Origin of the sequence: Undibacterium sp. TC9W, assembly GCF_049339865.1 — a bacterium.
Taxonomy (GTDB): Bacteria; Pseudomonadota; Gammaproteobacteria; order Burkholderiales; family Burkholderiaceae_D; genus Undibacterium.
Genome location: NZ_JBMPPJ010000019.1, coordinates 57,672 through 114,713, shown reverse-complemented (window position 1 = coordinate 114,713; position 57,042 = coordinate 57,672). Strand labels below are relative to the sequence as shown.

At 49.2% G+C, this 57,042-nt stretch carries 57 protein-coding genes and 2 pseudogenes (2 of these 59 running past the window's edge); 32 read left to right on the top strand and 27 right to left on the bottom strand.

The features are described 5' to 3' along the window. Positions 1-602, top strand: partial view of a nucleoside recognition domain-containing protein gene (locus ACO0LN_RS22865; protein ID WP_422977801.1) — the 3' portion only. Its footprint begins 637 nt before the window's first position; 602 of the gene's 1,239 nt are visible here — the last part of the coding sequence; the start codon falls outside the window, past its left edge; the stop codon is at positions 600-602. A 45-nt stretch (positions 603-647) separates the two neighbouring features. Here ACO0LN_RS22865 and ACO0LN_RS22860 read toward each other — a convergent pair whose 3' ends face one another. Next, on the bottom strand, positions 648-2,441 hold the full coding sequence (locus ACO0LN_RS22860; protein WP_422977783.1) for a M14 family metallopeptidase: 1,794 nt from the start codon (positions 2,439-2,441) through the stop codon (positions 648-650). 36 nt (positions 2,442-2,477) lie between these two features. Then, on the bottom strand, positions 2,478-3,785 hold the full coding sequence (locus ACO0LN_RS22855; RefSeq protein WP_422977781.1) for a TRZ/ATZ family hydrolase: 1,308 nt from the start codon (positions 3,783-3,785) through the stop codon (positions 2,478-2,480). A gap of 144 nt (positions 3,786-3,929) precedes the next feature. On the opposite strand from ACO0LN_RS22855, the gene ACO0LN_RS22850 reads away from it, so the two are divergent. Together ACO0LN_RS22850 and maiA are read left to right on the top strand one after the other, a co-directional pair. Then, positions 3,930-4,625 (top strand): fumarylacetoacetate hydrolase family protein, encoded by a 696-nt coding sequence (locus ACO0LN_RS22850; RefSeq protein ID WP_422977779.1) that lies wholly within the window; start codon positions 3,930-3,932, stop codon positions 4,623-4,625. A gap of 8 nt (positions 4,626-4,633) precedes the next feature. Further along, on the top strand, positions 4,634-5,290 hold the full coding sequence (gene maiA / locus ACO0LN_RS22845; RefSeq protein WP_422977777.1) for a maleylacetoacetate isomerase: 657 nt from the start codon (positions 4,634-4,636) through the stop codon (positions 5,288-5,290). A 106-nt stretch (positions 5,291-5,396) separates the two neighbouring features. On the opposite strand, the gene ACO0LN_RS22840 is transcribed toward maiA, so the two are convergent. Then, on the bottom strand, positions 5,397-5,927 hold the full coding sequence (locus ACO0LN_RS22840; protein WP_422977776.1) for a hypothetical protein: 531 nt from the start codon (positions 5,925-5,927) through the stop codon (positions 5,397-5,399). 480 nt (positions 5,928-6,407) lie between these two features. Here ACO0LN_RS22840 and ACO0LN_RS22835 point away from each other — a divergent pair, with 480 nt between their 5' ends. From ACO0LN_RS22835 to ACO0LN_RS22800, 8 genes are all read left to right on the top strand, one after another. Next, entirely contained in the window at positions 6,408-9,170 is a 2,763-nt protein-coding gene (locus ACO0LN_RS22835) for a PAS domain S-box protein (protein WP_422977774.1), read from the top strand. A gap of 169 nt (positions 9,171-9,339) precedes the next feature. Continuing rightward, positions 9,340-9,912, top strand: coding sequence for an RNA polymerase sigma factor (locus tag ACO0LN_RS22830; protein ID WP_422952394.1), 573 nt, complete (start codon positions 9,340-9,342; stop codon positions 9,910-9,912). A 14-nt stretch (positions 9,913-9,926) separates the two neighbouring features. Then, positions 9,927-10,316 carry a hypothetical protein gene (locus tag ACO0LN_RS22825; RefSeq protein WP_422977772.1) on the top strand — a complete coding sequence of 130 codons (390 nt, stop codon included), beginning with the start codon at positions 9,927-9,929 and terminating at the stop codon, positions 10,314-10,316. A 1-nt stretch (position 10,317) separates the two neighbouring features. After that, on the top strand, positions 10,318-10,614 hold the full coding sequence (locus ACO0LN_RS22820) for a 4Fe-4S dicluster domain-containing protein (protein ID WP_422977770.1): 297 nt from the start codon (positions 10,318-10,320) through the stop codon (positions 10,612-10,614). Positions 10,615-10,727: 113 nt separating this feature from the next. Continuing rightward, on the top strand, positions 10,728-11,207 hold the full coding sequence (locus ACO0LN_RS22815; protein ID WP_422977768.1) for a GNAT family N-acetyltransferase: 480 nt from the start codon (positions 10,728-10,730) through the stop codon (positions 11,205-11,207). Between the two features lie 2 nt (positions 11,208-11,209). Continuing rightward, the gene (locus tag ACO0LN_RS22810) at positions 11,210-12,169 is read left to right on the top strand and encodes an AraC family transcriptional regulator (protein ID WP_422977766.1); all 960 of its coding nucleotides are present in this window, start codon (positions 11,210-11,212) and stop codon (positions 12,167-12,169) included. A 148-nt stretch (positions 12,170-12,317) separates the two neighbouring features. Next, a complete protein-coding gene (locus ACO0LN_RS22805; RefSeq protein ID WP_422977764.1) occupies positions 12,318-13,385 on the top strand; it encodes an alpha/beta hydrolase family protein in 1,068 nt (355 codons plus the stop codon). Positions 13,386-13,492: 107 nt separating this feature from the next. Further along, positions 13,493-13,924, top strand: a complete 432-nt coding sequence (locus tag ACO0LN_RS22800; protein WP_422977762.1) for a hypothetical protein — start codon at positions 13,493-13,495, stop codon at positions 13,922-13,924. Between the two features lie 162 nt (positions 13,925-14,086). Here ACO0LN_RS22800 and ACO0LN_RS22795 read toward each other — a convergent pair whose 3' ends face one another. Both ACO0LN_RS22795 and ACO0LN_RS22790 read right to left on the bottom strand, forming a co-directional pair. Beyond that, positions 14,087-15,793, bottom strand: a complete 1,707-nt coding sequence (locus tag ACO0LN_RS22795) for a cation:proton antiporter (protein ID WP_422977760.1) — start codon at positions 15,791-15,793, stop codon at positions 14,087-14,089. 1,130 nt (positions 15,794-16,923) lie between these two features. Beyond that, positions 16,924-17,076 carry a hypothetical protein gene (locus ACO0LN_RS22790; protein WP_422977758.1) on the bottom strand — a complete coding sequence of 51 codons (153 nt, stop codon included), beginning with the start codon at positions 17,074-17,076 and terminating at the stop codon, positions 16,924-16,926. A 288-nt stretch (positions 17,077-17,364) separates the two neighbouring features. Here ACO0LN_RS22790 and ACO0LN_RS22785 point away from each other — a divergent pair. After that, positions 17,365-17,727 (top strand): annotated as a pseudogene (locus tag ACO0LN_RS22785) (response regulator); the annotation flags it as partial. Between the two features lie 125 nt (positions 17,728-17,852). Here ACO0LN_RS22785 and ACO0LN_RS22780 read toward each other — a convergent pair. Together ACO0LN_RS22780 and ACO0LN_RS22775 are read right to left on the bottom strand one after the other, a co-directional pair. After that, positions 17,853-18,032 carry a hypothetical protein gene (locus ACO0LN_RS22780; RefSeq protein WP_422977756.1) on the bottom strand — a complete coding sequence of 60 codons (180 nt, stop codon included), beginning with the start codon at positions 18,030-18,032 and terminating at the stop codon, positions 17,853-17,855. A gap of 230 nt (positions 18,033-18,262) precedes the next feature. Beyond that, positions 18,263-18,469, bottom strand: coding sequence for a hypothetical protein (locus ACO0LN_RS22775; RefSeq protein ID WP_422977754.1), 207 nt, complete (start codon positions 18,467-18,469; stop codon positions 18,263-18,265). Between the two features lie 489 nt (positions 18,470-18,958). Between ACO0LN_RS22775 and ACO0LN_RS22770 the strand changes: the two genes are divergently transcribed. From ACO0LN_RS22770 to ACO0LN_RS22760, 3 genes are all read left to right on the top strand, one after another. Continuing rightward, positions 18,959-19,372 (top strand): BON domain-containing protein, encoded by a 414-nt coding sequence (locus ACO0LN_RS22770; RefSeq protein ID WP_422977752.1) that lies wholly within the window; start codon positions 18,959-18,961, stop codon positions 19,370-19,372. A 137-nt stretch (positions 19,373-19,509) separates the two neighbouring features. After that, positions 19,510-20,028, top strand: a complete 519-nt coding sequence (locus tag ACO0LN_RS22765) for a hypothetical protein (RefSeq protein ID WP_422977750.1) — start codon at positions 19,510-19,512, stop codon at positions 20,026-20,028. A 110-nt stretch (positions 20,029-20,138) separates the two neighbouring features. Further along, complete coding sequence (locus tag ACO0LN_RS22760; RefSeq protein ID WP_422977748.1) at positions 20,139-22,244, top strand: catalase; 2,106 nt, start codon at positions 20,139-20,141, stop codon at positions 22,242-22,244. An 83-nt stretch (positions 22,245-22,327) separates the two neighbouring features. On the opposite strand, the gene ACO0LN_RS22755 is transcribed toward ACO0LN_RS22760, so the two are convergent. Both ACO0LN_RS22755 and ACO0LN_RS22750 read right to left on the bottom strand, forming a co-directional pair. Then, positions 22,328-23,581, bottom strand: a complete 1,254-nt coding sequence (locus ACO0LN_RS22755; RefSeq protein ID WP_422977746.1) for an alpha/beta hydrolase family esterase — start codon at positions 23,579-23,581, stop codon at positions 22,328-22,330. An 88-nt stretch (positions 23,582-23,669) separates the two neighbouring features. Continuing rightward, positions 23,670-24,083, bottom strand: coding sequence for a CopG family transcriptional regulator (locus ACO0LN_RS22750; protein WP_422977744.1), 414 nt, complete (start codon positions 24,081-24,083; stop codon positions 23,670-23,672). 346 nt (positions 24,084-24,429) lie between these two features. On the opposite strand from ACO0LN_RS22750, the gene ACO0LN_RS22745 reads away from it, so the two are divergent. The 5 genes from ACO0LN_RS22745 to ACO0LN_RS22725 all read left to right on the top strand — a co-directional run bounded on the left by ACO0LN_RS22745 (position 24,430) and on the right by ACO0LN_RS22725 (position 29,755). Beyond that, positions 24,430-24,966 (top strand): hemerythrin domain-containing protein, encoded by a 537-nt coding sequence (locus ACO0LN_RS22745; RefSeq protein ID WP_422977742.1) that lies wholly within the window; start codon positions 24,430-24,432, stop codon positions 24,964-24,966. Positions 24,967-25,419: 453 nt separating this feature from the next. Continuing rightward, positions 25,420-25,980, top strand: coding sequence for a mechanosensitive ion channel family protein (locus ACO0LN_RS22740; protein WP_422977740.1), 561 nt, complete (start codon positions 25,420-25,422; stop codon positions 25,978-25,980). A 57-nt stretch (positions 25,981-26,037) separates the two neighbouring features. Continuing rightward, positions 26,038-26,427 (top strand): hypothetical protein, encoded by a 390-nt coding sequence (locus ACO0LN_RS22735; protein WP_422977738.1) that lies wholly within the window; start codon positions 26,038-26,040, stop codon positions 26,425-26,427. A 275-nt stretch (positions 26,428-26,702) separates the two neighbouring features. After that, complete coding sequence (locus tag ACO0LN_RS22730; protein ID WP_422977736.1) at positions 26,703-29,084, top strand: ATP-binding protein; 2,382 nt, start codon at positions 26,703-26,705, stop codon at positions 29,082-29,084. A 242-nt stretch (positions 29,085-29,326) separates the two neighbouring features. Beyond that, positions 29,327-29,755 (top strand): response regulator, encoded by a 429-nt coding sequence (locus ACO0LN_RS22725; RefSeq protein ID WP_422977734.1) that lies wholly within the window; start codon positions 29,327-29,329, stop codon positions 29,753-29,755. 140 nt (positions 29,756-29,895) lie between these two features. Here the strand turns inward: ACO0LN_RS22725 and ACO0LN_RS22720 are convergent, their stop codons facing one another. The 6 genes from ACO0LN_RS22720 to ACO0LN_RS22695 form a co-directional block, all read right to left on the bottom strand. After that, positions 29,896-30,135, bottom strand: coding sequence for a hypothetical protein (locus ACO0LN_RS22720; protein ID WP_422977732.1), 240 nt, complete (start codon positions 30,133-30,135; stop codon positions 29,896-29,898). Then, positions 30,132-30,602: a phage baseplate assembly protein V gene (locus ACO0LN_RS22715; RefSeq protein WP_422977730.1), complete on the bottom strand. Its 471-nt coding sequence runs from the start codon at positions 30,600-30,602 to the stop codon at positions 30,132-30,134. The genes ACO0LN_RS22720 and ACO0LN_RS22715 overlap by 4 nt, the downstream gene beginning before the upstream one ends. A gap of 251 nt (positions 30,603-30,853) precedes the next feature. Beyond that, on the bottom strand, positions 30,854-31,168 hold the full coding sequence (locus ACO0LN_RS22710; RefSeq protein WP_422977728.1) for a hypothetical protein: 315 nt from the start codon (positions 31,166-31,168) through the stop codon (positions 30,854-30,856). 562 nt (positions 31,169-31,730) lie between these two features. Next, positions 31,731-31,997 carry a hypothetical protein gene (locus tag ACO0LN_RS22705; RefSeq protein WP_422977726.1) on the bottom strand — a complete coding sequence of 89 codons (267 nt, stop codon included), beginning with the start codon at positions 31,995-31,997 and terminating at the stop codon, positions 31,731-31,733. A 180-nt stretch (positions 31,998-32,177) separates the two neighbouring features. Then, a complete protein-coding gene (locus ACO0LN_RS22700; protein WP_422977724.1) occupies positions 32,178-32,360 on the bottom strand; it encodes a hypothetical protein in 183 nt (60 codons plus the stop codon). A gap of 13 nt (positions 32,361-32,373) precedes the next feature. Further along, a complete protein-coding gene (locus ACO0LN_RS22695) occupies positions 32,374-33,324 on the bottom strand; it encodes a phage antirepressor N-terminal domain-containing protein (RefSeq protein WP_422977722.1) in 951 nt (316 codons plus the stop codon). 276 nt (positions 33,325-33,600) lie between these two features. On the opposite strand from ACO0LN_RS22695, the pseudogene ACO0LN_RS22690 reads away from it, so the two are divergent. Further along, positions 33,601-34,203: pseudogene (locus ACO0LN_RS22690) on the top strand (phage portal protein); the annotation flags it as partial. 261 nt (positions 34,204-34,464) lie between these two features. Here the strand turns inward: ACO0LN_RS22690 and ACO0LN_RS22685 are convergent. The 4 genes from ACO0LN_RS22685 to ACO0LN_RS22670 all read right to left on the bottom strand — a co-directional run bounded on the left by ACO0LN_RS22685 (position 34,465) and on the right by ACO0LN_RS22670 (position 36,838). Continuing rightward, entirely contained in the window at positions 34,465-34,887 is a 423-nt protein-coding gene (locus ACO0LN_RS22685) for a hypothetical protein (protein WP_422977720.1), read from the bottom strand. A gap of 374 nt (positions 34,888-35,261) precedes the next feature. Further along, a complete protein-coding gene (locus ACO0LN_RS22680) occupies positions 35,262-35,828 on the bottom strand; it encodes a hypothetical protein (protein WP_422977718.1) in 567 nt (188 codons plus the stop codon). Positions 35,829-36,320: 492 nt separating this feature from the next. Further along, positions 36,321-36,626: a hypothetical protein gene (locus ACO0LN_RS22675; protein ID WP_422977716.1), complete on the bottom strand. Its 306-nt coding sequence runs from the start codon at positions 36,624-36,626 to the stop codon at positions 36,321-36,323. 50 nt (positions 36,627-36,676) lie between these two features. Continuing rightward, positions 36,677-36,838: a hypothetical protein gene (locus ACO0LN_RS22670; RefSeq protein ID WP_422952347.1), complete on the bottom strand. Its 162-nt coding sequence runs from the start codon at positions 36,836-36,838 to the stop codon at positions 36,677-36,679. A 179-nt stretch (positions 36,839-37,017) separates the two neighbouring features. Here ACO0LN_RS22670 and ACO0LN_RS22665 point away from each other — a divergent pair, with 179 nt between their 5' ends. Continuing rightward, complete coding sequence (locus ACO0LN_RS22665) at positions 37,018-37,263, top strand: helix-turn-helix domain-containing protein (RefSeq protein ID WP_422952409.1); 246 nt, start codon at positions 37,018-37,020, stop codon at positions 37,261-37,263. Between the two features lie 21 nt (positions 37,264-37,284). Here ACO0LN_RS22665 and ACO0LN_RS22660 read toward each other — a convergent pair whose 3' ends face one another. From ACO0LN_RS22660 to ACO0LN_RS22635, 6 genes are all read right to left on the bottom strand, one after another. Next, positions 37,285-38,859: a DUF4942 domain-containing protein gene (locus ACO0LN_RS22660; protein ID WP_422952346.1), complete on the bottom strand. Its 1,575-nt coding sequence runs from the start codon at positions 38,857-38,859 to the stop codon at positions 37,285-37,287. 52 nt (positions 38,860-38,911) lie between these two features. Then, positions 38,912-39,877: a hydrolase or metal-binding protein gene (locus ACO0LN_RS22655; protein ID WP_422977714.1), complete on the bottom strand. Its 966-nt coding sequence runs from the start codon at positions 39,875-39,877 to the stop codon at positions 38,912-38,914. Between the two features lie 96 nt (positions 39,878-39,973). Continuing rightward, entirely contained in the window at positions 39,974-41,014 is a 1,041-nt protein-coding gene (locus ACO0LN_RS22650) for a YqaJ viral recombinase family protein (protein ID WP_422977712.1), read from the bottom strand. Between the two features lie 250 nt (positions 41,015-41,264). Next, positions 41,265-42,224, bottom strand: coding sequence for a DUF932 domain-containing protein (locus ACO0LN_RS22645; protein WP_422977710.1), 960 nt, complete (start codon positions 42,222-42,224; stop codon positions 41,265-41,267). Between the two features lie 160 nt (positions 42,225-42,384). After that, the gene (locus ACO0LN_RS22640) at positions 42,385-42,759 is read right to left on the bottom strand and encodes a hypothetical protein (protein WP_422977708.1); all 375 of its coding nucleotides are present in this window, start codon (positions 42,757-42,759) and stop codon (positions 42,385-42,387) included. 105 nt (positions 42,760-42,864) lie between these two features. Next, on the bottom strand, positions 42,865-43,194 hold the full coding sequence (locus ACO0LN_RS22635) for a hypothetical protein (protein ID WP_422977706.1): 330 nt from the start codon (positions 43,192-43,194) through the stop codon (positions 42,865-42,867). A gap of 252 nt (positions 43,195-43,446) precedes the next feature. Between ACO0LN_RS22635 and ACO0LN_RS22630 the strand changes: the two genes are divergently transcribed. The 5 genes from ACO0LN_RS22630 to ACO0LN_RS22610 are packed head-to-tail and all read left to right on the top strand — an operon-like array spanning position 43,447 to position 48,445. After that, positions 43,447-44,313, top strand: a complete 867-nt coding sequence (locus ACO0LN_RS22630) for a hypothetical protein (RefSeq protein WP_422977704.1) — start codon at positions 43,447-43,449, stop codon at positions 44,311-44,313. A gap of 5 nt (positions 44,314-44,318) precedes the next feature. Continuing rightward, the gene (locus ACO0LN_RS22625; protein WP_422977702.1) at positions 44,319-45,011 is read left to right on the top strand and encodes a hypothetical protein; all 693 of its coding nucleotides are present in this window, start codon (positions 44,319-44,321) and stop codon (positions 45,009-45,011) included. Continuing rightward, positions 45,004-45,783: an enoyl-ACP reductase FabI gene (gene fabI / locus ACO0LN_RS22620; RefSeq protein ID WP_422977700.1), complete on the top strand. Its 780-nt coding sequence runs from the start codon at positions 45,004-45,006 to the stop codon at positions 45,781-45,783. The genes ACO0LN_RS22625 and fabI overlap by 8 nt, the downstream gene beginning before the upstream one ends. Before the next feature lie 17 nt (positions 45,784-45,800). Then, positions 45,801-47,222 carry a bifunctional enoyl-CoA hydratase/phosphate acetyltransferase gene (locus ACO0LN_RS22615; protein WP_422977698.1) on the top strand — a complete coding sequence of 474 codons (1,422 nt, stop codon included), beginning with the start codon at positions 45,801-45,803 and terminating at the stop codon, positions 47,220-47,222. Then, positions 47,219-48,445 carry an acetate/propionate family kinase gene (locus ACO0LN_RS22610; protein WP_422977696.1) on the top strand — a complete coding sequence of 409 codons (1,227 nt, stop codon included), beginning with the start codon at positions 47,219-47,221 and terminating at the stop codon, positions 48,443-48,445. Before ACO0LN_RS22615 ends, ACO0LN_RS22610 begins: the two co-directional genes overlap by 4 nt. A 258-nt stretch (positions 48,446-48,703) precedes the next feature. Here the strand turns inward: ACO0LN_RS22610 and ACO0LN_RS22605 are convergent, their stop codons facing one another. Beyond that, positions 48,704-48,853, bottom strand: a complete 150-nt coding sequence (locus ACO0LN_RS22605; RefSeq protein WP_422977694.1) for a hypothetical protein — start codon at positions 48,851-48,853, stop codon at positions 48,704-48,706. Between the two features lie 378 nt (positions 48,854-49,231). Beyond that, the gene (locus ACO0LN_RS22600; RefSeq protein ID WP_422977692.1) at positions 49,232-51,802 is read right to left on the bottom strand and encodes a cation-translocating P-type ATPase; all 2,571 of its coding nucleotides are present in this window, start codon (positions 51,800-51,802) and stop codon (positions 49,232-49,234) included. On the opposite strand from ACO0LN_RS22600, the gene ACO0LN_RS22595 reads away from it, so the two are divergent. The 5 genes from ACO0LN_RS22595 to ACO0LN_RS22575 form a co-directional block, all read left to right on the top strand. Next, positions 51,801-51,947 (top strand): hypothetical protein, encoded by a 147-nt coding sequence (locus ACO0LN_RS22595; RefSeq protein WP_422977690.1) that lies wholly within the window; start codon positions 51,801-51,803, stop codon positions 51,945-51,947. The genes ACO0LN_RS22600 and ACO0LN_RS22595 overlap by 2 nt on opposite strands. Before the next feature lie 796 nt (positions 51,948-52,743). Further along, positions 52,744-53,904: an Acg family FMN-binding oxidoreductase gene (locus tag ACO0LN_RS22590; RefSeq protein ID WP_422977688.1), complete on the top strand. Its 1,161-nt coding sequence runs from the start codon at positions 52,744-52,746 to the stop codon at positions 53,902-53,904. Between the two features lie 4 nt (positions 53,905-53,908). Beyond that, a complete protein-coding gene (locus ACO0LN_RS22585) occupies positions 53,909-54,754 on the top strand; it encodes a DUF6920 family protein (protein WP_422977686.1) in 846 nt (281 codons plus the stop codon). A 401-nt stretch (positions 54,755-55,155) separates the two neighbouring features. Next, positions 55,156-55,647, top strand: coding sequence for a response regulator (locus ACO0LN_RS22580; protein ID WP_422977685.1), 492 nt, complete (start codon positions 55,156-55,158; stop codon positions 55,645-55,647). A 398-nt stretch (positions 55,648-56,045) separates the two neighbouring features. Then, positions 56,046-57,042, top strand: partial view of an NAD-dependent succinate-semialdehyde dehydrogenase gene (locus tag ACO0LN_RS22575; RefSeq protein ID WP_422977683.1) — the 5' portion only. Its footprint extends 386 nt past the window's final position; 997 of the gene's 1,383 nt are visible here — the first part of the coding sequence; it begins with the start codon at positions 56,046-56,048; its stop codon lies beyond the right edge, outside the window.

Here is a 57,042-nt window from a genome sequence, read left to right as displayed (position 1 = left end):
TGACGAGTTTTATCGTTGCCCTGGTCTGGTATATGAGTCAGCACATGAGCCGTACTGATATTGAAGTGTTTTCCAAAATCAGCGCCAATCTTTTGCTATTCACCATTATCATCAGCTTCATGCTGGGTGCCATGCGCAAGAAAGTGAATGTCTATGAAGCCTTTATCGAAGGTGCCAAAGGCGGCATACAGACTTCGCTGACCATCATCCCTTACCTGGTGGGCATGCTGGTCGCTATTGGAGTCTTGCGCAATTCCGGCATCCTGGGGTTTATCGTTTCCGGTTTTACTTGGCTGTTCACACAAATGGGGTTGAATACCGATTTTACTGCCGCCTTGCCAACCGCCCTGATGAAGCCGCTCAGCAGCTCAGGCTCACGGGCGCTGATGGTAGATGCGATGAAAACCTATGGCGTGGATTCATTCATTGGCCGCCTTACCTGCATTTTCCAGGGCTCTGCTGACACGACCTTTTATATTGTCGCCCTGTACTTTGGGTCAGTCGGCATACGCAAAACCCGTTATGCGATTTCCATGGGCTTGCTGGCTGATTTTGCTGGCGTAGTCGCAGCGATTTTTGTTGCCTATCTGTTCTTTCATTAAAAACAGACGCCACATGCAAGTGTCTGCATGTGGCGGATTACACTTTTATTGAGGAACAAAATCCAGTCGCAGCACAGGATAAACCTGATAGCGCTTATCCCATGATGAATGACGTTGTGCAAAGAACTCCAGGCGCGCAGATGCGCTCTTGGCAAACTCGGCATCTTCAGCAATACGTTTCTCGAAAGCGGCTTTCAATTGCGTATCAGCGGCTAACTGTTCACGTGCAACATCTTCAGCCACATAGGCTTCCATGTATTCCTTGCGTTCAAATGCGCCATTGAACCATCCCCAATTGACCAGTGCATCTGGTGCCTGCGGTTCAAACAAGCCTGCAACCAGCCTGGCCTTTGCCTGGGCAACAGGAATGAACAAAGCACCTCTACGCAGGCTTTGCGTCTGGTTTTGCCATGTTCCCTGCAGCTTCAAGGTTTGCCGTCCTTCAAATGACTGCGCTTGCACGCTGGCCTTGCTGGTAGCGAATTGCTCAGCGGAGACGGCATTCAAGTCGGTATTGAGAATGTGGAATTCTATGCCGTGCTGCTGCAATTTTTCTGCGACCGCTTTGCTGTAGGCGGCAGGTACGATGTAACCGCCTTTCGGCAAGCTGATTTGTGCGTCCGGCACAATCTCATCACGCAATTTTACCTTCCATACTTGCGGCTTGCTTTCATCATAGCGCGTCATCAATGCGCCAGAAATATCTGACATCGTGCGCGTATAGGCATAACCACGGAAGTCTATGTCCCTGGTCTTTTCCGTGGTCTTATAAGTAACAGGCAAACTTTGACCAGCCAACTGCGCTGCACGCTTATCTGCCGCTTTGGTAATGGACAGCCATTGTCCGCCATTTGCCGCCACTTGCTCCAGCACTGATATCACAGTGTTGTGGGTGATGCGTACGCGGGTTGGGTAATCTTTCCACGAGTGGGTTTCCACCAGCATGCCAAAACGGTTGCGTAAAACTGGATAACCGCTGGAGAATCGTGGCGTAGGCACGCTGTCCATAAAACCTGACATGGGATCATCTTCACGCATGAATGACATATAGAAAGGCAAGGGCAATGAACCCTGTCTCGCCAGGTCGGCGATGACATTGTCACGCAAGGCTTTACCCGCTACACGCAAGGCAGCATCGCCTGAATTGACGGGTTCTACCTGTATTGAAATATCATGTTCAAATTTGGCGCCATCGGTCACATGCAAATCAATGACTGCCAGCGGGTCCCAGGTGTTGATCAGTTTGAGCATAGCCTGCATCTCAGGCGCATCTGCCTTCACATAATCGCGGTTCAGGTTAAAATTTTGCGCGGTGGTGCGCCAGCCCATTTCTTCGGGGCCGCGCTGATTTGGGCGATTCCATGCACCAAAGCGTTCATGCCCATCGATATTGAAGACCGGGACAAACAACAGCACTTGCTTGTCCAGCACATGTGGGGCGACTTTATTGTCCAGTATCTCACGCAATGCCAGAAAGCCTGCATCCTTACCGTCTATTTCACCCGCATGTATGCCACCCTGTATCAGGGTGACCGGCAAAGCTTGCTTTGCTACCTGTGCAGGTGTGAAAGCACCGCTGCGTGTCGCCAGCAAAGCCAGCATGGGGCGGTTTTCTGGCGTGCGGCCAAATTCTAGGCAGCGTACTTCTTTAGGATAGTTTCTCTGAAAAGCCTGACATAGCTTTTCCACTTCTTCATAGCGCCCGGTCTTTTTAAAACCGCTTTGTTCAGCGATTGTCTTCAGTGGCGTTGCTGCCTGGGTGCTCGCCAACAACAGGCTGCCGCCTGCGATCAAGCCACTGATAATGCTGCGTTTAAAAATTGAGTTTGCTGGTTTCATACGAAAATCAAAATTTGATAGATTGACATTGAAAGCCTAGGCTGCAGCAACTTTATGCTGCCACCACCTTGCCTTGTCCTTGAGTTGGCCTTCATCCACGGTCTGGAGTTTTCGATCAGCCATCAGGCAGCGTCCATTGACCCAGACGTGGCTGACCTGTTCACGCCCGGCGGCATACACGATTTGCGAGACAGGATCAAACAGCGGCAGGGTTTCAATAGCAGACAGGTCTATCGCAATTACGTCAGCCAGCTTGCCTGCTACCAGACTGCCAATTTGCTGGTCCATGCTCAGGGCTTTGGCACCTGCCAGTGTTGCCATTTCCAGCGCATTACCCGCATTCAAGGCAGTCGGGTTGCTGGACACTGCTTTTGCCAGCAATGCTGCCATGCGCAAGTCGCCAAGTAAATCCAGCTTGTTATTGCTGGCTGCGCCATCGGTACCTATGCCTACATTGACACCGGCGGTTTGCATGGCATGGATGGGGGCAAAGCCAGACGCCAGCTTCAGGTTACTGGCGGGATTATGAGCAATATGCACGCCTTGCTGTGCCAGCAGTTTTATTTCATCTTCGTTCGCATGCACCATGTGCGCAGCAATCAGGTGTGGTGACAACAGTCCCAGATTATGCAGGCGCTGCAAAGGGCGCATGCCATGGTCGCGAATACTGTCATTGACTTCATCCATGGTTTCATGGATGTGGCAGTGGATGCCCATGTCATGCTTATCCACCAGTGCCACTATCTTTTTGAAAGTCGCATCTGATACGGTATAAGGCGCATGCGGGGCCAGGCGGAAAGATACACCGCTTTGCCCCTTGAATGTCTGATGTGAAGCCAGTGCTTTTTCCAGATAGCCATCAGCATCGGCTGCATAGCCGGTAGGAAACTCAAGCACACTGCAACCGACCACGGTGCGCATGCCGGTGTGCAGGCCTGCACGTGCCACATCGTCGTTATAAAAGTACATATCATTGATGGTAGTGGTTCCACCGCGCAGCATTTCTGCCATCGCATATACACTGCCGTCGAAGACGAATTCTTCTGACACATGTTTTTTTTCGGCCGGCCAGATGTGATTGTGCAGCCAGTCCATCAGACTGAGATCATCTGCCAGACCACGCAACAGCGTCATGGCAGAATGGCCGTGCAGGTTGATCATGCCGGGCATGACGGCATGTTCAGGCAATTCCACATGCTGCGCATCAGGGTGCCGCAGGCGTGCCTCAGCACTACTGAGTATGTCCAGAATTTTTTCATCTTGCATGACCAGTGCATGCCCGCTCAGGACAGTAGCACGTGGTTCTATGGGAATCAGGTATTTGGGATGTAAGCAGGTTTTCATATTATTGGGCTCCACTATTGTTCATGCATTATAACCAGTGTCATTCAATATGGCTTTGGCAAGCCTGAATGGCAATTGCGCCATGTGACAGAGACTGAATGAAAGTGCCATAATACCGTCTGGTATCAGAAATCAGGAGCAGATATGGATTACCTTTTCCCGCCTGTACAGCAAGCCGCCGTACCCATCGCTGGTGGTACAGCGTATTTTCCTGTGCACAGGATTTACTGCGTAGGGCGCAATTATGTAGAGCATGCCAAAGAAATGGGATGGTCAGGGCGTGAACCACCATTTTTCTTCATGAAACCGGCTGATGCCATATTGCCCGCCAAGCAGGGTAGCATCGGTGAAATGCCTTATCCACCCATGACCGTTAATCTGCATCATGAAGTAGAATTAGTTGTCGCCATAGGCAAGGGCGGCAAGAGTATCCGCGCTGAAGATGCACTCGGCCACATCTGGGGTTATGCGGTCGGGCTGGACATGACACGCCGTGATCTGCAGGCCGAAGCCAAAGACCAAGGGAGGCCCTGGTGCACATCCAAAGGGTTTGATTTTTCTGCGCCTATAGGCCAGATCCACAGGGCAGATACCGTACAAGGCATGGAGCAAGCCCATATACGTCTGGATGTGAACGGACAAGTCCGGCAAAATAGTGATACCAGCAAGCTGATCTGGAGTCTGGCAGAAATCATCGCCTGCCTGTCTGAACTATATACCCTGCAACCCGGCGACCTGATTTATACAGGAACACCAGAAGGTGTGGCAGCGGTACAGCGTGGCGATTTGCTGGAAGCCTCGATCACGGGTTTGAGTGATCTGAAAATCAAAATGGTGTGAACATTATCATGAAACTATATGGATATTTCCGCAGCTCTGCTTCATACCGTGTAAGGATAGCCCTTAATCTCAAGGGGCTCGATTATGAGCAGGTAGCGATTCACCTGGTCAAAAATGGCGGTGAACAATTGACGCCTGCTTACGGTGCTTTGAATCCGGATGGGCTCGTACCTGCATTGCAGGACGAACTAGATGGTGAGAGCGCTACACTGACGCAATCGATGGCGATCATTGAATATCTCGATGAAGTGTATCCTGATGTCGCCATGCTGCCGTCCGGCGCTCTGGATCGTGCTCATGTCAGATCGCTGGCCTTGTCGATAGCCTGTGAAATTCATCCGGTTAATAATTTGCGGGTGCTGAAATATCTTTCAGGGACACTGCAAGTCAGTGATGAGCAAAAGAATGCCTGGTACCGCCACTGGTGCGAAACCGGCCTGGCAGTACTGGAACAAAAACTGGCAGCCGACCAGCGCACCGGGCGCTTTTGCCTTGGCGACACGCCGGGATTTGCAGACTGTTTTTTGATACCGCAAATCGCCAATGCTCAAAGGTTTAATTGCGATTTAACTAGCATGCCTACCATCATGCGCATACATCAGGCTTGCAATGAGCATCCCGCGTTTATCAAGGCAGCACCGGCTAATCAGCCCGATGCAGAATAGCAGGGCAAAACTGTTGGCAAATATTTTTGCCTCATGATTTTTGTTGATGCATAAAAAAGGGGCCAGAAAACTGGCCCCAGTCATGCCCCGCTTGCATAAACAAATGCTAATGCGGTATTTCGGGATTGTCGTGGCTATTTGCCAGCGTATCGTTGAGCACAGAAATCAGCAGTGAGCGTGTCAATTTTGACTTGGTAGTATAACCATCAATGGCAAAGGTCTCGCTGACATGCTGCTCAGGCGCATAACCTGGCTGACCTGTGCGTAATACGATGCGCAAATTTGGTAGTGACATTTCATTGCGGATGACACTCACTAGCTTCAAGCCTGCATCAACAGTTTCCATCACCACATCCAGCAAGATCAGGGCAATATCAGGAGTTGAGCGTATGATGCTGTGCGCTTCTTTGGCAGAATAAGCATGGATAAATTCCAATGGCCTGCCATGGATTTTAACGCCGCTCAATGCCAGCAAGGTCGTGTCATGCACATTGCTGTCATCATCTGCGATCAGGATTTTCCAGGGATGCAAATCCAGCTTGGGCTGTAAAGACTCTTCATCTTCTTCAATAAAATCAATGACATCATCGTCCTGACTTGCACCCAGCGCACAGTCAGAAACTAAATCATTTCCCAAATGTGAATATATACCTAGCGATGGCGATCTTTCATTATTTGCCAAAATGTTACAAGTCATTTGGGCCCGAAAAAGATCGTTTTGTAACAAGCCGGGTGTTCTACTGTGTTGATTCTTCATCAGTGTGCTCCCTGTTGCTTGAGTAAGTTTCAATTCAATCTTATGTGAACCAGACTGCATAATCAAGACCAAAGAAATGGAAAATGTTAAATAATGATTATTGCAACACTGGTACGTAACATAAATTGATATTCCTCACGAATTGTGCTGATGTTCGGTGCTACTATTTACGCCATAAACTGAAGCTCTATCGTTGAATATACAGCAAAATCGGGCAAGTCCTATGCTATTGGCCTAGCCCTGGTGTTAGAACCCATGTTTACATGGCAGCACACCTGAATCGAGAACGGGTATGGGACTAGAAGTTTTTTGGCACAGGCAGTACGGGTAGCTTAATTACGTCTTTGTTACGTCTTCATTATGTCTTCCATTATGCCTTCCACTTATCTTCCCGCAGCCATGCTGACCTCACTGGTCACTTCATTTCTGACCATGCTGGTGTTGTTCTATATCCAGTATTTGCATTTGCATCCCAGGGCCAGCAGGTGCTGGGCTTTTGCCTATGCCTGTCTGGTGATGCAGCAACTGTGCCATCTTCTTGGTGATGGACAAAGCCTGGTTTTTAATCTGGCGGCAGATGTCTTCCTGTCTGGCTATATCTGTTACCTGTGGGCGGGTACGCGCATCTTCCACGGCGTTACTGTGTTTGTCATGCCCGTCATGCTGAGCTTTGCGATTGCAGTACTCTGGCTGTTGATGACGTCACTGACTGCGGTTCATTCATTGTGGCGGATGCTGCCTGTTTACCTGGCTTCCGGCCTGGTCATGCTGGCAGCCTCGATGACTTTTTTGCGCACTCGCAGTGAAAAACATGTGCTGGGGTTTATCCTGCTCGGCGTATTGCTGGGCTTCAAAGGCATATATCTGGCTGGCTCGCCATTCCTGCAAAACCAGCCAGAATATCTGGTGCTTGGTTTGCAAGCCTCGACATTGCTGGACCTGACCATAGGCATGCTTTTTCTGGTTGCGGCCTTATTGCGGCAGCAAGATGATGCCGCTCGCATGAATGATAATTTGAAACAGGAAATGGAAGAGCGCAAAAATATAGAGCGCCTGTCCAAAGACCGTGAAACCCTATTTGAAAAAGTTTTCCAGATGGTGCCAGATGTATTGGCGATCTGCCGTGAAAAAGATGGCCGTTACCTGGATGTGAATCGTCACTGGGAAACCATTACCGGCTACTCCAGAGAAGAGACCCTGGGGCGCTATTCACTGGAATTGAATTTATGGATAGATGTCAGCCGGCGCGCTGAGATGCTGGCGACCTTAAGACGTGATGGCGAGATCAATAATTTCGAAGGCCTGTACAGGCATAAACTGGGACATGCTTACCACGTGCTGATCTCGGGCACCCTCTTTGATGTTGGTGGTGAACCATACATCGCCTATGCCATGCAAGATATCTCGGCCCTGCGCAAGGTTGAGCAATTGCAGGAACAGGCCGAGCGTGATCTGCAGGAGCGCGAGAAATTGCTATCAACCGTATTTCAACTTGTGCCCGATACCCTGACCATCACGAGGATGGCGACAGGTGAATATGTCGATGTCAACCGCAACTGGGAACCAATGTCCGGCTACACCAGAGAAGAAGCGATAGGCCATACCTCAAACGAAATACAGCTATGGGAACAACCTGAACAAAGGGATGAGCTGATCAGGCAGATACAGCTACATGGCGAAGTCAGGAATATGCAAATCGCTTTCCGCCATAAGCAGGGTCACACCAGCAATTGCCGTATCTCGGGTTCCAAGTTTGAGACAGGGGATGAAACCTATTTGCTACTGTCCTCACGCAATATCGATCAGGAGCTCAGTGCAGAAACTGCGCGCCTGCACGCTGAGTCACTATTGCGCGAGAATGAACAAAAATATTCCACACTCTTTCAATTATCGCCTATACCTCTGGGGCTGGTCGATGTCGAAACCGATTGCATAGTTGAAGTCAATGATGTCTGGCTCAAGGAACTCGGTTATCAAAGGCAGGACATAGTAGGCCGTACGACGCTGGACATGGGCATAATCCGGCAAGCTGAGTTGCGGGCGAAATTCAATGAAGACCTGGGGCGTGAGAAGAAGATAGATCAACTGGAAGTCCGCATCAGTAACCAGGCCGGGGAGGAAGTAATTTTCCTGTTGTCAGCCAGACTGATCAGAATGCATGACAAGGCCATGTGCATTTTTTCTTTGCTGAATGTGACCAGGCAAGTTCAGGTAGAGCAGGAGATTCGTGAAATGACGGCGCAGTTGGAAGAGCGCGTCAGGTTGCGCACACTCAATCTGCAGCAAGCTAATGCCGAACTTGCGGCAGCCATGGAATCATTGCGGCACACTCAGGATGAACTGGTGCGTTCAGAAAAAATGGCGGCCCTGGGTTCACTCGTGGCTGGGGTCGCTCATGAATTGAACACGCCCATAGGTAACAGCGTGACCGTGGCCAGCACTCTGCAGGACCAGACCAGGGATTTGGTGCGCGATATCAATGATGGGAAGTTGAAGCGCTCAGTGCTTGATCATTATCTGGAAAGTGCAACGACTGGCACAGCCTTGCTCATGCGCACACTCGGCATGGCGCGCGAGTTGATCGGCAGTTTCAAGCAAGTCGCAGTTGATCAGTCAAGCAGCCATAGGCGGCAATTTGATTTAAAGGTGGCGCTGGAAGAGCTCATCGTCACCCTGGCACCCATGTATAAAAACTCGCCTTATCATCTCGTGACTGAACTGGCACCCGGCATAGGCATGGACAGTTACCCAGGCCAGCTGGGACAGATCATGACGAATTTCATGACTAATGCATTGACGCATGGATTTGAAGGACGTGAGTCTGGCGAAATGCGTCTGAGCACGCAATTACTGCCTGATGATCAGGTACAAATTATCTTTGCCGATAATGGCATAGGCATGACAGAGCAAATACAAAAACGTGTTTTTGATCCCTTCTTCACGACCAAACTGGGGCAGGGCGGTTCTGGCCTCGGTATGAATATCGCCTATAACCTGGTGACTGGCGTGCTGGGTGGTGAGATACGGCTGGAGAGCAAACCAGACGAGGGAACCCGTTTCATCCTTGTAATTCCGCTGCATGCACCTCAATTAAGTAGCGAAAACGAGAAAACGGCAGGGTGAACCACATACGTGATTTTTTGAATTTTCAATATCATTCCAGCAAACTGTTTCAGAAATAAATTGTTATTTGATAACATTTTTTCTCTATCCTATGCGCTGATATGCAAGTGTTTGCCAATTACTTTGCCTGTATCTGCAATATTCGCCCTTATTGCGCGTCTTCACAGGCATGGAGACTACACATAACCCACCAGAGCTGATGGCTGACCAGAATAAAGACCTTGCTGAAACGGTCAGGCGCGAACGTGGGCGGCTGGGTAGCTTCATACGCAAGCGCGTGGCAGACGCCAGCGAGGCAGAGGACATTTTGCAAGATGTCTTTTATGAGCTGGTCGAGGCTTATCGCCTGCCGGAGCCTATAGAACAGGTTGGTGCCTGGCTGTTCAGGGTTGCCCGCAACCGCATCATAGACCGCTTTCGCAAGAAAAAAGAAGTCGCCCTGCCTGATGTAGAGGAGGGTAGTGAAGATGAATCCTGGCTCGACAGAGTCATGCCATCTGTAGATGAAGGACCAGAGGCCGCCTATGCACGCAATGTCATGCTGGAGGCCTTGTATGAAGCCCTGGATGAATTGCCTGAAGAGCAGCGCGATGCTTTCATAGGCCATGAAATCGAAGGGCTGAGCTTTAAGGAAATGTCCGCCGCTACTGGCCTGGGCGTTAACACTTTGCTGGCGCGCAAGCGCTATGCCGTCTTGCATCTGCGCATGCGCCTGCAAGACTTATTGGAAGAATTTAACTAAGACAGGAGTTTGATATGTTAATGCGATTTAGAGTATTAAAAATCATGGTGGTAGTGATCGCTGGCATCAGCGCACTGAGCTGGGTAGTCATGATGTTGTGGAACTGGCTCATGCCAGCTTTGTTTGCCGGTGCCCGCAGCATCGATTTTTTGCAAGCGCTGGGTTTGCTGGTGCTCAGTAAAATCCTGTTTGGCGGCATGCGTGGACATGGTGGCTGGCATAAACATGGCGAACACCACTGGCATCGTCGCTGGGAAAAACTGACGCCCGAAGAAAGAGAGAAATTCCAGCACGGCATGTTTGGCCGCAGAAGGCACAGGGATGAAGCGTATGCCCAGGCTTGCCGCCATCATGAAGATCATGACAACAGCCATAAACCTGAAAACAAGCAGGAGCAGGCTTGAAATGCAGAATGCAAAAGAAGTAGCCTGCAAACAGGAGCCAGGCATCATCGTCCCTGTCATCAACTTCAGCAAGTGTGAAGGCAAGGCGGATTGCGTGCCAGTTTGTCCGGAAAACGTGTTTGAAATTCGCCGCATTGCCGCCGAAGACTACAAGCAACTGGGTTTGCTGGCACAACTCAAGCAAAGAGTACATGGCATGAAGGTAGCCTATACTCCCAATGCCGATGCCTGCCGCTCTTGCGGTTTATGCGTCAAGGCCTGCCCGGAAAAGGCAATTACTTTGCGGCGCTCAACATAAGGGAAGGATGCATATTTAAGTAAGGCCCAGACGGATGTTTTAAAATAGTCATTTGAGCAGGCGTGATAAATACCTGCGATCCATAACTCTGCATTACCAAGGAGGAGCATTTGATGACTATTGTAATTCGTGAAGCAGGGCCTGCTGATCTTGAAGAAGTTCTGCAACTGCGCATGCGCCTGTTCGACAAGCTGGTCGATTTTAATAATGGCAAAGTTGTCGATGAAGATTTGTTGCAATCGACCCGCACCTACTTCAGCGATGCCTTGCAAAGCGGGGCTTGTAAAACCTGGGTAGCCGAGAAAGATGGACATCTCGTTGCCTGCGGCTCACTCGCCATCTTCGTCCGCCCACCGTATCCGGGTAACGTGGCAGGCAAGGATGCTTATCTGCTCAATATGTACACCATGGCAGAATATCGCAAGCAAGGCCTGGCCAGAAAAATATTGCAACAGGCCATGCAGTATGCCCGTGAACAGGGCTTTGCAACAATCTGGCTGCATGCCACTGAAGATGGGCAGGCTTTATATGCCTCGGAAGGGTTCGAGCCATCGGCCAAATACATGGAATGGGAAGTCGGGGTGGGAGTATAAACTTGAGCCTGCTTCCAACGAGGAAAAATGCACAGGCATGCCAGCATCAGTCTCATTACCAGGCGCGCATGCACAGGGTGCTGGAACATATAGACCGTCACCTTGATCAGCCACTTGATCTGGAGGTGCTGGCCGGGGTCGCACATTTTTCACCGTATCATTTCCACCGCCTGTTTGCTGCCTGGATGGGCGAACGCCTGGGCGACTATGTGCGTCGGCGCCGTCTGGAAGCCGCAGCATTTCGCCTGTTTGCGCAAGCTGGTACACCCGTGCTGGAGATTGCCTTGTCAGTCGGCTTTGGTTCGGCAGAGGCATTTACCCGTGCCTTCAAAGACCGGTTTGCTTATACGCCAGCGGCTTGGCGGCAATATCAAATTGATTTGCAGCGTACAAATAGCAAGAATAATCAAGTGGTAAGCAATAATGATCAGGTCCAGTCTTATGCGTCATTTCATAATGGGGTCTCTTCCAGTTTAAAACAGGTGGCCAGCATGGACGTTAAATTAATACACAGAGAACCAGTCAATATCGCTTATCTGCGCCATATAGGGCCTTATGGGGCAGAGGTAGGCCAGTTCTGGGCAGAGGTTGTGTCGCCGTGGATGGCAACACATAATTTGTTCGCAAGGGCGCGCTATGGCATTAGTCATGACGACCCCAGCATTACTGATCCGGCGCTTTGCCGCTACGACGCAGCAGTTGAGCTGCCAGAAAATGCCCCTGTCCCCGGAAATGCCTTGCTGACCAGCATACCCGGTGGCGAATATGCCTCACTGCACTTCGAAGGCAGAAGCACTGAAATCGGTGAAACCTGGGCAGCCCTCCTGCGTGACTGGCTGCCTGCCAGCGGCTATCAGATCGATGCCAGACCCTGCTTTGAATACTATGCACCCGATGCCTGTTTTGACCCGGAAACCGGCATCTTTGACTGTGACATCTGCATCCCGGTTATTCCTCTTTGACATGCCTTACTGAAGGCAGCCTTATGACCTGAGTCAGGTCGCGACAATTCTTTGCATGCTCAACGGCACATTGCTGCCGCTGCATTTTTACGCCCATTTTTTGGAGTTCACGAATATGATGTCACTTCTTCGCTACTGCATAACATCCTTGATTTTACTCGCTGCAAGCAGCCTCTCTGTCATGGCAGCCGGGGCGGAGCACAAACCCTATCCCGTAGGTTTGAAGCTGGTGCAATATGAAGATGCCAGCCGCCTGGCCTGGACGGGTAACAAGGCACGTCCCCTGGCAACGGCAATCTGGTATCCGGCTCAGGCTGGTACGGTCGAAAAAGACTGGAACGTGGCTATCTTCAAGGCGGGCCGCAATGCGATAGATGCACCCATGCTGCACACAGCCGGGAAATTGCCCTTGATCCTGCTCTCACATGGCACGGGGGGCTCGGCAGCATCCATCGCCTGGTTTGCCGAGAGCCTGGCAGCACACGGCTATATAGTCGCCGCCGTCAATCACCACGGCAATACCGCGTATGAAGAGCATACCAGGCTCGAAGGCTTTGTCGTCTGGTGGGACAGGCCGCATGATTTGTCAGTGCTCATCGATAAACTGCTGGCAGACCCCGCTATCGGCCCTGGTATTGATACCCAGCGCATTGCCGTGGCAGGTTTTTCTATCGGTGGCTATACCGCTCTGGCCAGTGTAGGTGGCCGGATCAGCTATGCGCAATGGCAGGAATTTTGCGGCAAATACGCCACTAACCCAAATTGCACATTGCCTCCAGAAGCCAAATTCAGCCATGAAGACTTGCAGACGCTGCTTAAAGAAAACCAGCGCGTCAAAGCTGAGATTGCCAAATCTGGCGCAGACTACAGCGACAGCCGGATCAAGGCCGCCTATGCCATGGCACCTGTCATGGGCAGGGTAGTGACCAAAGACAGCATGGCCGCCATCAAAGTACCTGTGCGCATTGTGGTTGGGGCTGATGATGATCAGGCTATTCCAGAATTTAATGCCCAGGTCTATGCTGCAAATATCGTTGGCAGCAGTCTGCTGACACTGCCCGCAGTAACCCACTATGCTTTTTTGGCAGAGTGCAATATGCTAGGCAAACTGGCGGCACGCCAGGTTTGCATAGACCCTGCCGGGTTTGAACGTACTGCCATCCATCAACAAGTAGCAGCGGATGCCAGGAAATTTTTTGAGGATAAGCTGCGGTAGTTTGTGCCCATTGCTGATCCTTGGCTAAGCTGATTTAAACGGCAGGGCATGATACAGTTTTCCAAGTCAAATCCTTGATATGAACCCTGCAATATGGTCCCGGTAATATGAGCCCTGTATTTCATTTCAGTTTTGAAAGCCACTGGCGCAGCGCGCCGCTGGCTTATTGGGTGCATATACCTATAGCAGGGCAGCCAGACAGTTTTTTGCCTGCTGCGCCACCCTGCATACCGCACCGTGGCTATGCAGTTCTGCATGTGGAATTTGAACAGTTTGATCTGGTGTTCAGTGCGCCTGCACAACTCGATCATTTTATTGCCGTGCTATCGACCAAGCCCTTGCCCACATCTGGCCAACTGTCTGCCTTGCGTAATGCGCCGGTCGGGCCAAACGGACACTGGCTCAGCCGCCTGCCAGCGGCTTTGAAAGCACCACGCAAGCGGGGCAGGCTGGTACTGCTCATCAGCGAGATACGCAGCCTGGTCGTGGATAAGGAGAAGCCCGACAGGTTTGACTGGGAAAACCAGCACATCAAGTGAAGTATCGACAATCTTCACGAGCCTTTTGAATGATATCCAGCATTTCACAGGTTGGATAAATTTTTCAAATTACGAAGATGCTCAGGGCGCTGCAAAAGATGCCATTAAAGAAACTACATAAACTTAGCTGCAGTTGCCAGGACTACCATGGCATTCAATTGCTTAATGCCCGGCATCATCAGGCTTGAAGCGATTTACTATGTGCACCGCCATGCCTTTTGCCAGTTCTTCTTCGCCATAAAAGACATCGCCTATCTCTTCCTTGCGCAAGAGTATGGATTCATCTTCGCTATGCGTGCGCAACAAAACTTCAATGCCAGGGTTCAGGGTACGGGCAGTTTTTGCCATTTGCCGCACATTCAGGGTGTCTGGCGTTGCCACAACCAGCATCGCAGCATTGGTGATGTGCGCCTGTATCAACACTGCCGGGTCGGCGGCATTACCAGAGACAGCGGCGATGCCTTTCTTGCGCAAATCTTCGACCACTTCACGGTTCTGTTCAGCCACCACATAAGGGATGCCACGCTCATCCATGGCCAAAGCAATACGGCGGCCAACCCTGCCATAACCCACCAGCACCACCTGGCCTTCCAGATATTTACGCTCAGTCGTCATTGGTAATTCAGCATAAGGGTCTTGTCTTTGATCAAGCTCTCGCGCCAAGTTAGAATGCGACAAGGCCCATTTCCTGAGTGGCCCTATCAGCGCGAAAAGGAAAGAATTCAAGCCTATGGAAATCAGCACCCCTGCCAGTATCAAACTCATACCCTCTTGCGGCAGCAAGCCCAGCGACAAGCCCAAACCAGCCAGGATGATGGAGAATTCGCCAATCTGCCCCAGGCTTGCACCTATCGCCAGCGCCGTATTAAGCGGGTAACGCAACAAGATCGCCAGTGCAGAAGAAGTAAAGAAGTTACCCAGTATGACAATCGCCACCACGCAAAGCACACGCAAAGGTTGCGCCGTCAAAATCGCAGGGTCAAATACCATGCCCACCGACACAAAAAACAAAACTGAAAACGCATCACGCAAGGGCAGTGATTCTTCCGCCGCACGATGGCTGAACTCCGATTCACGCATGACGGTGCCAGCAAAGAATGCACCCAACGCAAACGATACGCTGAATATCACAGACGCACCATAAGCGATACCAATTGCAGATGCCACCACCGACAGCGTGAACAATTCACGCGAACCCGTACGCGCCACCTGCCACAACAGCCAGGGCAAAGCACGGCGGCCAACCACCAGCATCAAGGCAATAAAGGCAGACACCTGCAACAGGGTTTTACCTATCGTCATCCACAGTGGCGTCGTACTTTCGACCACCGCTGTCGTGCTGCCCAACACGCCTGCCAAAGGTGGCAGCAACACCAATACCAACACAGTCACCAAATCCTGCACTACCAGCCAGCCTACTGCGATGCGACCATTCATGGTGCTCAACAGATTGCGCGCTTCCAGTGACTTCAACAACACCACTGTACTGGCACAAGCCAGCGACAAACCAAAGATCAATGAGCCACCCACACTCCAGGTCCACCACGACGCAATCGCCATACCCACAGCCGTGGTAATCCCCATTTGCAATACCGCGCCAGGAATAGCAATGCGCCGCACCGCCAGCAAATCTACCGGCGAGAAATGCAAACCCACCCCAAACATCAGCAACATGACGCCTATCTCTGACAACTGCGATGCAATATGCACATCCGCCACAAAGCCAGGTGTGGCAGGCCCAATTACTATCCCTGCCAGCAAATAGCCAACCAGGGCTGACACCTTGATTTTCTCCGCAATAAAGCCAAGAACAAGCGCTCCTGCAAAAGCGGCTGCGACGGTAGTGATCAAAGAAATGCTGTGGTCCATTCGGCTCCTTAAATTTAATGACCCGCAATAACAGCGCGTGATAGAGGTTGAAGTGATTGAGTATTCGGACGCCATGATTTACATGTGGCTTGCGGTAGGTATTGCTGTATTTCGGGTAGCTGGGTAGCAAACACTTCAAGCTATTTGAAGCAGAGCATACTTGGCTTTGTTGATGCAGTGGGAAATACTAGAGCTAATATTGCTGTTGGTCAAGAATATGTATCAGCAGACAGTGCCTGAAAAATTGCCTGCAGCGAACTTGAAGTAAAAAATCAATTAATGCATTAGCTTATTTGCTGCTTGCATTCACAGGATCATCCTCGACACGTATGCTTAATTGACCATTCACAACGGTTAAAACATAAGTAAATTTTTCGGCTCCAGGCAAAGGCCCTTCACCGTTATAGTCTCTTGGCTAAAAGTTTAGCGGAAAGGTGTTAGCAAATAATGTACACCGCTCTATGTTATAGACTTCATCAGGTCAGAACTGGTAGCTGGTCGTCGCGCCACGCCTGATGTCACCATATTTTATTTTACCAACCACCACAGAAGTAAAATCGGTATCAGAGTTGTTGCGCACGCGAACCTCTGCAGCATTGCCCACCGAAAGCATTGGAACTCATTTCATCAATAGGGGTGAGTGCGAAGAAGACGATTTGGGATGCAGTGCAAGGCGTGACCCGCTGCTAAGGCTGGTGCCTTAGCGAGGGGCGCAACGCAGCAATGCGCTCAAATCGTCAGTTCCCGGAGGGTTTGCCTCATAACGCGCGCTGGACTGCGTTGGACTCATTATCAATAGCACCGCTATTGACTGCCTCGTCCGCCTTGCCAGCCCGCGTTATGAGGCAAACGCATCTCATCACTATTGATGAAATGAGTTCTAATATGAGAGTCGAAAGTAAAATTGCTTTCATAAAATATCTCATGGTGATATCCGATGCAGCTTTGGAGCGGCAGACCACGCGTAAATCAATGAACCATGCCAATTCAATCGATCCGGGCTATTCGACCAGACAGTGCATCTGAAGCATGAGCACGTTGAGACCGATTCCTGCTCAAAGTGCAATCAGGCGTTAGTGAGATTGTAGCTGAGTCATAAGAGCTTCGTGCCGTGTTTTGTCGCCAGGGAATCAGCGATATCCTTCAAAATCCAGCAATACATTGATCACATTGATATCGATGTCTTGCACCATGTAGCCAACTCCCATCACAATTGAAAGTATCGAAGCCAAGCGAAACCACGATTGCATCCGCTGCATAGGCAGCGAGCTTGCTTCAGGCATTAGCCAGGCATGCTTTAAAGTGACGTTTTATTTCGACAGGTGAGATGGAAGCAATCGAGTATCATGGCCGGATGTTAAGCACAACATCGCACATAGGCTTTTTCAGCACCTTACCGCACCATTAAGAGAGTATCTCAGGTTTAGAGTTGTATTATTTCAATAACCTGTTGCAGATCATCTCAGTTAGCCTTCAGTTATTGTCTGCTGAGATTGCAGGCAATCAACATGCAGAGAGGCGGGTCACTACAAGAAAGCAGGCTGGCTCTGCAGGTAACAGAAGAAATTATTGGAGGACATGAAACCATTCTGGTTGCCGAAGATGATGAGCAAGTTCGGACTACTGTAATCACGATGCTGACCACTTTGGGGTATACCGTATTACATGCTGCCGATGCACAGAGCGCATTGGCTATTATCGAGGCCGGCGCCAAAATTCATCTTCTATTTACTGATGTTGTCATGCCAGAACCATTGCGTAATCCCGAGCTGGCGCGCAAAGCCCGCGAGTATTTGCCAGAACTGGCTGTATTGTTTACTTCAGGGTATACACAAAATGCTGTCGTGCGCAGAGGGGGGCTTGATGCAGACGTGGAATTGCTCAGCAAACCTTATAGCCGCGAAGCGCTCGCGCGCAGGATTAGGTCAGTAATTGCTAATAATGCCAATGAGCATTAATCACAAGAAGCATTAATCGCAACAAGCATTAATGGCAAGGGCCATGAAACACTTGACAACAAGTTATGGCGACTTGCTAACTCTTGAAGTTTATGTGTTCGTCAGGATGAGAGCTTAGTCAAAGCGATATCATTTTTGCGCAAAAACTTATCTTTGGCCGCACTTATTTCCATGTCCGACATGGACGGCAACCTACTAATCACTTTGTCGAGTTCATCTTTAAAGTCAGCACTGCTTACATGTTTGATGTCGGAAGGGTTTTCGGTAATTTTCTTTCCCATGATTATTACTGTTCATTGAACCTCAGTTTCATGAATAACCTGGCACTTGACCATCATCAAGTGCAATCTAAATAAAAGTGGTGGAACGATGTATGTGCCCATCATTTGCCCATCAAGTGCTTATCTTCGAGCATACCTCGTTCGTTCAACATCAGGATGCAAAAGCCAGATGCTCAGCGGCAATAATAACGTAGGTAGCCATTCCCGAGTTTTTCAATCACACACAGTTTTTAGCTGGAAAAATACATGGTTCGCAAGTTCCTGCGGTGTTCTTCCAGTTTTTTCATATGGATATGGTGGGTTGTGGAAGTCAAATTTTTCGATTTCTTGGCGTTACCCATGTCTGCCGCCGTTACGACTGGCGTGACCAACTGATCATTCAGTGTAGAAATATTTTGATTTTTAGTTGAAAAATGGAAACCGAAAAAATTTTTCATGATGACTCCTCTGAAATATGGGTTGGTTAAATAATATTGTGTCCAGGAACAAAAACCAGCGAGTAGCTAGCGGTACCGCAGTATCAACAATATTGCGAAAGAGATGTCATCATAAATAGAATCGATCCTGCAAAGAACAGGACAACAGCGACCCGCTTTGTAGGAGATATCCTACCACCACCCTATATGCGATTTGCGCAGCAGATTATGCATACTCCATATGTTTTTCTCCACAAAAAATATTTTCATATTTCTTTGAATTGATTTTAGCGCTGTTCTCACGGCGATAGAAATAGGGTGCATTTCTGCTATGAAATGCCTTGTTGCCGCAGCATTTTTGTAAAGCAAAAAATAGTGATTAATTTATTAGTGATTGTACTAATTTTGAGTGCCTGATCATCGCTGCGTGTTGGTTACCGCACAGATGCAATGGATCCATTTTCTTAATCTATCGCTACTTGTCCACTTGGACTTAAACGGGAGAAATGAATGGGACGAATACTCAATACAATCGGCGTTACTTCATTGCTGGCTCTGGCTACTTTGCCAGGTACTGTATTTGCAGCTGATCCTGTACCGGTAGTTACACAAGGTAAAGCCGCATCAAATGTGGATAACTCCGAGATCAATAACCGCGACAAAAATGCCGCGAACAAAACGCCGGAAGATCAATTCAATACACAAGAAGATCGCCAGGTCCTGGCAGCCATCAGGCGCTCAGTCGTTGGCGACAAATCACTGTCAGTCCTGGCACACAACGTCAAGATTATGGTGAATGCAGGAACGGTGACTTTGCGCGGACCAGTCAAGACGGCAGACGAGAAAGTGAAAGTTGAAAAAATTGCCCAGGCAGTCAAGGGCGTCACTTCTATCAATAATTCGCTGGATGTGAAAACAAATTAAGCAGAAAAACAGACAAGCAAACAGGGCTGTGAGCGAGTCTGTAAGGTAGCTATATCAGGACTAAAGAAGTAAAAAACAAAGCAGGAAACAAAGCAGGAAACTACGTACGTAAAATTTACACCACCAGAGGAGTTCATATGACAACCGCAATTTACTGTATCGCAACAAACCGCGTTCAAGCTGAAAACATCGTCGATAATTTGAAACTTGCAGGATTCCCAAGTGGCGATATCTCTGTCTTGTTCCCCGATCAGACTGGTACCCGGGATTTTGCGCATGAACAAAATACCAAATTGCCTGAAGGTGCTGCCACCGGTGGCGTTGCAGGCATGGGCGTAGGTGCCATCCTGGGTTGGTTGACAGGCATTGGTACACTGGCTATCCCAGGTGTTGGTCCTTTCATTGCTGCGGGCCCTATCATGGCTGCCTTGAGCGGTGCTGCACTGGTTGGTGCGGCAGGCGGCATCATCGGCGCCCTGGTTGGTCTGGGCATTCCTGAATATGAAGCAAAACTGTACGACGGTAAAATCCGCGGCGGCAACATTCTGATCTCTGTTCATACAGATAATTCTAATGAGGCCTCGAATGCAAAGGAAATTTACAAAAAGGCTGGAGCTGAAGATATCAACTCTACATCCGAGGCGAGTGTTTCTTAATTTTCTACCAGAGTAAGCGAGTAGTGACATCGTAAAAACGGACTGCTCAGTTAAACAGAGCGGTCCGTTTTTTTTGCCTATCATCCCCATTTTTTTGTAGATTGCCTACCATGCCCAAAACCAAGACAGCCGCAGCCAAAGCAGAAATAGAAGAAACAAAAGGCCTGACTTCCGCCTCCATCGGCAATGGAGGGGAACTACATCAGATTGCAGGAAAGGCACATCCACAATTGACGACAAATCAGGGTGTCGTTATTGCAGATGACCAAAATTCTTTGAAAGCCAGCGTCAAGGGGCCGACCTTGCTGGAAGATTTTATTCTCAGGGAGAAAATTACTCATTTTGATCATGAGCGCATTCCAGAACGTATCGTCCACGCACGCGGTACGGCAGCGCATGGCTATTTTGAGCTCACACATTCGCTGGAAAAATATACGACTGCCAAAATATTGACTGAAGTAGGGCATCAAACGCCGGTATTCACCCGTATTTCCACAGTTGCTGGTGGCTCTGGTTCTGCGGACACACCAAGAGATGTACGCGGCTTCGCCGTCAAATTCTATACATCAGAAGGTAACTGGGATCTGGTAGGGAATAATGTGCCTGTGTTCTTTATCCAGGATGCGATTAAATTTCCGGATCTTATCCATGCCGTGAAAATGGAACCTGACCGTGGTTTCCCTCAGGCGGCAACAGCCCATGACACATTCTGGGATTTTATTTCTCTTACACCAGAAGCCATGCATATGGTGATGTGGATCATGTCAGACCGTACCTTGCCAAGATCGTTGCGCATGATAGAAGGTTTTGGCGTACACACTTTCCGGCTGATTAGCAAGAGCGGTGATTCGACTTTTGTCAAATTCCATTGGCGTCCAAAAGCGGGCTTGCAATCGACGGTTTGGGATGAAACAGTCAAAATTGCCGGCGCCGATCCTGATTTTCACAGACGTGATTTTTTTGAAGCTATCACTGCAGGCGATTTTCCTGAATGGGAACTGGCGGTACAGTTATTTACGCAGGAAGAAGCAGATCAATTCCCATTTGATCATCTTGATGCGACCAAGCTCATCCCCGAAGAATTGGTACCACTGACTGTCGTAGGGCGCATGGTGCTTGACAGGTGGCCAGATAATTTCTTTGCAGAGACTGAGCAGGTGGCATTTTGCCCTTCCCATATCGTTCCCGGCATCGATTTTTCAAATGACCCCTTATTGCACGGACGTTTGTTTTCTTATCTGGATACGCAATTATCCAGGCTGGGTTCGCCCAATTTCCATCAAATTCCCGTCAATGCGCCGAAGTGCCCATTCGCCAATCACCAGCGTGACGGGCATATGCAAATGGCACGCCCTGTCGGCAGGGTCGCCTATGAGCCGAATTCGTTGGCAAAGGATGCGCCACGTGAGGAGCCTGCAACAGGTTTTACAAGCATGGCTGAACCTGTGGCTGGTGATAAAGGCCGTATCCGCCCTGAAAGCTTCGCCGATCATTACAGCCAGGCACGCCAATTTTATGCCAGCCAGAATGCAACTGAACAAGCGCATATAGTCTCAGCACTGGTCTTTGAATTATCAAAAGTCGAGCACGCGCATATACCAGCAGCCATGGTCGGCCATATGCGGCATATCAATGAAGACCTCGCGCAGCGCGTTGCTGCCGGACTCGGCCTAAGCGACGTGCCAGCCGCGCCATCTACTCACGCAGAAATACAAGACTTGCCTGTGTCCCCAGCTTTGGGATTGATAGACAAAATGAAGGATACCCTGGCTGGTCGTGTGGTTGGTATTCTCATCTCCGACGGTTCAGATGCCAGAATACTGGACAAAGTCAAAGCGGCTGTTGAAGCGGCAGAGGGCAAGTACAAGCTGCTTGCTCCGCGCATCAATGGCATACTTTTGTCAGATGGCAAAGAGGTCAAGGTGGATGGTCAACTGGCAGGCAGTCCTTCGGTCATCTTTGATGCTGTCGCTATTATTTTGTCTGATGCATCTGCAAAAAAACTGGAACGGGATATGGCAGCGAAAGGCTTTGTCAGTGATGCCTTCAGTCACTTGAAAGCAATAGCCTATGATGCTGGCGGCGAAGTGTTGTTGAATGCTGCAGGTATTGATAAAGACGACGCTGTCATATCGACAGATCAATTGAAAGACTTCATCGCTGCCGCAAAAACACGCTTATGGGTTCGCGAAGAATCCGTGCGACCACCTCTATAAGCAGCCTTAACGGCAAAGCACTGGTGAACAAGGAAAAGCCTGATGCATAGTGATTGCATCAGGCTTTCTCTTTTAATATCGCGTTACACCTGCTTCTGATTTACTTGCGACAAAAAGAAACGCAGCATTTCCCGGCTGGCATCTGGCCCCGCTGCATCAGTAAAACTGCCTTGACTATTACCGCCGGACCAGGCGTGGCCAGCGCCATGGATGACCCATTGTTCGGCAGGTGCAGGGTTTGCGCCAGTTTGTTGTGAAGAGGCATTTTCAGCATAGCGCGTGCGTGTATAACGTCGGCCAAGTTTGCCGCTACCATCTTCTTTTTGGGCTTTCAATGCGCTTGACTGCTTGCTGCCCAGATATCGCGCCATGATACGGTCAGCATTCTTGCTATTGACGGTATGATCCTGATCACCATGAAAGACGATGATAGGCACTGCGTTTCCTGCAACCGGTTTTTTAATCTGATTTGCTGCGCCGCGCATCGCCGCCAGCGCCGATGGCAAATCACTGGCTGCGCCAAATGGCAGACCCGAATGGATACCAACTGCGGCATAGAGCTCAGGATAGGCATCTGCCATGATGGCTGCCATCGCACCACCCGCTGACATACCAGCGACGAATACGCTGTCTGCATCGACATGATAGTTGGCCATGATGTCACGGGTGATGCCTGCGATCAGCGATGGTTCGCCCTGGTCGCGCTGTTGATCCATCGCCTTGAACCAGTTCCAGCATTTCGATGAGTTGGCTCCCTGGTCCTGAGCAGGATAAACGACCAGGCATTGCTGTTGTTCTGCAATCAGGTTCATGCCTGTGCCGGTCGCAAAATCATCTGGTCCTTGCGTGCAACCATGCAGCATGACGATCAGAGGCAAGGCTTTTCCTTTATCGCCATTGTAGCCGGAAGGGATATACAGTTTATAACTACGTTTGCCGTGTGCATTGACATAACTGCCGCTGACAAAGCGGCCAGCATCTGTATTGTCATTTTTGTGAGTTTGCGACACATCGGCATCAATGATGTCTGCCATGTATCTTGCATTAGCTGATGGCGGGATTGGCCTTTTTTCAGGAGCCGGGTTGATATCATGTAAAGACGATTCCTGAAATGTATCGCTTTGTTGCCCAGGCGCAGGGTCGGCATGACTTTCTGTCTTTATCATGCCAGGCAAGTGATCATTCAGGGTGCGTTGTATCAGTTCTGTGACGGCAGTTAATTTTTGCAGTTGCTCTGGGTTCATGGCGGTCTGCGCAGGTAGAGCAAATGCCTGTGCATCTCGCCAGGACAGGCTGGCCTTGCGCATACGGGCCAGCAAATTTTGATTGAAATTCATTTGGTGCTTTCAGTGTGCATATGAAATAGCTTACGGAATGGCTTGAAGAATGACGTGAGAAATAGCGGCAATGCTTAATTGTTCATTGTTAATTGATGCGGTCTGCAAGGGCTGCCTTCACTGCGCTGCTGGCCTGGAATGTTCCTAGCACAGAGATGGAGGCAATGCTTGCGACTGCGAGTTCAGGGCTGACATCTGTCGCAATGCTGGCTAAACCCAGCACCTGTATTTGCAAACGCTCGCCCGCATCCCGCACGGCTTCAAGATCAGCACGCGTGTAATGCTGCATGCCTAATACCAGACTCCTGCGCGTGACGGTCTGGCGTATGACTTCAGCATGCGTCAGCAATTGGTTGCGTATTGCGGTACGTATCAGATCGGTACGATTGGAATAAAAACCTTCCTGCACCAGCAGATCGACCTGACCCAGATCAACCAGGCCAAGATTAATCGTAATTTTTTCTGTATCGCTGGCCTTGGGCCGTATATCGGTGACGCTCATGGCATGCCTTTTTTATATTTTCTCTAGGTTTTACTGGCAAATAACATCCATATGGATGGTATTTGGATGTTTATTGGAGTATATCAATGGATTTTATAAAGTAAAGCTTTAATTGCAGCGACAAGAATCCCTGCTTTTTGTCCTACATGCCTTGGGGGCTGAGGCTTACTCGCATTTACAGGCACAGGTTTTAAGATGGAATCTACCTGTTCGCTTCTGGGTAACTGATTTTTTACTGAGTTTGCAACAGGTAATTCATCAGACTATTTTTTGATTAATTATCCGAAAACCTACGTCCATCAACGACGCCATCAACGACATCATTAACGACATTGAAGGAAACATCATGCGTACTGCGACTCCTGCGGCAAAAGCCAAATCCGTAAAAATCCCTGCAGTTGTTCTCCCCAAGAAAACCAAAGGCGCTAAAGCGCAAGATGCAGTCAGCCTGCTCAAGCAAGATCATAAAAACGTCAAGGCATTGTTCAGCAAGTTTGAAAGCCTGGGTGACACAGCTTTGGTGAGCAAGAAAAAAATTGCTCACCAAATTTGCCTGGAGCTCACCAAGCATACAATTGCAGAAGAAGAAATCTTTTATACAGCCGTACGCGAAGCGACGACAAATACCGACGATATGCTGGATGAAGCCACTGTCGAACATGCTACCGCCAAGGATTTGATTGCCCAGATATTGAGCATGGAACCAGGTGATGATCTCTATGATGCCAAAGTTAAGGTATTGTCAGAACAAATTGAACATCATGTGAAAGAAGAGGAAACTGAGATGTTTCCAAAGGCAAAAAAAGCAAAACTTGACCTAGTTTCTTTGGGCGAGGCTATACAAGAACGCAAGGACGAGATTACTCTGCCATCCCTGCAGTAACGACACATGTTCTGGGCCCGGGGCTGTAAAAAATCTTTCAGCCTCGTGTTCCAGGCCAGCGTAGCAGCATGTTGACGATGAACACAGCAAATCATCAGACGCAAACTTTTCAGACTATAGAGACAGCGATGTTGCCATTCGCCTTGCCTCACACTAGCTGTCTGTGCCAGTACCAATATGGCTTCACTGGGTCGGATCAGGATTAAAGCCTGGCAGCCAGTTCAATTTTCAGCCTGAGCATACAAGGGCGGCACTCATGGTGTAAATAAAAAAATTTCAGGATAATGATGGATTTTCAATCGGCCTTTCAATCAGCCATCAATACGCATTTTCTCGACATTCCACTGATTAGCTGGATTACCGCTTGCGGCGTTGCCGTTTTTGCCTATTTTGTCATGCATGCCATGATCGGTTTTTTCAAGCGCAGGCTGCTTGCAGATCATTGGCCTGGTAATGACCAAATTGTGCGGGGACAGTGCGCATGTCGCCAGCTTAGTGCCGCAAATCCTGGGTAGTACAAGCAATATTACACTGGTGATTACCTCGGTATTGATAGGTGTAGCCATTCTTGATTTGCCTGCACGCTGGAGTGACCGTGTAAATCATTTATGGTTTCTGGCATTTGGCCTGCAACTTGCGTTGTGGATCAATAAAACCATCAAGGTATTGAGCAAGCGCTACTTTACATCGGTCGCGGAAGATGGTGCGTCGGTCAACCGCGTTTCGCATACGGTCATTGTATGGGCCTTGCAATTTGTATTGTGGGTGGTTTTTTTGCTGGACATGTTGTCAAACGTGGGTATCAATGCACCCGCATTCATGGCCAGTCTGGGTATAGGCGGTATCGCCATCGCGCTGGCGGTACAAAATGTGCCGGGTGATTTGTTTGCTTCTCTGGCGATTGCGGTCGATAAACCTTTTGAAGTGGGCGATGCGATCAATATCAATGGCATCACTGGCACGGTCGAGCATGTAGGTTTGAAAACCACTCGCTTGCGTGCCGATAGTGGTTAACAGATTGTGATTGCCAATGCCGATTTGCTAAAAAATACCCTACGCAATTTCAAGCGCATGAAAGACCCCCGCGTGCAATTAGTGGTCAAGGTCGCATCTGATACGCCGCCTGATATAATGGAGCAGGTTCCACCCGTGTTGCGCAATATAATCGAAGAGCAGCCAGAAGTTCGTTTTGACCGCGCCCACCTGAAATTATTTGACCGAAATTCCATCGAATTTGAGGTAATTTATTATGTGCTCAAACCAGAATATGGGCTGTACATCGACACGCAGCAGGCGGTCAATTTAAAGATCATGCAGGAACTGCTTGCGAGAGATATTTCTTTCTCTGATCCTGTACAAAAAATCAAATATCTGAATGTGGCAGGCATAGAAAAGGTGGAAGCCAGCGAAACTCGCAGGCCTCAGCAAGCCAGCCAGACAAAGTTGTCGCGCCAGTTTTGAGAGGCTTATCAAGAATAAAAGGCGGTGCAAGCGGGCTACCCCGATGCCCGCTTCAACATTTCCGCACTTTGATCTCTAAAAGGAAATTTATTGCGGAATTTTGTCGTTTCTACATCCATCTTCCACGCTAGTTGCCAATACAGCAAAATCGCGTTAACCTTGGCACCCAATACATGTTAACGCTTAGAGCTAATTACTCATGTCCCGCAGATGTAAATGTTGTCCGGTAAGGATAGCGCTACAATGTTGTTGCTTACCAATTTCCAGGACCGAGTATGTCCCCGACACAGAATGACAACGCAGATGCTTCTGGCGTTCTTTTGAACACCCATCCAAAGTGGGCGTTCATTGGCAGCGGGACGCCTATGCGCGATGCAGTCAGGGCGTTTGACTGGTCCAGGACAGAACTTGGCTCTATCAGCAACTGGCCAGCAGCCTTAAAAGCCACAGTGGCAATCGTCATGAATTCTGTGCACCCCATGTTTTTATGGTGGGGGCCAAAACTGATCCAGATATATAACGATGCCTATGTACCGAGCTTCGGTGTCGGAAAGCATCCAGCTGCATTAGGTCAGGCAGGGGAGGAATGCTGGCAAGAAATCTGGCCTGTCATCTGGCCGCAGATAAGCCATGTCATGAATGGTGGCGAGGCCCACTGGTATGAAGACAATCTGGTTCCTATCTGGCGCAATTCGCGCATGGAAGATGTGTACTGGACTTATACCTATACACCCGTCTATGGCGACGACGACCGTATTGCAGGCACGCTGGTCGTGTGCACCGAGACTACATCGCGGATTCTGGCTGAACGCAGGCAACGTACCTTGTCTTCCCTGACAGAGCGACTGACGTTTTGCAAAAGCCGCGCAGAAATATTTGAGACTGTCAGTGCTGTAGCTGCCGAGAATACTGCCGACATTTTGGCCGTGGCCGTCAATCAGGAAGATGCCGCCGGCCTCAACAAGGACACGCATTTCAGTATTCATGCGCTTGAACTCCATTTCCATCATGATTGCTCACTGACTTTTGAATTGTCGCAGCGCTTGCCGTTTGATGCTGCTTACAGCAAATTCCTGCATGAATTTACTGCTGTCGTTTGTCGTGCGCTCACACATATGGAAAGTTTGCTGGCCCGTGATTTTGCGGCGGCTGAAAGAGATCGCCTGCTTTTCGATGCTCCTGTAGGAACAGCGATCATGCTGGGGGATGATTTGGTTTTTCAGCTGGCTAATCCTATTTACTGCAAAATTATTGGCCGCCCGGAAGTGATGGTAGTGGGACATAGTTTTGATCAGGTTTTCCCGGAATTGCTTGACTCAGAAGTACGCGCAAGATTCAAGCAGGTTTTCAGGGAGGGCAGTCCTTTTGTATCTGAAGAAACCAAAGTACGCATCAGTTTATATGGCGGCGAGCCTGAAGACCGCTATTATATTTACAACCTGGCACCGATACGCCGTGTCGATGAAAAGGTGCATGGCTTGATGGTCATTACGATTGACATTACATCCCAGGTGCTGGCCCGTACAGAGATCGAACGCTTGAATGACAATCTCAATGTAACTTCCCGCGCCAAGGATGAGTTCCTGGCAATGCTGGGCCATGAACTGCGTAATCCCCTGGCACCGATAGTGACTGCGCTTGAGTTGATGAAAATGCGTAACCCTACGGTCAGCAAGGAGCAGGCTGTTATCCAGCGACAGGTCGATCATCTGGTGCGTCTGGTCGATGACCTGATGGATGTTTCAAGAATTACCAGCGGTAAGGTGCAGCTCAGGATGGTTGCAACCAATCTGCGCGACGTGATGAATAAGGCATTGGAGATGGCCAGCCATTTGCTGGAGAAAAAAAATCACCATCTGACGCTCGATGTCGCACCCATTACCTGGGTAGGTGATCCGGCACGCCTGGCCCAGGTCGTCGCTAACCTGCTGACCAATGCGGCAAAATACACGCCCGACGGTGGTGAAATTTCATTGGTGACTTATCACAAGGACGATGAAGTCAAGATATGTGTCAGCGACAATGGCGTCGGTATTTCCGCCAGTCTGATGCCAAATATTTTTGATCTTTTCGTGCAAGGTGGCAGGAGCGTAGACCGGTCTGATGGCGGCTTGGGAATAGGCCTTGCACTGGTCAGCAATCTGGTGCAGCTGCATCATGGCAGTGTGCAGGCCGAAAGCCCGGGTGATGGTTTGGGAAGCAGCTTTACCATCAGTTTGCCACATAAGCTGACGGTGGCAGTAGCAGAGCCTCAAGAGAAGCAGGCTCATGTACCCTCCGGTACCAAGGCGCGTATTCTCGTTGTGGATGATAATCGCGATGCTGCTGATTCCCTGTTTGAATTGCTTTCGGCCATGGGGCATGAGGTCAGGGCAGTCTATGATCCTGTACAGGCACTGACCGAAGTAAAACTCGAGATGCCGGAGTTTGCCATTCTTGACATAGGCTTGCCAGGCATGGACGGTTATGAACTTGCCAAAGCCATTCGTGAATTACCTGGTGGCAGCGCAATACGGCTGATTGCATTGACTGGTTATGGACAGCAGCATGATAAAGAACGCAGCCAGAGCACAGGTTTTAATGCACATATGATCAAGCCTATAGAGCTTGATTATTTAGAACGGTTTATTGCAACAAACCGGGCAAGTGAATCGTAAGTGTTTGTAGGGTTTGTCCGACAGTATTTTAAGATTTCACTGCTAGGGAATAATCATTTTTGTAAGTAACATTTCATCAGTGAACAAGATGGCTTAACACTATTGCGGCAACAGTCAGGGCAACAGTCACTATGCATGCTGTCTATTTTAAAATAATCAAAAATAAAATAATTACTTATACCGCTCTGACTCGGATGTGCAGTGGAGGCTCGGACAGGGCGATTCAGCTGAGATAAATAATAATGATAAATTCAATCCCCGAGAATGAACATGAAACCTCACCCGGTACTGAGACCGGCAGCCAGGTAGAGTCAGGTTTGCATATTCTGGTTGTGGAAGACAACCCGGATTTGCTGGAAATGCTTTGCGAAATGCTTTACTTGATTGGTCATCATCCTACTCCAGCAGGTAGTGGCGAAAGGGCTTTGGAATTGCTACAGGAACGATCGTACGATGTGTTGTTGACAGATATTAATTTGCCCAAGATGTCAGGTGTTGCACTTGGTAAGCAAGCAGTAGAAGACGCACCGGACATGCATATTATTTTTTCATCCGGTCATGGTGCTCATATACAAACCTACGTTAATTTCCCATGCCATGTATTGACCAAGCCTTTTGAGTTGAGTCAAGTTCAACAAATTCTGGATGGATTTACCCGCAAATCCCGATAGCCAATCACGGCTCCGCCATTGTCCAGGGCAGTAAAAAAAATCCGGGTTTACTGTCACCAGCTTGCCCTGATTGCATTTGATTTCTCAGGCTGCTTGTAGCGCTTCTATGACCAGAATGAATTGCTGTAACTTTAATGGCTTCACAAAGTGGGAGTCAAAGCCAGCTTCTGCCCGGCGCGGCATGCGGGGATGCCGTTCAATGTCATCCAGGAGGAACCCTCTACCATCACCGGGTTAGCGTGCGGTACCGGTCCATGTGGGACGATGCGATCACCAAGCAGCACGACAGGCGCGCCATCAACGGCAAAGAAGTCTTGCCCACCAGCGCGGTGCGGGCCGCCTGCGCGGTCCAGGGCTTTTACGGCGATACCGTGACTCATGATTTGACGCCCTCAAATTTAGGCGTGCGCAAGGTCACGCCATCGTTGCGCAGTTCCAGCGTGGTATTGCCCACGACAAAACTAAACTTGCCCTCTGCTGGCAAGGTGATGATGTAGTGATGCTCTGCGTGGTTGTAATCAGCCGTCGCGCCGTCTGGGTATTCGGTGCGGGTGTTGTCTGGGTTGGTGTCTGGTGCTGGATTGTGGTTGCTGGCAATGCCTGGCAAAACCACGCCGCCCGCAAATTCACCGGAGGGCGAAAGCAAAACGCATTGCTCGCCAACGGTGGGCGGGTTCCATGTCTTTGTTTTGCCGGCGCGTGCCGTTGCCATGGGCAAGAAGCCGGTTTTAATGTCGCCAATTTGCAGGCGCACTTGCGGTACGCGACCGTGCTTTACTTCAGCAATGGTGCCAAAGCGGACGAGATTTTGCAGGCGGCGGGAGAGGTCGGCAAGGGTGAATTCCATGCCGACTATGGTGACGTGACCGGGCTAGCCAGTCACGCGGGGAGGGGTTGCTATGTCAGATAGCAACCAGCCGGATTTCTACGTTTAGGCGAAAGTGGTGGTTTGTAGGCAGGTCGCTTGGAAATGCGTTCCTGGACTTGGTTAATCGAGACATCTCAGAATTAAGACTATCGAAGTCTTTATTTATTTTGGCTCTCTATGGGGAATTTTTGCAAAATATGTTCAGGTAAAATTTGAACGTCTTAAATTAATTACGGATTTTCGATTTCCAATTGATCATTGGCTACTACTACTGCGCTGATATTGTAGGATTCATAATCTTTTGGGCGAATTATTAAATTGCCATCTATGTGATTGCCGCCGTGGTAGCTTGCTGTCAATATCACATCAAATGCGTCACGAAAAGCGATAAAAAGATAGCCCACTGCTATCTCTCCATCATCCCTGTCTTTGATATGGTCACCGCCCTCTTCGAGGCCAAATTCACTGCCGTCAATTTGATCAAATTCGACTTGACCATCATTGTATGTAATTTCGAGTTCTACAAAACCAGAAACTTGTGCCATTTTTTGGCTCCTAACTTCGTATATGTTTACGCGTCGTTCAGAATGTAAAAGTATAAAAAACTTCGTTTGGGAGTATTGGTATTTGAAAATGTTTAAGAAAAGATTTCTACATTGATTAAACGAAAAATCAGACGAAATCTGCCCCCTTCATCATGCGTTCCTTGCTTTTGAAAGTTCAAAAAATAGTGAAGGGTGGGGCAAGATTCTATCAAGTAAACCAATTATTCGCAGCTTCTTTTATTTGCAAGTCATACATGGAATCGTAAGCATTTTTTCCAAAAAATGCTCGGCACATAATGCCATAAAGATAGAAAAAGGATTTGAGGTGGTATTGCGGATACTCAGTTTTAGAACCGAGCAAGATAAATTACTTTTTTGCGTTAAATAATGAGTGAGTTGCTGACCCTACAGCAACTCGTTATGTTTTTTCTCATCTGGAAGGGATTTAGGCTAAAGCTGAGTTTGATTAGTGCGCAATACTTCGCGGCTGAGATTTGTTTGATCCAGTTACTGAATCTTAGTTCTCGTTTAAACTGATTACATTAGGTTGACTGTATGAGTATCAGTTTTTTGAAGTAGCGGCTGCTACATAGCGCTCCCAATTACCGTTCTTGACATCGGAAATTGCAGTGTTAATCAAGTGTTGTACTGGGTTAAATTCCAAGCTACTAAGAAGCGCGCTGAATTTCGTCATCAAAGAAACTTGATAGCTATAACCGTTTGCTGGCTTGTTATCACAAAAAACTTTAACGTGAACAGCGTCGTTTGCTTCGATGATGCGAACTTCATAGTCTTTATCGTCATGTTTAAAAAAATGGTTTGTTTTCAATCTTTACTCCCATAAAAAGGTTTCACAGAAACACGAAAATTGTGTTTCTGCGCAAAGTAAATAAGGGTGACCCCAATATTATCAAGCCCACGTCGAGTGTATTTTTGTGTTGTTGCGAATGCGCTCAAAGCGCCCCTTGCAACAAAGACCATCGTCTCGACCGATAAATAGCTTAGCACTTCAATTTTTTGAGTGTATTGGCACTGGATAACCCAGCAAGGCGCACCAGTCTTTTAGTTCTTCAAGCAAGCACATTCGTTTTACAGGGTGGGTGGAGGTTTTTAGTTTGGCTAGGGCGGCCTGGTGGGCGGCTTGTACTAGCTGGCGTTCTTTGGTGGTCAGGGGTTTGGTGGTGGTTGGCATGGTGGTGTCCTGTTTAATTTTTCAATGAATAACCTTGCGCGTCGAATACATGGCACTTGACGGGTTTTTTGCGCAAGATGCTGCTGACGTCTGTGGCTTCGATGAATGCGGGGTCTTTGCTATCTTTAATGGATTTGCGCAGGACGGCCATGTCGGGCATGCGGAGCTTGTGTTGTTCGGCCAGTTCTGCGACTTCGGGCAGGTTGATGGCGATGCGGTGGGCGAGGCGGCTATGGTTAAGGGCGATGCCTGATTCTTCGAGCTGTCTGACGATGTCCCAAAACTGGTTGACGCTGACTGGCTGCCTGGGCCTGGGTGCTGGGGCCAGTTTGACAGGTTCAACAGGCAGGGGAAGGGGTGCGGGCTTGGGGAAGGCGAAGTGGTTAAGGTCTGGCACTTCGTGGCCGATTTGGTCGGCAATAAAGCGTAATTGTTCAAAGAGGCCAGCGCGTATGGCCGGGCTTTCTGTTTTTTCGATTTCTCGCATGCGGTCGCGGCATTGTTGCTGCATGGTCAATATGTCGCGCATCTTGAGCCGTATGGAATAGTTGCCAACGGCTTGCGGCGCTGGCTCGCGTGGCGCGAGCATCTGGATTTGTACTACACCGGATTTTGTACCGCCTTGCGTCCAATGGTCCCAAAGGACGTCGTCACATTCGTTTTGATAGCGGATGATTTTTTCTTTGAGTTCTGGGGCGACTTTGTTGGGGTAGATCGAATATAGCCAGGCAGGTAATTTGCGCAGCGGCAAGCATGTCATTTCATAGGTTTTGCCGTCAGAACCAGTCGCGGGCATTTGACCCACAACTGATTTAAAGCGCTCATTTAGCTTTTCATGCTGTGTTTTCCAATCCAGCCCCATGTTTTCAACGATGGGCCTCATCGCCACCATAGGCTCGTTGTCTTTGCCGATCATTGCCAGCATGTCTTCATAAAATGGGACAGAAATAATCTGAGTTTGCATGTTCTTTCCTTTAATTAATTGGATTCGTTGTGCGCGCATAGAAAATAGTAAATTAGTTTGCAAAATATTACGAGACCGTGAAGAGTTGACGCAAATTGCACATTGTGAAATGTGGTTGATGTTTGCGGCAGATCAGATCAAATCAAGTCAGACAGATGGTTCCAGGTGGTGAGGAGGCGTTGTTGTACGGGGGAGAGGAGGGCGTGTAGGCCTCGGGGGGGCGAGGGGTTGTTCGCCTGCGGATTCGAGCAGTTGCAGCAGCATGGTGAGGGCGCTGGCTGGCAGGAAGATCATGTATTTGAGTCTGGCGCGATTTTCCATTTGATGGAGCCAGATATTAACCAGGAGGTGTACGGACTGCCTGAGTATTTGAGTGCCTTGCACTCTGCCTGGTTGAATGAGGCGGCGACGCTGTTCAGGCGCAAGTATTACAAGAACGGTTCACACGCTGGCTTCATCTTGTATATGACAGACCCGGCACAGAATCAAAGCGATGTCGACAACATGCGCCAGGCGCTGCGTGACAGCAAGGGGCCGGGCAATTTCCGCAATGTGTTCATGTATGCGCCCAACGGCAAGAAGGACGGCATCCAGATATTGCCGGTTTCTGAGGTGGCGGCCAAGGATGAATTCTTCAGCATCAAGAACGTTACACGCGATGACATGCTGGCCGCGCACCGGGTACCGCCTCAATTGCTGGGGCTTGTGCCGAACAATACGGGCGGGTTCGGGGATGTAGAGAAAGCGGCCAAGGTGTTTTCTATGCATGAGCTGGAGCCGCTGCAGGCGCGGTTTAGGGAGTGTAACGAATGGCTGGGCGAGGAGGTGATCCGCTTCACGCCATATTCATTGGGTAATGAGGGAGGTAAAACGAAATGAGTGATGTTGCGGATATGTCAGATAAAAATGTCGAGACGTTTATTGCTTCGGCGATTGCGCATGCGCGGGGCGGGGTACGTATGCGGTGTACGGGGGCTTGCCGGTTTTGTGATGAGCCGGTGGCACCCGATACACTGTTTTGTGATCGGGATTGTCGGGATGATTTTGAGCGTGAACAGCGGATTTTGCGGATATCTGGTAAGTAAGAAAAATTCTATTTAGCGGTGATCTTTCTTCTACCTTGCAAGATCGTTAAGACACTTACTTAATAGAGCGCATTGCACCTCGGTGCCGAGCAGCAACAAAGAAAATAAAGGCAATAAACAGTGAGGAAAAAACAACCACGACATTCATAGACTTACCATCGACAAAGGTGTCGTAAGTGCAGAATGCTGCAAATGCTAAAAACACAAAGCCACCGACTCGAAAAGCGAAGGGAGATAGGACGCCACCGCCCTGACGAACTCCTCTTCCGAAAAAAATTCGATATGCGATTGTTAGCCCCAAGATACCAACCAGTAGCGCGATCGTCATAGTGGCGCTAATTGCTAAAGTCGTTTCATCCCTAACCATACAGAGCCATACGCCGACAGCACCGAGCGAAGCGAACGGGAGCGAAACAACCGCAAGCGCAACACCTGCCAATCGCTGCGACAGCCTAGAAGTTGATTGACCTTCCCACATATATGTATGCCTAACGTCTGAATTGTGGGGCGGAGCAGCCGTCCCAAAAAAATGAAAAATTATACTTTACCATCTGGCTTACCAAAGAAGTTCTGCCATTTAAAGCGCTCGGAAAGTTGTATTGCATTTGCCGCATGGGCAGGAAATTGTCCAAGCGCACGGTCTAATGCCATTATTTATACTCAGTGCTTCCACATTCAGTAGCTGGTTGCAGTCCAGGCATGACTGGGTGATCGGGGCGCCACTGTTGGATTGAGCGAGCGCAATATATATTTGTATAGCTTGCGGTGAAAGACTTTCCAAATTCATCCCAGAAAGATATTTTTCTTCGTCGGTCATTGCGATATGTAAGTGATTGAAATGTGAGATAAGCCTTAGCCTACCTTTTTAGCTTGTGGGACGTTACGTTTCGCCTCAGCACTGAGCTCTTCAATCAACTTCATTTCTATGCCATATGGAAGTCTGAAAAAACCATTGTTGGACAAAATTCTATGATCTCTATTACGCTCATAGGAGATGATCTTGCCATTTTGCACATTGAAAACGCCAATTATGTTCTCTGAGCTTGGAGGGCCGGGACGCAAGTCCATTAGATCAAATTTACCGTTCTTAATCTTCTCAGCCTGGGATTTAATTTGTGGGAGTTTTGCGCCTTCACGACGAATGAAGTCATGCATGTATTCGACGAAAACGGAATTTCGGGCAAAATTTTCAGGAGCAATCTTTCCGTTAGGCTGAAGTAGTTGCCCGACAATGGCTTGTGGTATCAGCCCCGTGGAAAATATGATTTTTTGCGGCACTATGGTTACATAGTGTACTTCCCCGGATCCAATATCAACGTTAACTACGGCAAACGGGGATAGGGTATCGTTGGCGCTGAATGCAGATACGGCCAAGCCAAAGAGGCCGAAAAATGCGAGAAAATGTTTTAGTCGTTGCACTCGGCGTTCCTATTTGAACATGTGTTTATAGAATCAGCTACGTTCCTTCGACCGCATGTGCGGCGCAATGTAGCCCTGATTGTGCATATTCTACAACAATGGCATCTGCTTCTTGCCTTCCATAAGCGGTAACCATGAACTCGCTGGCGATAGACCAATGCATCGAAGGTGCGCCCTCCCATATCGTCCAGCAGCCAATTCAATCATCAAAAACCATTTAGTCCCCTGGCGCGCAGACATCCCCCCACCACGCCTGCCCGCTAAATAGATCGCTTTTGACTCAAATATGCGTCACCAGTTAGGACCAAGCCCGGCTTACGTTTGCGGCCGCATGGATGCCTCCAAAAGCTGACGCAATTTGACGCAAATTTTTTGGCAAATTCAATGAAGTGGGGAGGGCGGGAAAATTGTGATTTTAAACTACGGCGAGCTGGTGTGGGTATCGGGGAATTCGGAGCCAGCGCAGTTGAGATGCGCAGCTCCCCGGTAAGACTAGATTTTAGATTTATCAGATGCTTTTGAACGAATGCCCTCCAGCTTTGCACGTTGTGCGTCACTGAGATCAGGGTCTTTTAATTGTTTGTCTGCCTGCCTTGCCGTTGATGTCGCAGCAGCATTGGTGACGGCTGGCAGTACTTCTTTTGCGGTGTATTTCACGGCGTTAAACAATCCCTTGCCCAAGATTTTGAGACCGGCTACTGCCTTCTCTCGCTTGCCAAATGACTCGAAGCGTAATTCGTCGACGGCGGCAGACATATTGAAATAACTGCGTTTCTTTTCTTCTTCGCTTTCACTCATGGTGACTATCTCCTGGTCATGGTTAAGTGGAATAAGGCTGATTAAGTCGGCTACACCTTGCCGCTGCCTTCACATTCAGGGCAGGGGACGCGTACCTTTTTGTCGCCTGCACATACAGGGCAGTTACTGGGATGTTCGTCATCGCCATATTCCATAGGGCAGGGGATGACACCTTTTCCTTTGCATTCTGGGCATTTTTCGGATTTGCTCATGGTGATTTTCTCTTTCGTTAATTAATGAAGGTGTGCTGTTTCAGATAGTAATTCGGTGAATGTCGTTGCTTCTTGATAAAGATTTTTGAATTCTAGGGACTTGATGTCTCTGGCCGTAATACTAAAATGGGTCGTAAATGCCGTGGTCGTTTGAGCATCATATCGCGATCATGGAAACCATGGCAAGAGTTTCTGGAAAACTTGATAAAGACAATTACCTGGTTCAGCTAGGTGCGGCTGTCCGTGCGCGGCGGGTTGCCCTCGCGCTATCGCAAGAAGCTTTGGCTGATTACGCAGAAATAGATCGCTCGCATATGGGGAAAATTGAGCGTGGAGAGAGAAACGTTACATTTTTGAATTTGGTTAAAATCGCTAAGGCGTTTCAATGCAAGCCCTCCGATCTGTTTATTGATGCCGGGTTATAGCCAGGTCGTGATATTGAATTTTTACTTTCTCTCTGCGCTCATCATCACCACCGAAACATTGGTCCCCGCGAACTCATTCTCATAAACTCGCACCCAGTTAAGATTCCAACCCGGCAGTACATCCTTCCCTTTCGTTGACGCAGGCAGTATTGCCACAATTCGCCCCTGCGGTTTCACCAGACCTGCTGCCGCCTCCAGATGAGCAAGCGCTCTCCCATCAGAAAACGGCGGGTTCATCAGCACCCTGTCAAAGCGCTCCGTCGTTGTTCTGGCATACTCCAGGAAATCCATCTGCAAGACGTTAAAGCCCTTTTCTGCAAGAATGTGTGCATGCAATCTGCTGATTTCGACGCAGCGTGTTTGCTCTTTGGGCAAGTGCAAGGCCAGGTTCCCTGTACCTGCACTCGGTTCTAGACAAAAGTCCCCCTCGTTGATACCCAGCTCAGTTGCCGCATCTTTTGCCATCTCTGCCGGAGTCGCAAAAAACTGATAGGTCGCCCGGTCAGGCAGGCAGCCACTGGCAATCACTTCATTGAGCACGCCATCCAGCTTAAAATCAAATTCGACATTCCCCTTTTTATTGATGGCCCCTCCAAGATATTGCAATACCCTGATTGCCTCCACTTTGGCAGGTGAAGAGAGGCAATGCTGATAACTGAATTGAAACTCCAGCGGATTGTGTCGGCTAGCCCGCAACTCAGACAGCACCTCAATAACAGCAAATGGCAATGGCCGGTTCATCAACTGATAGTGTTTTTCCTGCTTCACCGGCTTCTTGCGGAACTGTGCAGGAATCGCTTGAGGATAGAGAGAATGCAGCACCTGATTCAAGCGCCAGGCCATCTCAGGATGAACCTCCAGATGCGCTGTTCCCTTCAGGTAGCAACGCAGCTTCAATGCACCACCATCGAGGATCAGCCACTCACCATGACGCTGCCTTGCCATGCTGACAATTCCCGAGGTCGCATTCCACTTAGGTTCATCCCTGAACATGAACTTCGCGATTACCGCACGCAGGTCATTGATCAGCCCGGCCCTGCTGGTATTGGTACTCCACTCACTGGTGACATAACCAATAATCATCCGTTTGCTAAAGCCCGCAGGCGAGTTCGTCACATGCTCCCCGGACAAGCCCCGGAATATTCCCTCCACCCGCTCAGCAAAAAACTTCTGGCGAGATGCCAGCAAATCACCGATAGTAGGGCGGACTGCTTCAGCCGTGAAATCGGGGGATGTCATCTCACTGATGATCTTGTTCCATTCATCACGACGCTTTTGCGGCATCACACTCAACACATCCGTCATTGCAAGTGTCTTCGACCAATATGCAGCATTCAAGGCAGCAATCGCACCGGCAGGATTAAACAGCTTCTGGACACTGGGCTTGAAGCGGTTGTGTTCATCGCCATTCCCGTCCAGAAAGTACTCCATGGCCGCCGACAATTCACCATCAATCATCCCGGCAATATGGGTGATACGCTGGCGCATACTGTTGTATTGCGCCAGCAGACCATCAATCAGGTCAGATGACACCGGCGCAAAAAACGGCGTCGCGTCATCCACGATATTAAAATCTGTTATGTCCATGTCTGTCATGGAATCTTCTCCTAGAATTCATTGATCATTTATTGATTTAAAGACGCACGCCTTAAGGCCGAGTGAGCAAGGCAGAAGGTGGCGAACCAAGTTTCTTGTCCAGCTTGTCCACCAGACTGGGTTTGGACCTGACTAGTGCCGCAAGCGGCTTGCCCGCAGCCGTGCTGTCAAATAGTGCAGCAGAGACAGCAGATTCAGCGGATTCAGCATCGCCAGACTCAGGATAAAATTCCTCCAGCGTTTCCAAGGATTCCTCTGCACTCTCCTCAAAGGCCCCATTGGCAAACCCCTGCACCGCAGCCCCATCCAATGCAGTCTGATCAAACCCGCACTCCCTGCGCCTTTGATCCGTATCCCTCGCCTGAGTTATCGCCGCCTCCAGCGACATACCTTCCCGCACAGTTAAATCCACGTAATAGATCGCAGACCGATGGCTCATGGTGGTGCTTTTACCTCTGAGTCTCAGTTCTAGCGGCAAACAAGCCAACAGGTTTCCTGACACCGCCTGGTAATAACTGAGCCTTGCCGCCAGGGTACGAATGCTGTTAAATCCCGTTGTCCTGAAAATAAACGACCCCAGCTCATCCTCATCCCCGATCTGCACATTCAGGCGACCATACGGCTTGCAGGCGCCATTCTTAGCCAGCTCACAGCCATCCGGCGAAGGGCAGGGCAGGCTTTGCATCCCTGAGTCTGTGAACCGCTTGCAAGTCTCCCCGTTCCCCACGCATAGAGGTCGCCCAGTCTGTCTGTCAAACATGCTGTATTCCGCCCGCAAGTTCAACTCAGGCTCATTGAACAGAACTCTCACTGGGATTGAGCGCAGCTTGTCCACCCCAGCTTTCTTGCGCAGCTCCTCATCCAGTGGGTGATTGACCCAGCCATTGCGTCCCTGCACCTGCGAAGTGATCGTGAAAAAATCTTCTTTCACTGGCAGGCGCTTGCCATTCTTCTCAACGACACTGCCTATGGAAATACGCCCTAAGATCGGTGGCGTGATTGCAAGTCCTTTAATCATGATGTTTCCTTGAAATAAAAAAGAAAGCCTGTTCCGACATACGGAATCAGGCTCTATGGATTGGTTTGACTTGTTACTGATGGCTGGTACTTTGGGTTATTGCCCAGAATCGGTATCACTATTCATGGTCTTTGGCGTCAGCAAAAATCTCCTGCTGCCTGGCCTGGTCAATGGATACTGTTGCAATAGACCTGGCTGATCGAGCAATAGCTTCTCTACATCAAGACGCTTACTGTCTTTAGATCGCTTCCAACTGACACGCCCGCTATCAAAGCACGCCGTACTAGCGTTCCCCAGGCGCTGCTGAATTTGCTGAGTCAGCAAAGCCGCCAGTTCCTCCCGATTCTCTATATCCGCCCGCAAATTGACCAGATCTGCAAAGAGGGCTGACATTTCTGTGTCAGTGGTGAAGTCAAGATGATTGCCAGAGTCATGGGGATATAGACAACGTAAAGCCATATCCGCTGATTCTGAGCCGTCCGCTGGTGGTGGCGTGTCGGTTTCCACGTAATGCCAGAACTGTCTTTCCAGCTCTATCAGCCTGGCAATCAACTCATCATCACGGGTAATCCGGTAAATCCTGATTTCCTGCCCACATACCAGCACACAGACATCAGCAGCGGCCTTGCCAGTGACAGCAAGCTGATGCTGGACCTGACAGACGATGTATTCAGGCACACCGTCCCGCCACAGCCGGACACCGAATTCCCCGGCTGTCTTACATTCGAGGATTTGCACCTCCGGTGCACCAGTCACTTCCCGGTCAATATTTGCCAGCATCCAGGACTTGTCAGGATCTGGATGCTGTAGCACAGCATTGATCTTGCGCACCCGGTTACCGGTGCGGCGGGTGTAGTGGGCTGCGACTATGGGTTCCAGCAGGGATCCCCAGTAGGTAGGACTGGTTTCGTCATTTGGATCAATCTTGGGCAAGCCAGCATCTCGGCCAGTCTTGACCATCCACAATTCCAGTGGCGACTGATAGGGGTTCAGACCTACGGCAGTACCCGCATCGCTACTACCTATGCCTTGCTTGCGGACTGTAAGCCAGTCGTTCCGGCTGAGTTCCTTTGTCTTGACCAGTTTCAGGGCTGGCCGGTTTGGTTTGAGTACATCGGTTTTTTCTGCGGCAGACATAAAAGCTCCGGGTTGAATTTGATGGATTGATGAAAGTGAAAACAAAGGAATAAAGAAGAGCCAGGCCTTAGAGGCAAAAAAGCCCGGCAACAAGCGAATGCTGCCGGGCAGGGGGAGTGGTGTTTTCAGTTTTTTGTGCCCATAACACGCAAAGACACTTATTTTTATTGATACTGTGGAACAGCCATGCAAATGCACTTGCCTGGCAGTTTTCTGTCAAAGCCTATTTCTTTCAGTGACGTGGATATGCTCAGGCCACCATCAGTAAAGCCTGATCCAGTGCTTTCTGCTTCAGAGTCGCACCCTGACCAAACCAGGCTGATTCCAGCCTGTGGTCAGTGGTACGTGCCCGTTTCTGGTGATCGACGTATTCAGTGACAGAATTCAGCAAACCAAATGCGGTTCCCTTGGAAGAACTCAGTTCTGCGCCTTTACCCTGGCCGTCATACAGCTCCTGTACTTTCTTCATCGCACGTTCATTGGTTAGGCCTGAAGCCGTATTACTGGGATCAGTAAAGACGCGCAGGAAGTAGTTCATTGCCTCATGCGACTTCACCTTCCGTTCGGACAGGGTTTTCATGCGGTACATGAAAGCATCCCAGGAAGCGACTGAAATACCCAACTGCCGCTTGACTGCCTGTGCATCAAAGTTCGTGTTGTGCGGCACCTTGACTGCACCACTACTATTATTAAGTGCTACAGCCAGCGTGTTATTGCATACCACCCGTATGCTGGTGAACTGTGCCGTCGTCGCCAGACTGCCGTCGCAGGCAGTTGCCAACAGTAGATAGGCATTCACTACGTCATTGCCTTTGAGCGTAGCTGACTGATTGGTTTTAGCCAACGCCCAGACCTTGCGGCCTTCCTTCAGGACACCGGCAGTTTCCAGCTCGAAGCCTGACACTTCCGTCAGGTCACGATAGAACTCCAGGATTTCGCGGGGTTGCACGACCTGATAGCGATTGGAGACGACTGACAAGGCTGCCTTGGTATCTGAGCGATATAGCACCTTTTGTTCGGGGAAGGTCATGATGGCCCCGAGACTGCCGACGCTTTCTGTCATAAAACGGACAGGGGACTCCTTGATTTCAAATGCCATACCGGCTTGCTTGGCCCAGACTTCAATGGGTTGTTTGGCTGTCAGTTGATTGCCCAGACCATGCCATGGAACTTCATTAACGTAAGCCATGGTTTCGATGAGGTGTGCCATAAAGAATTTTCCTAAGATAAAGACGCACGTAGTCATGCCGCTGAGACGGAACAGCAGAACAAAACAGCCAAATGAATACGATGCGAGAGGGGATTGAATGAAAGTATTGCTGGAAGGGTAAAACGAAGGATGGAACAGAAAGAAGAGATGAGTTGCAGATCTACCGGGTTTGCATGCTGAAGTGATAGCCGCAATCCTGGCACTCATAATTGTCAAGGATACGGTCATCCACGGTCTGGCCCAGTTTGACACCGACCGAACAACCGGTAGCACCGCCGATCAGGCCGCCAATGATGGCACCGGCGAGCGTGCCAAGGGCGATACCTAGAGGGCCGCCAGCGACGCCAATGGAAGCGCCGACTTCTGCACCTCCGACCATGCTAGCAGTACCTGCTGCGACACCGGCAACTGCACCGACTGTGCCACCAGTTTTCTTGCCATAGTTCTTAATGCGGATGCGGGTTGAATTGCAGCAGGGGCAGGCAGGATCTGCTGCCGCTGATATGTTTATTGCGGACGTGTTGATTTCTGACATGAAATGCCTTTTGTTTTGGAGAGTTGATAGGGAAAGGTAGTACTACAAAGTGAAACTAGGTTCGAATGAATTTTTTGAGCGAATTACAAGAAAAGTAAAACGAACTCAGGGTTTGCCAAGCATCATTCTAAGCATCCAGACTCTGGAGAGTGACACCAGGAACAAGACAAACAATGTAAAGGCTGCAAAGTCCATGTCCACATTGTCGTGGACGGCAAGGAACATGTAAGTAATTAGGGAAATGAAAAAGTACAGACAGACACGGAGATAGCTGCGGTTGCTCTTGCGGGCGAGGGCTCTTGCCAGCATAGGGCGAGACTTGATTGCTTCGTGCAATGCCTCGGCGCTCAATGCTTTAAGGAGCGGGTGGTAAAGGATAATAGTCGCTAGTGTGAGTACGGCATTGACGATAGAGAAGAAAATGTTGTGATCCATGAGGATTTCCTTTATTGAATATTCTGAAGAGGGAAGGGACTGGGTATCAGAGAGATACAACGCCTGATTCCAATTCAGTGATATGTGACTGAGAATTTTTAGAATACCTCTTGGAGAGACTTGAAATCTGCTACTAAATTATTGGGGCGGCGATATAATTTAGGACACACTCGCGATAGATTCTTAACGTCGCGGCGAGGGCGGCAATTGGAAGATATCTGTTGAACTGATTTTGAGGTTATTAAAAGCGATATGGCTAACAACGATACAAAACAGAATAAGAGATCAAGTGAAATGAGTAATCGGGTTTCCGACTACTGGAAATATTTCCTGCTTACTCTTAGCGCAATAGCTTTAGTTACTGGAATCGGCTATCTGTTGTATGGATTCACAGCAAATGGCACAGCCCTGGCTGTACTGGGCATGGCAATATCCGTATTGGCTATTCCAGAGCGATTCGATTCATTCAAGGCTTTAGGATTTGAAGCAAAATTGAGAGAGGTCAAAAATGATCTCCATGATCAATTAAAAGCAGAATTCCTTGAGTCATCCCGAATTCATGCAAATTTCTTGTTTCAGCAATTGTCCTTACTTGGACGGCGGGAAACTGAGCCAAGAGTGCAGAGTCTGGAGAAAGCCAAAAGAATCTTCAATCATTTGTCAGATATTGGAATGTCTGCGGAAGAACTGGAAGAAGTGAGCAAGCCCTGGCATCGGTCGGTTTTTATTGATCTTATTTCACCAGCGGATAAAGCTATTCATGCCTGTTTAAGTCTGTTGACGCAGCATCGTGTTGAATTACAGAGATCTGGCGCAGACAATAGTGAGGCAATCAGATTAACTGAGCAAGCGATAGCTATTCGTGGAAATATGCTAAACATATTTAATGCCGAACCAGAAGATTTGCTGAAATCTATGCAGGAAGTCCTGCTAGCAATTCGCGGCGCAAATCTAGGTGAAGCACAGATTCATTTTAATGATTCTTTCGGGGAGGCTGAATCATCTCTTGGCTATGCGCAGGATTACTGGAAGACCAAGGTCCTGAAAAATGAAGCGTATTGGAAGAGGCTGGTCACTTCTGATAACGATATTTGGCAGCAGTTTTCAAGCTCTGTTTAATCCTCATGAATATACTCGCGGTAGAAGACCCGGCTATACCGGAAGTATTGGATTTGTCGTCTGGGTTGCATATGTCAGCTCATCAAGTCATCGGCACTGACTATGAGAAACTCATCCAGCTTCGTATGAAGATAAAAGAGAGGCTAAAGAATGGGATGCCTCTCTATGCTTGCTCAGTCTGTGGAATTGCGGTGAGCTTGCTAAGGAACAAGATGAGTCGCCATTTTTTCTTTAGGCATCTGAAGGAAGATGGATGGTGTCCGCAAATTTCTCGCGATGAGTTATCGAGAGAGGAGATCAATTCACGCAAATACAATGGTGCAAAGGAAAGTGCACTGCATGGCAGAATGAAGTCCTTAGTAGCTCAATCTCTGGCGGCAGACAAAGAATTTTCTGACATCAAGGTAGAAGAGAGGTGGATGGGAAGCCTGTCTGGCGAGTGGTGCCAGCCTGATATTTGTGCGACATATCGGGTAACAACGATTGTATTTGAAATTCAACTTTCGACGACTTACCTGGATGTTATTGTAGAGCGGATCAGAACAAAGTTTGATCTGTATCAATGTTTTGACCTTGCGCTGACCAGTTTCTGGCATGCGCAAGCAAGATGGCGCTCGCAGCTTATTCATGCAGCTTATTTATGCAACTTTCCTAAGCAGGTTTCCTACATCACCCGGATCGGTAAAAAAAATGACTGAAGCAAGTTCTTCTTTTTCATTGCAAGGCAAGCGTGGCATTATCATTGGCTTGGCCAATGAACACAGCATCGCCTATGGCTGTGCTGCCATGCTACGGCAACTGGGCGCAAAGATGGTGTTATCCTGCGTGAATGACAAAGCCCGGCAATTCGTGGCACCACTGGCAGGCGCGCTTGAATCAAGCTTGGTGGTGTGCGATGTTGAGCAGGATGGCTCTCTGGAAGCACTGGTTGATGCCGCGGCCAAAGAATTGGGTGAGCTCGACTTTGTCATCCATTCCATCGCCTGGGCACCGCTGGATGATTTGCATGGTCGCGTCATCGACAGTTCCAGTGCCGGCTTCTCGCGTGCCATGAGTGTGTCTTGTCATTCATTTGCCCGCCTAGCCAAACTGTGCGAACCGCATTTGAGCAAGAATGCCAGTATCATGACCATGACATATCTGGGGGCAGACGAAGCAGTTGCGCATTATGGCATCATGGGCCCGGTCAAGGCCGCGCTGGAATCAACAGTACGTTACTTGGCGACTGAGCTTGGCGCCAAGGGTACGCGGGTACATGCCATTTCCCCAGGCCCTGTGCCTACCCGCGCCGCATCGGGTTTGCAAGATTTTGATGCATTGATGCAAAAAGCCATAGCCCGTTCACCTTTAGGCAGGCTGGTGACACTGGATGAAATTGGCAGGTTGGCCGCCTTTCTGGTCAGCGATGCATCTTCAGGCATGACAGGCCAAACCCTGTATGTTGATGGTGGTTATCACATTGTGAATTGATGAAAGTCCAATATCCCATGAATACCATAAACACTGATTTGAACGAGCCAGACATCATTTCCAATGTGGTGTACGAAGATTTGCAAATAGGGCAGAGCGCCAGCCAGGTACGTACATTGACCAATGCCGATATCCAGGCTTTTGCCACGGTATCAGGTGACGTCAATCCCGCCCATCTGGATGCCGAGTATGCAGCACATACCTTGTTCCATGGCGTTATCGCTCACGGCATGTGGGGCGGGGCGCTGATTTCCACTATCCTTGGCACGCGCCTGCCTGGGCCAGGTACGATTTACCTGGAACAGAATCTGCACTTTGCCAAGCCTGTACGCATAGGCGACACCCTGACTGTGTCAGCTACCGTCGTGGCAAAAGACGACGAAAAAAAGCGCGTGACCCTGGACTGCGAAATCATCAACCAGAAGGGTGAGAGAGTCGTTTATGGCAATGCCCTGGTCATCGCTCCGACAGAAAAAGTCAGTCGCCCGCGCACCCATTTGCCCACCATGACCATGTTTGACCTGGGCGAACGCCAGCGCCATTTGCTGGATAGTGTCAAGGATTTGCCAGCGATACGCTGCGCGGTTGTTCATCCCTGTGATGCAGACTCCTTGCAAGGGGCAGTGGATGCCGCCAGGCGGGGCTTGATTATTCCGGTGCTGGTCGCCCCACTGGAAAAACTGCTCGCCGTCGCTGCAGCCGCGAATATCGATATCACAGGATTTGAAAAAGTTGATGCTCCACATAGCCATGCCGCTGCCGACATAGCCGCCGAAATGGCTGCCAAAGGCCAGGTAGAAGCCCTGATGAAAGGCAGCCTGCATACTGATGAACTCATGCATGCCGTGGTTGAATGCACTGCCTTGCGCACTGGTAGGCGGTTGTCGCACGTTTATCATCTGGATGTGCCCATGTATCACAAGCTCTTGTTGCTGACAGACGCCGCTCTGAATATCTATCCCACCCTGCCAGAAAAAGCTGACATACTGCAAAACGCCATCAACCTGGCTCACGCACTGAACATCCCCCTACCGAAGGTCGCGCTGTTGTCGGCGGTAGAAACGGTTAACCCTAAAATCATGTCTACGATCGATGCTGCTGCTTTGTGCAAAATGGCGGAACGCAAACAAATCACTGGCGCAATTGTTGATGGCCCGCTGGCATTTGACAATGCCATATCTGCCCGTGCAGCACAGATCAAGGGCATAGTTTCTGCCGTTTCTGGAGATGTTGATATTCTCATGGTGCCGGATCTGGAATCGGGCAATATGCTGGGCAAGCAATTTGAATATCTGGCAGGCGCTGCAACTTGTGGTGTAGTCCTGGGTGCCAAAGTGCCTATTGCATTGACCAGCCGTGCCGATGGGCCATCTTCCAGGGTTGCTTCAGCTGCACTGGTCAAATTGCTGGCCCATGAATACCGGAAGAATGCACCATGAAAAACCCGGTCATCCTCTCTGTGAATTCAGGTTCGTCCAGCATCAAGTTTGCGCTGTACCCGTATACTGATGCAGGAGTCACACGCAGCAATCTGACTGGCGTGATTGAGGGACTGCAACCGGGTGGCAAGCCTGTCATACAATTCCGTGCTGGCACCGAAGTGCAGCAATTGACTTTGGATGAAGCTGCAATCAAGGCGGCAGATGGTGATCAGTTTGCTGCTGCATTAGTAGCCCTGCATGGTTTATTGCTGAGTCATAGCGCAGACATGCAAATAGCTGCTGTTGCCCACCGCATAGTCCACGGTGGCGAGCGCTTTTCATCTTCCATTATTATCGATGATGACGCCCTTGCTTACCTGCATACCCTCGATACGCTGGCCCCCCTGCATCAGCCGCATAACCTGGAAGGAGTAACCGCCTTCCGTCGTGCCTATCCCGGCATACCACAAATAGCCTGTTTTGATACTGGCTTCCATGCCGATATGCCTGCACGCGAAACCACGCTGGCTTTACCGCAATCTCTGCGTGCCACTGGCATACGCCGTTACGGTTTTCACGGCCTGTCTTACCGCTATGTCGCCAGCCACCTGGCCCAGCAATCGGCACGCGCATTTGATCCTGCTGCCGGGCGCGTCATCATGCTGCACCTCGGCAATGGTGCCAGCGCCTGCGCCATGAAAAACGGCAAAAGCATCGCCACCTCCATGGGCTTTTCTGCACTCGACGGCCTGATGATGGGCACCCGCTGCGGCGCACTCGACCCCGGTGTCTTGCTGCACCTGATGCAGCAGGGCTGGGATGAAAAACGACTTGAAACGACTCTGTATAAAGAATCCGGTTTACTGGGGGTTTCCGGCATTTCTGCTGACATGCGCACCCTGCGCGGTAGCAGAGACCCGCAAGCCAGCTTCGCGATCGATTTATTCACCTACCGCGTCATGCGCGAATGCGGTGCATTAAGCGCCTGTTTGAATGGCCTGGATGTGCTGGTGTTTACAGGCGGTATAGGCGAGCACGATGCCGCTTTAAGACAGCAAGTGGCAGAGGGGCTGGCGTATCTTGGTGTGCAAGTTGATGCAAACAAAAATAGCGCAGCACGTGGGGATCACATCATGGCAATCCATACCCCGAACAGCAGCATAGAAGTCTGGGTGGTGCCTACTGATGAGGGGCGTATCGCTGCAATGGATGCGCAGCAGCTACTCCACCTCAAGCAATGAGGTGAATTTTTTAAATGACTCTAAGTGATTACACAGCAGCCTTGGACCCAAAACAAAGTTTGCCGTGATATCAAAAATCTTGGCTCACTCTAGTTTTGCTGGTTGCGCCGATCTCTTCTTGATCACTTCAATTTTAGTTTTCAAGGTTTGTAATTCCTTTAGCGATTCAAGGGCTTTGGGAGACAGGTTTTCTGTCTCTTTCACGATGTCCAATAGCACGTCAGTGTTCTGACCAAGTTGAGTACCATACGACGCTAGCTAAAATACCTGCGCCTCTATTCCCGCATCCCCTGAGACAGGCGGAATCATATTGTAGAACCAGGTCGTATTCGGCTCTATGCTTTGCGCAACGCTGCCACTCCAGGGAGAGTGAACCTGTGGTGACCAAACCCATAACCATGGATACATGATAGCTCCTTGTTTTGATGAGAATTTCAATAAACAATCACATGCAACTTGAAACAAGGGCGTCCTTTATTGACAGTACACCTCACTAAAGATTACGACTAGCTGGACCAATTATGTTGGACGGAACCAGAAGGTTATTTTTCAGAAAGCAAGCGTATCAGTACATCTTTAAAAAGTTAGTAAAATCCTTAGCAAGGATCATAAAAAAGTATAAAAATCTAATTGGCCGTTCGAAATTTCGAACAGAATATCGTCTTCATAATTGGTATTGCAAGCGTCCACATTATTGTTTTGCATTTTCTGATCACTTGTCTTACCGTTACTTTCAAGTACCCAAACATCATTCCTGAGATTAAGCTGTGAGTGAAAGATTAGAAATCATTTCATAAATACTCTGAAGGTCGCCATCAGAGTGATGCAAAGCAGCGCGGCAAGCAAGCTGATTGCCAATTGAGCGAACGGTAATCTGGCAAAATAAAACAGCTTGACTAATTCAGGTAAAAACAGCGCCAAAGACAACACTGCGACAGCAAATGTTACCACCCACCACAACACTGGGTTGGGTAGACGCAAACTATGCAAAATATTGGCTGACAAACTACGGTTGATGAAAATAAGACCTATATTGCCTATCACCATGGCCGTGAATGCCATAGTCCTGGCTTGATTCACTTCCATCGGTTGTTGCAGGGCCAGGTAGTAAATTGCCAGTATGGTTAAGAGCAAAGCTGAACCTTGCAGCAAACCCTTGAGTAAGGTTTTGCGGTTAAAGATGCTTGCATTGGTGGCGCGTGGTAGCCTATGCATGACATCTTTTTCTTCCACCTCTGCTTCAAATACCAGTGAACAGGTAGGGTCAATAATGAGTTGTAAAAACAAAATATGCACAGGCATTAGCATGACAGGCCAACCCATCATGACGGGAATAACCGACATGCCAATGACAGGGATGTGAACGGCAACGATAAAACAAATGGTTTTTCTTAGGTTATCAAAGATCCTGCGACCTGATTTGATGGCTGCGACGATGGACGAAAACTCATCATCCAGTAATACCAATGCAGCAGACTCACGCGCCACGTCAGTGCCACGCTTGCCCATGGCAATACCTATGTTTGCAGCTTTCAGCGCAGGGGCATCATTCACCCCGTCACCCGTCATGGCAACGACTTCTCCGGCGGCTTTGAAGGCATTTACCAGACGCAGTTTTTGCTCCGGGGCGACACGGCAAAATATGGCTACGTCGGCAATGCGTTGCTGCAATTGCGTCTCATCCATGTCGTTGAGTTCTGCCCCGGTGATGATGCCCCCGGTAACTGGCAAGCCACACTGTGCTGCAATATTTTTTGCGGTTGCAGGATAGTCACCGGTAATCATCACTACCCGTATCCCGGCAGTCTGACATTCATGGATAGCTTCTGGCACTCCGGGACGTATCGGGTCTGCCATTGCTATCAGACCGACCAGTTCAAAATCAAAATCATGCTGGATGTCCGGCAGTTCAGCGTCCGCTATGTTCTCGATGATAATGGGCGCATGGGCGGCCTTGAATTTTGCTTTGGCAACACCGAGTACACGTAGCCCTTTTTCAGCCATCAAGTTGACTTGTTCCAGCAATGCTTCTACTTCATCGGTTGGCAAATGGCAAAGGTCGGCGATAGCCTCGGGCGCTCCTTTGGTGGCAATGACATACTGCTCCCTGTCTTCCGATGCCCATACTCTGGACATGGCCAGCAATTCCTTTGACAGTGGATATTCTTCGACCATTCCCCAGCCCGCGTGCAAATGCTCGGTTTTGCCGAGCATGTTGTTACCGGCGTTCTGGATAGCCACTTCCATAGGGTCAAACGGCTCACGGTGGCTGGCCAGAATGGCGAACTCAAGCACTTCATGAAATTCTTCTGGCAAATCAGATGTCGGCTGCTGGCAGTCAATGACTTTACTCCCTGAGAATAATAGTACTACCTCCATTTTATTTTGCGTCAGCGTGCCGGTTTTGTCCGTGCATAAAACTGTCGTTGCTCCAAGAGTCTCTATGGCTGGTACTCTGCGCGTCAATACCTGCTGCTTTGCCATGCGCCATGCGCCTATACCCAGGAAGAGGGTTAATACGACTGGTAATTCTTCAGGTATCAAGGCCATTGCAAAAGTAAGACCTATCAGTACCCCATCCAGCCAAAGATGACGACTTAATCCATACCAGATTGCCAATAATACAGCCATGCCCAGGCTGGAGAGGGCGACATATTTGACTACCTTGCGAGTTTCAACTTGCACCCGCGTGGGCTCTATTTCGACCGACGATAAGGCTGCGCCTATCTTGCCTAAGGCAGTCTGGCCACCTGTTGCCAGCACTTGCGCCAACCCTTTGCCTTGCACTACCAGGCTACCAGAAAAGACAAAAGGCGTATCTTCACCTCCAGCTTGTCCCATTAGTGCTGGTAAAACTTCCTGGGCGGCTTTATTGACAGGAACAGATTCACCGGTCAGCAGGGATTCATCGACAGTCATATTCAAGCAAGACAACAAGACAGCATCTGCGGCTATCCTGTCGCCTTCGGCCAGTACAAGCATATCGCCAGGAACCACTTCACGGCCTGCTATCCGTATTTGTTGGCCATCCCTGATCACCAGCGCCCGCGGGCTGGATAAGTCACGTAAGGCCTCCAGCGCACGCTCAGTTTTGTGCTCCTGATAAAAAGTTATTGCGATGATGACAAAAACAAAAGCCAGAAGCACCAGCGCTTCTCGCAAGTCTCCCAGTAATAGATAAATGCTGCCACAAGCGATTAACAGCAAGAGCATAGGTTCACTTAATACTGTCCAGGCAATTGCCCAGACCTTGCGTGGCTTGGCTGATGGCAACTCGTTGGGACCGATTGCCAGAAGTCGCTCGCTTGAAGCGGCAGAGCTAAGTCCGGTGGTTGCAGCAAGCTCAGGTGTTGCCATGTCAGCGCCTGTCAGTGGTGATTCAAAGTTACAGCTTTACAGAGATAAGCAGGCTGGCATATTGATCAATCGCAAAGCTACGGCATTGAAGCAGGAAGTAGAACTCATTTCATCAATAGGGGTGGGTGCGGCCAAGTCGATTTGAGGTGTAGTGCAAGGCAACGCGATGGATGACACAACCACCTTCAGCATTTGAGACCTGACCTGTCTTTGATAGATGAATATAGTATTGATGAAGAATTTTAACTTGTGACATATGGGCCCGCTTGTCTGCCTTAGATTCCAGAGACTTTTCGCTAAACCGCTTGACCAAATCCTCACATATGTCCCATCGCTGGAATCGCTCTGGTGGCGATGTGCCAGGCGAATAAAATTTACTGTCGAATTCCGTCAGCAGCAATTTGGCTTGAACCCCTAAGTTTGCTCCGAGCAATACTGTAGTCGGAAACTATCAGCGATCTGATATGCGATTTACCTGTAGGACTGGCTGTGAACGGAAATACTTCAACATCGCACTCTAATCTTGATTAGATCCTAACGTTTATTTTGAACTTCTTGTAAGGGAAGTTGCTTTTCTGGTTCAGTTTACTCATGGTGTGATTCAAATGGTCATTACCGAAATGAATCGCAAAATGATGGCTGGAAGAAAAATTTCTACTATGCATGGGAAGTTTTTTAAAGACGCTGGCAGCTTTTGAGTTGAAAAATCGCTAGCATCAGTAAGGCATATCTTCACAAGATGCTTCGTTGCTCCAAAAACTCTTTCAATATAAGGAAAAAATTCAGTTGCCTCATGCCTCTATGATACGTCCAGATTGTCGGATTTGTGCTGGCTAGTAACCACAAACAGTAAGTGTGTCAGCGCACAGAGTCAGCCTTGAGCAACGCGCATGATGATTGATTATGGAAGCTTAAACGCATGTACGCAAGAGGAGCAGGACATGGATCGTCGTACGTTCGTTCAGGTAGCCGGCGGCGGCTTTATCGTCTCTGCTGCAATGGCCTCCGCAGGATGCGCTCAACACATGCCTGCCGTTGCCATTGAGTCGTGGCGCGGCCCAGGCCAAGAAGCTGACCTCAGACGCTGGATAATCGGCTATGCGATCTTGGCACCGCACTCCCACAATTTGCAATCATGGATTGTAGATTTGCGTACACCGAATGAAATAGTATTGCGTTGCGACCTGACCCGCCTATTGCCAGAGACTGACCCATTCTCGCGGCAAATTATGATGAGCCATGGTACCTTTCTTGAGCTGTTGGATCTGGCTGCGCGTGAGCGGGGTCTGAGAGCCGATATTTCACTGTTTCCAGAAGGTGTGTTCGGCTCGTTCACACTTGATCAACGGCCGGTCGCACGTATACGGCTAGCGCCTGATCCCTCTGTAATCAGGGACCCCCTATTTACTCAAATACTGAATCGGCGAACCAATCGTAGTGTCTATGACTCTGCCAGTCGCGTGCCGTCGGAGGCATGGCAAGCGATGTCGGAGAGTGTTAAGCCGAATTCCTTGCGTATTGGATTTGTTGGCCTGGATCAGCCTGATGCGCTACATCGTCATCGTTCCATTGCTGCCGAAGCATGGCGTATCGAACTGAGTACGGCGAGGATAGTCATGGAAACGTACAAGGTGCTGCGTGTCGGAGGTGCGGAAATTGCACAACACCGAGATGGCTTGTTCGTGCTGGACCGATTCCCTGTCGTGATGAGCAAGCTTGGGCTATTCAACCGCGGCAAACCGCCTGCACCATCCGACTACGCCACCACCAGCCAGATCAAAGATTTCAATACAAAGCTCGACTCAACACCAGGCTTTTTGTGGATGGTTACCGATGGCAATGACCGCGTGACCCAGGTTAATGCAGGTCGCGCCTATGTTCGGGTGCAACTTGCTGCCACTGCCGCAGGAATCGCTTTGCAGCCACTTTCGCAAGCCTTGCAGGAATATCCAGAACAGGCCAAACCCTATGCAGATATTCGCAGTTTACTCAATGTATCTCATCCGGACGGCACCGTGCAGATGTGGGCTCGGGTTGGTTTTGCACCACCAGTCGGACCTGCGCCACGTCGAGGTGTTGACGCACAACTATTAAAGGGATGAGCCGATGATCATTCTGGCCTACATGATATTGTTGGCGGTTTTGGTTGCGGCTGCCGTTTTGGTGCTGGGTCACTTGCGCTGGAAGCGCAGGAGCTTCGCCCTGTCCGAAAAAATGCAAGCTGCCTGTCGTCTTTTTTCCATAAAATTCTATGATCCAGTCGAAATCGAAGATCTACCGTTACCAGTGAAACGCTACTTTGAGACCGCATTGCGCGAGGGGCAGGCAATGATCGCCATTGTTCGGTTTACACAGCAAGGGACGTTTCGGCAAAACGAGAAGAAGGACAACTGGCAACCGTTCCAGGCTACCCAGTTCGTGACAACTCATCCGCCAGGATTTGAATGGGATGCGCGCATCAGGATGGCTCCGGGCATCTATGTCTGGGTTCGGGATGCATATGTTCTTGGTGCGGGATCTTTGCGTGCTGCCCTACTCGGTCTTATAACAGTGGCAGACTTACGTGATACTGCGGCGTTGGCAAGCGGCGAGCTGATGCGTTATCTGGCTGAGGCGGTTTGGTACCCAACAGCACTACTGCCTAGCCAGGGTGTGCTATGGCAAAGCATCGATGAAACCTCCGCAAGGGCGACTCTCAGTGATGGCACAACTACTGTCTCGCTAGATTTTAGATTCGGGGCAGATGGCTTGATCGCGGAAGTATGGTCTAAATCCCGTTCGCGAACGGCAACCGAGTCGGCACCATGGCTTTGCCGTTTAGGTACGTATGAACAGCGTTTCGGTATGTCTATCCCGCTGCTGGGTGAGGTGGAGTGGGAATTGCCGGCGGGACCGGCACCATACTTTAAGGGGCGATTGACAAACATTGATTATGAGTTCGTAAGCCAGTAAACAATTCATTCTGCTGATTAATTCGATCTAACGTCACTATTTCAATGGGAAATTGTTTCCAAATCTTCTCAATCAAATCACTTGCTTGGAATCATCATCGACCTATTCAGTCTGAGTAAATCCGTTCTCTATGATTTACAGAGATATCTTTGGTCTAGCACCTTGATGTAAATCAAACGATTTGTCGTTTGCACTCATATGTCCCATTACTGTTGCGCAATGAAATGAAATGCGTATAAGTGTGATGTCGCACAGACCAGAGCTCACATAAGGTTTAATCTCACCTGTGCACTTACTAAAGTTAAAAACTTTTGTTTAACCAAGAGTTTTCCAACTTGGACTATTTTTGATGTGTATAGATTTTTCTATGATCTCCAACTTATTGTAAAGAGGCTCCTGATTTGTCTAATACACATATTTGCAGTCAAGAAACTATTTTTTCCACGCAAAAAATCCTACCTGACTATCGTAAAGTGCTTTATATCGAAGACCATCCGGCAAATTTAGCTTTGGTAGGTAACTTGCTGGCGAGACGCCTTGACTGGAAGTTGCTAACAGCTAGGGATGGCAATCTTGGTATTACCATAGCCCGCACTAATCAACCGGACGTTATCTTGATGGATATTAACTTGCCCGGTATTAGCGGCTTCGAAGCATTAGAAATTTTGCTTGCAGATCCAGAAATTGCGCATATTCCCGTCATTGCATTATCGTCAGATGCGTTTCCGCATCAGATAGAAAAAGGCATCAAGGCCGGATTTTTTCGGTATTTGACCAAACCATACAAGCTCGATGATTTGATGGGTGCGTTGGATGATTCCATCTATTTTTCTTTAAGTAACTGTGGTTACTCGGCAACCAATCTAGGCGAAGAGGCCACCGTTCTAACGTAAAAAAGACCGAAACATAGTAACCGTAATCCCAAGCAGCACAAGCACTATTTTCCTAGTTACTTTGTTCTTTTATGCGTCGCCACCTCAACCTGATAAGGCTACTGTTCCTTCACTGGTAGTCTGAATATTCACTCCATTTTTCCAGTATTTATTGCTGAAAAATCGGTAACAAGGATGTTCTTACAAGCACGTGACGGCTTCAAATTCTTTCTCTAATCGTCGCTGCCAAATGTCGTGATAGTCCTTACATCGCGATATTTTTAATATGCGTGCCACCGTACCGAAGGCTATTGCATAGAAGTCCACTATCGGACGATTACATTTACCTTGCAAACGATCATTCTCAGCAATATTGCAGAGAGCGAAGCCTTTGCAATTACTCAGAAAGAGTTCACATCATGGCCTATCAAAGCATCAACCCGAACGACGGTAAGATCATTAAAACATTTGAGCATTTCAATAAATCTCAACTTGAAAAATCACTCGCTACTGCTGAATCATGTTTTCAAGCATGGAGACATACTATCTACAAAGACCGCGCCGCTATCGTAAATAGGGCAGCCAAGCTTATGGCTGCGAATGTGGATGATTTCGCCAAGCTGGCAACGCTGGAGATGGGCAAGCGCATCAACGAAGCGCGCGGTGAAGTTATTTTCAGCGCTGATATCCTGACCTATTACGCAGATCATGCCGAAAACTTTCTCAAGCCAATGACGTTGAGCCCGAAAGTCGGCGAGGCACACATGGAAAGCAGCCCATTTGGTGTGCTCTTTTGCGTTGAGCCATGGAATTTCCCGTATTACCAACTTGCGCGTGTCGCCGGACCGCAATTAATGGCTGGTAATGTCGTGGTAGTGAAGCATGCAGGCTGTGTACCACAATGTGCGATTGCCTTTGAAAAGCTCTGGATTGATGCTGGTGCTCCTGTGGGAACTTATACGAATTTACTGATTACACATGAACAGTCAGAGGCTGTGATCGACGATCCACGTATCAGAGGTGTGGCATTGACCGGGAGTGTTGCGGCGGGACGGGCCGTTGCTGCTCGAGCTGGGCAAAACCTCAAAAAGACTTCGATGGAATTAGGGGGTAGTGATGCGTTTATCGTGCTTGAAGACGCTGACCTCGAAACAACTATTCCATGGGCGGTCTGGGGAAAAATGTATAACGGTGGTCAAACTTGTTGTGCCGCGAAGCGTTTTATTGTGGTCGACTCTATAGCTGACGAATTTCTTGAGAAATTCTCGTCTGCATTGTCTGCATTAATACCAGGTGATCCGATGGACGAATCAACCACGCATGGGCCTTTATCGACAGAAGAAGCATTACTTCAATTAATCAAGCAGGTTGACGGTGCCGTGAAACATGGTGCCAAGCTAGTGATGGGAGGTAAGC

Excerpts from the sequence above, each read along its gene's own strand:
- ACO0LN_RS22860 (WP_422977783.1), bottom strand. The coding sequence starts at position 2,441 with ATGAAACCAGCAAACTCAATTTTTAAACGCAGCATTATCAGTGGCTTG.
- ACO0LN_RS22855 (WP_422977781.1), bottom strand. The coding sequence starts at position 3,785 with ATGAAAACCTGCTTACATCCCAAATACCTGATTCCCATAGAACCACGT.
- ACO0LN_RS22850 (WP_422977779.1), top strand. The coding sequence starts at position 3,930 with ATGGATTACCTTTTCCCGCCTGTACAGCAAGCCGCCGTACCCATCGCT.
- maiA (WP_422977777.1), top strand. The coding sequence starts at position 4,634 with ATGAAACTATATGGATATTTCCGCAGCTCTGCTTCATACCGTGTAAGG.
- ACO0LN_RS22835 (WP_422977774.1), top strand. The coding sequence starts at position 6,408 with ATGTCTTCCATTATGCCTTCCACTTATCTTCCCGCAGCCATGCTGACC.
- ACO0LN_RS22830 (WP_422952394.1), top strand. The coding sequence starts at position 9,340 with ATGGAGACTACACATAACCCACCAGAGCTGATGGCTGACCAGAATAAA.
- ACO0LN_RS22825 (WP_422977772.1), top strand. The coding sequence starts at position 9,927 with ATGTTAATGCGATTTAGAGTATTAAAAATCATGGTGGTAGTGATCGCT.
- ACO0LN_RS22820 (WP_422977770.1), top strand. The coding sequence starts at position 10,318 with ATGCAGAATGCAAAAGAAGTAGCCTGCAAACAGGAGCCAGGCATCATC.
- ACO0LN_RS22815 (WP_422977768.1), top strand. The coding sequence starts at position 10,728 with ATGACTATTGTAATTCGTGAAGCAGGGCCTGCTGATCTTGAAGAAGTT.
- ACO0LN_RS22800 (WP_422977762.1), top strand. The coding sequence starts at position 13,493 with ATGAGCCCTGTATTTCATTTCAGTTTTGAAAGCCACTGGCGCAGCGCG.
- ACO0LN_RS22795 (WP_422977760.1), bottom strand. The coding sequence starts at position 15,793 with ATGGACCACAGCATTTCTTTGATCACTACCGTCGCAGCCGCTTTTGCA.
- ACO0LN_RS22790 (WP_422977758.1), bottom strand. The coding sequence starts at position 17,076 with ATGCCTGAAGCAAGCTCGCTGCCTATGCAGCGGATGCAATCGTGGTTT.
- ACO0LN_RS22780 (WP_422977756.1), bottom strand. The coding sequence starts at position 18,032 with ATGGGAAAGAAAATTACCGAAAACCCTTCCGACATCAAACATGTAAGC.
- ACO0LN_RS22775 (WP_422977754.1), bottom strand. The coding sequence starts at position 18,469 with ATGAAAAATTTTTTCGGTTTCCATTTTTCAACTAAAAATCAAAATATT.
- ACO0LN_RS22770 (WP_422977752.1), top strand. The coding sequence starts at position 18,959 with ATGGGACGAATACTCAATACAATCGGCGTTACTTCATTGCTGGCTCTG.
- ACO0LN_RS22765 (WP_422977750.1), top strand. The coding sequence starts at position 19,510 with ATGACAACCGCAATTTACTGTATCGCAACAAACCGCGTTCAAGCTGAA.
- ACO0LN_RS22760 (WP_422977748.1), top strand. The coding sequence starts at position 20,139 with ATGCCCAAAACCAAGACAGCCGCAGCCAAAGCAGAAATAGAAGAAACA.
- ACO0LN_RS22755 (WP_422977746.1), bottom strand. The coding sequence starts at position 23,581 with ATGAATTTCAATCAAAATTTGCTGGCCCGTATGCGCAAGGCCAGCCTG.
- ACO0LN_RS22750 (WP_422977744.1), bottom strand. The coding sequence starts at position 24,083 with ATGAGCGTCACCGATATACGGCCCAAGGCCAGCGATACAGAAAAAATT.
- ACO0LN_RS22745 (WP_422977742.1), top strand. The coding sequence starts at position 24,430 with ATGCGTACTGCGACTCCTGCGGCAAAAGCCAAATCCGTAAAAATCCCT.
- ACO0LN_RS22740 (WP_422977740.1), top strand. The coding sequence starts at position 25,420 with ATGACCAAATTGTGCGGGGACAGTGCGCATGTCGCCAGCTTAGTGCCG.
- ACO0LN_RS22735 (WP_422977738.1), top strand. The coding sequence starts at position 26,038 with ATGAAAGACCCCCGCGTGCAATTAGTGGTCAAGGTCGCATCTGATACG.
- ACO0LN_RS22730 (WP_422977736.1), top strand. The coding sequence starts at position 26,703 with ATGTCCCCGACACAGAATGACAACGCAGATGCTTCTGGCGTTCTTTTG.
- ACO0LN_RS22725 (WP_422977734.1), top strand. The coding sequence starts at position 29,327 with ATGATAAATTCAATCCCCGAGAATGAACATGAAACCTCACCCGGTACT.
- ACO0LN_RS22720 (WP_422977732.1), bottom strand. The coding sequence starts at position 30,135 with ATGAGTCACGGTATCGCCGTAAAAGCCCTGGACCGCGCAGGCGGCCCG.
- ACO0LN_RS22715 (WP_422977730.1), bottom strand. The coding sequence starts at position 30,602 with ATGGAATTCACCCTTGCCGACCTCTCCCGCCGCCTGCAAAATCTCGTC.
- ACO0LN_RS22710 (WP_422977728.1), bottom strand. The coding sequence starts at position 31,168 with ATGGCACAAGTTTCTGGTTTTGTAGAACTCGAAATTACATACAATGAT.
- ACO0LN_RS22700 (WP_422977724.1), bottom strand. The coding sequence starts at position 32,360 with ATGCCAACCACCACCAAACCCCTGACCACCAAAGAACGCCAGCTAGTA.
- ACO0LN_RS22695 (WP_422977722.1), bottom strand. The coding sequence starts at position 33,324 with ATGCAAACTCAGATTATTTCTGTCCCATTTTATGAAGACATGCTGGCA.
- ACO0LN_RS22685 (WP_422977720.1), bottom strand. The coding sequence starts at position 34,887 with ATGTGGGAAGGTCAATCAACTTCTAGGCTGTCGCAGCGATTGGCAGGT.
- ACO0LN_RS22675 (WP_422977716.1), bottom strand. The coding sequence starts at position 36,626 with ATGAGTGAAAGCGAAGAAGAAAAGAAACGCAGTTATTTCAATATGTCT.
- ACO0LN_RS22670 (WP_422952347.1), bottom strand. The coding sequence starts at position 36,838 with ATGAGCAAATCCGAAAAATGCCCAGAATGCAAAGGAAAAGGTGTCATC.
- ACO0LN_RS22665 (WP_422952409.1), top strand. The coding sequence starts at position 37,018 with ATGGCAAGAGTTTCTGGAAAACTTGATAAAGACAATTACCTGGTTCAG.
- ACO0LN_RS22660 (WP_422952346.1), bottom strand. The coding sequence starts at position 38,859 with ATGACAGACATGGACATAACAGATTTTAATATCGTGGATGACGCGACG.
- ACO0LN_RS22655 (WP_422977714.1), bottom strand. The coding sequence starts at position 39,877 with ATGATTAAAGGACTTGCAATCACGCCACCGATCTTAGGGCGTATTTCC.
- ACO0LN_RS22650 (WP_422977712.1), bottom strand. The coding sequence starts at position 41,014 with ATGTCTGCCGCAGAAAAAACCGATGTACTCAAACCAAACCGGCCAGCC.
- ACO0LN_RS22645 (WP_422977710.1), bottom strand. The coding sequence starts at position 42,224 with ATGGCACACCTCATCGAAACCATGGCTTACGTTAATGAAGTTCCATGG.
- ACO0LN_RS22640 (WP_422977708.1), bottom strand. The coding sequence starts at position 42,759 with ATGTCAGAAATCAACACGTCCGCAATAAACATATCAGCGGCAGCAGAT.
- ACO0LN_RS22635 (WP_422977706.1), bottom strand. The coding sequence starts at position 43,194 with ATGGATCACAACATTTTCTTCTCTATCGTCAATGCCGTACTCACACTA.
- ACO0LN_RS22630 (WP_422977704.1), top strand. The coding sequence starts at position 43,447 with ATGGCTAACAACGATACAAAACAGAATAAGAGATCAAGTGAAATGAGT.
- ACO0LN_RS22625 (WP_422977702.1), top strand. The coding sequence starts at position 44,319 with ATGAATATACTCGCGGTAGAAGACCCGGCTATACCGGAAGTATTGGAT.
- fabI (WP_422977700.1), top strand. The coding sequence starts at position 45,004 with ATGACTGAAGCAAGTTCTTCTTTTTCATTGCAAGGCAAGCGTGGCATT.
- ACO0LN_RS22615 (WP_422977698.1), top strand. The coding sequence starts at position 45,801 with ATGAATACCATAAACACTGATTTGAACGAGCCAGACATCATTTCCAAT.
- ACO0LN_RS22610 (WP_422977696.1), top strand. The coding sequence starts at position 47,219 with ATGAAAAACCCGGTCATCCTCTCTGTGAATTCAGGTTCGTCCAGCATC.
- ACO0LN_RS22605 (WP_422977694.1), bottom strand. The coding sequence starts at position 48,853 with ATGTATCCATGGTTATGGGTTTGGTCACCACAGGTTCACTCTCCCTGG.
- ACO0LN_RS22595 (WP_422977690.1), top strand. The coding sequence starts at position 51,801 with ATGTCAGCGCCTGTCAGTGGTGATTCAAAGTTACAGCTTTACAGAGAT.
- ACO0LN_RS22600 (WP_422977692.1), bottom strand. The coding sequence starts at position 51,802 with ATGGCAACACCTGAGCTTGCTGCAACCACCGGACTTAGCTCTGCCGCT.
- ACO0LN_RS22590 (WP_422977688.1), top strand. The coding sequence starts at position 52,744 with ATGGATCGTCGTACGTTCGTTCAGGTAGCCGGCGGCGGCTTTATCGTC.
- ACO0LN_RS22585 (WP_422977686.1), top strand. The coding sequence starts at position 53,909 with ATGATCATTCTGGCCTACATGATATTGTTGGCGGTTTTGGTTGCGGCT.